This window comes from Methylobacterium sp. CB376, assembly GCF_029714205.1.
Classification (GTDB): Bacteria; Pseudomonadota; Alphaproteobacteria; order Rhizobiales; family Beijerinckiaceae; genus Methylobacterium.
Map to the genome: position 1 here is coordinate 4,888,794 of NZ_CP121648.1, position 54,948 is coordinate 4,943,741.

A 54,948-nucleotide genomic window follows, 5' to 3' on the forward strand; every position below is an offset into this window, starting at 1 on the left:
CGCGGGACCGGCACGGCGCCCCGTTCGAGCCGGAAATGCGCCGGGTTCGGCTCGCCGTGCGGGCGGGCGGCGAGGACGATGCGGCGGTTGAGGTCTGACATGGGGGTCTCCCTGGCATGGCCGCCGGCGGGCGCGGCGTGCGCGACGCCCCGGACTTGGTGCCCGGGCGGCTTCGGGTCAACGCCACGCTTGCCCGGGGCGGGCCGAGGGCGCGGCCGGCGCGCCCGCCGCCTCCCCTGGCCCCCGGGGCGCCCGGATCTATTTCCGCGCCGAGCCCCTCGCCGGACCGTTCCGATGATCCTGACCACGCTCCTGCCGGCCGCGCTCGCCGCCGCCGCGCTCGCGCCGACGCCCGCCGCCGGCTCACCCCTGGACCGCTACCGCTGGAAGGCGCGCCTGCTCGTGGTCGCCGCAACCCCGGACGACCCGCGCGTCGCGGCGCAGCGGCGCGTCCTCGCGCGGCACGAGGCCGGGGCGGCGGAGCGGAACCTCGTCCTCGTCGAGGCGGTCGGTGCGGGTCCGCAGGCAGCGGCGATCCGGCGGGCGCTCGCCCTGCCGGCGCAGGAGTTTCGCGCCGTGCTGGTGGGCAAGGACGGCACCGCCAAGCTCAGGGCCGCCGCGCCGATCCCCGCCGAGACGCTCTTCGCCACCATCGACGCCATGCCGATGCGCCGCGACGAGGCCGGCCGGCGCTGAGGCGGGGCCGCCCGAGGACGGCCCCGCTGTGACGGCCCCGCTGTCGCGGTCAGTAATCGCAGCGGGTCACCAGGACGCGCCGGTAGCCGTAGGGCGTCCAGCGCACCCGAGGCACTTGGTAACAGCCGCCGTAATCGTCGTAGCCGTAGCCGTAATAGCTCGCCGGGTAGTAGCCCCCGTAATAGTACGGGTAGGCCGAGGCGGCCGCGAGGCCGAGTCCGAGGCCGAGGCCCAGGCCGGCGGCGCCGTAGCCGTAGCCCCGGCGGTAACCGTAGCCGCGGTAGCCGTAGCCGCGATAGCCGTAGCCCCCGTAGCCGAACCGGGCGCCGCGGAAGCCGTAGCCGCCGCCGAAGGCCGGCCGTCCGAGACCGGCGCCGAAGCCCGCATTCCGGAAGCCGCCCCCGAAGCCGGCGCCGCGGAACCCGCCTCCCGCGAACCCGCCGCGGAACCCGCCCCCGCCGAGGCCGCCGCGGAATCCGCCCCCGCCGAGGCCGCCGCGGAAGCCGCCGCCACCGCCGTGGAAGCCGCCGCCGCCAAAGCCGCCGCGCGCCTCCGCCATCGTCGGGGCCAGCATAAGCGCGCCCACCAGGGCTGCCGACGCCACCATCACGCGTGTCATGTCGTCATCTCCGAATTGCGACCTGTCCCAAAAGGAAACGCGGCTGCGAGGGTTTCGGTCCCCGCTGCACAGGAAGGTGATCGCGTGCTACCGAGCGGCCCGGCGAGGCGAACGCGAGGGCCGGACATGCTTGGTTGGGGCGGGGCGAGGGCGTGGACCGCGGGGGCGCTGCTGCTCTGGGCCGTCGCGGCGCGCGCGGCCGAGCCCTGCGTGCCGGTCAGCCACGAGGGCGAGCGCTTCGTCGCCTGCACGGTGGACCTGCGCAGGAGCCGGATCAAGCTGTTCTGGCGCGGCGCCGACGGGCAGCCCTACGCCTCCCTCGGCCGCCTCGCCGCCGCGCAGGGCAAGGGGCTCAGCTTCGCGATGAATGCCGGCATGTACGATGCCGGTCTCGCGCCGGTCGGCCTCTACGTGGAGGAGGGGCGCGAGCTCAAAGCCGCCAACACGGCGAACGGCCCCGGCAATTTCCACCTCAAGCCGAACGGCGTCTTCTACGTCAGCGGCGACCGGGCCGGCGTGCTGGAGACCGGCCGCTACCTGCGCGCCCGCGTGCGGGCCGAGTACGCGACCCAGTCCGGGCCGATGCTGGTGCTCGCCGGCCGCATCCACCCGAAGATCTCGACGAACGGTCCCTCGCTGAAGATCCGCAACGGCGTCGGGGTGAGGCCCGACGGGCACGTCGCCGTCTTCGCCATCTCGGAGGCGCCGGTCACCTTCGGGGCCTTCGCCCGGCTGTTCCGCGACGCGCTCGGCTGCCCGAACGCGCTCTTCCTCGACGGCAGCGTGTCGAGCCTCTACGCGCCCGCGCTCAACCGCCAGGACCTGAGCCGCCCCCTCGGGCCGCTCGTCGGCGCGGTCCCGCGCTGAGGCCCATTTCCTTCCCGCGGCCGATGGTCTACCTGACGCCGCGATGAACCGCACCGCGCTCTATGCCGGGTCCTTCGATCCGGTGACCAACGGCCACGTGGACGTGATCCGGCAGGCCTGCCGGCTGGTCCCGCGGCTCGTCATCGCCATCGGGGTTCATCCGGGCAAGACGCCCCTGTTCGGCGCCGAGGAGCGGGCGGAGCTGCTGCGGGAGATCTGCGCGCCCCTCGCCGCCGCGGAGGGCGCGGCGCTCGACGTGGTCACCTTCGACGATCTCGCGGTCTCGGCGGCGCGGCGGGTCGGGGCGAGCCTGTTCATCCGCGGCCTGCGCGACGGGACCGACCTCGACTACGAGATGCAGCTCGCGGGGATGAACGGCGCCATGGCCCCGGAGGTGCAGACGGTCTTCCTGCCGGCCTCGACCGGCGTGCGCCCGATCACCGCCACGCTGGTGCGCCAGATCGCCGCGATGGGGGGCGACGTGCGGCCCTTCGTGCCCGATCTCGTGGCCGAGCGCCTGCGCGCCCGCTTCGCCAAGCCGTGATTTTCCAAGCCTTGATTCGCCAAGCCTTGATTCGCCAAGCCTTGTTTCGCCAAGCCCTGGGCCGATCCCGGCCGCATTCCCCAGCTGAAGGAGATTTCCCGATGATCCGCTGGCTCGTCGCCCTGGCGTTCACCGTCGCGGCATCCTTCGGCGCCGCCGCGGCGCCGGACGCCAACACGGTCTACCTCGACACCAAGGACGGCCGCATCACCATCCAGCTGCGGCCCGAACTCGCGCCCAAGCACGCGCAGCAGATCAAGACGCTGGTCCGGCAGGGCTTCTACAACGGCGTGCCGTTCCACCGGGTGATCGACGGGTTCATGGCCCAGACCGGCGACCCGACCGGCACCGGCACCGGCAAGTCGAAGCTGCCCGACCTGCCGGCCGAATTCACGCCGACGCCGTTCAAGCGCGGCACGGTCGGCATGGCCCGCTCGCAGGACCCGAACTCCGCCAACTCGCAGTTCTTCATCTGCTTCGACGAGGCGCCCTTCCTCAACAACCAGTACACGGTGGTGGGCACCGTCACCGCCGGCATGGACGTGGTCGACAAGATCAAGAAGGGCGCGAAGTCCGCCAACGGCCAAGTGCAGAACCCCGACAAGATCGTCCGGATGACGCTGGCCCAGGATGGTCAGTAGCGGGCCCGGACCGGCGGGGCTGATCGCCGCGGCGGCGGCGCTCGCCCTGGCGGCCGGCCCGGCCGCCGCCCAGTTCGAGGACGACGAGGCCCCGCTGCTGCCCTCGCTGCCCACGACCCTGCGGGCGACGGTGCGGGTGCCGGTCGACCGCGCCGCCCTGGTCTCTCCCGCCGACACGCTGGTCCAGCTCTACCCGGCGCTGGCCGCCTGCTGGGACCCGCCGCCCGGCCTCGGGCGCGGCCAGGTCACCCTGCGGCTGAGCCTCACCCGCGACGGGCGCCTCGCAGGCGTGCCGCGCGTGACCTTCGCCAGCCTGCCGCCCGAGCGGCGCCGGCCGCTCGTCGAGGCGGCGCAGCGGGCGGTCCGGGCCTGCACCCCGGTCGCCCTCACGGCGGCCCTGGGCGGGGCCGTCGCGGGCCGCCCCATCGCCCTGCGTTTCGTGTATTCCGGAGAAAAGGAGACCCGGCATGAGTGACCAGAACACCCTCGTGATGGAGACGACCAAGGGCCGCGTCGTCATCCAGCTGCGCCCCGACCTCGCCCCGAACCACGTCGAGCGGATCCGCACCCTGGCGGAGCAGGGCTTCTACGACGGCGTGCCGTTCCACCGGGTGATCGACGGGTTCATGGCCCAGACCGGCGACCCGACCGGCACCGGCACCGGCGGCTCGGACCTGCCCGACCTCAAGGCCGAGTTCAACGCCGAGCCGCACGTGCGCGGCACCTGCTCGATGGCCCGCACCAGCTTCCCGCACTCGGCGAATTCGCAGTTCTTCATCTGCTTCGCGGACGCGCCCTTCCTCAACCGCCAGTACACTGTCTGGGGCAAGGTGACCGAGGGCATGGAGGTGGTCGACCAGATCAAGCGCGGCGAGCCCGTGCGCGACCCGGACAAGATCGTCTCGATGCGGGTGAAGCAGGCCGCCTGAGCGGCACTCCGCGCCGCCTGAGCGGCGATCCGGCGCCGGTCCCGCAGGGGCCGGCGCCACCCCGCGCCCTGGACGATGCCGCGCAGGGCCGTCCGGATCAGCGCCCGCCCCGGGCGCCCCGCGGGTCACTGCAGCGTCGGCTCGCTCCCCGATCCCCGCACGAGTTCCATCTCAGTGACGGCGATCAGCACCTCGGCGCGGGTCTTCAGGTCCGGCGCCTCGAGCATCGCCTGCTTCTCGCGCGGGCCGAACGGGCTCATCATGCAGAGCGCGTTGACCAGCGCCTCGTTGGGCGCCTCCTCGATCCCGGCCCAGTCGACCTTGAGGTCGTTGGCCTCCACGAAATCCTTGAGCGCCCGCAGCACGCCCGCCCGGTCGACCCGCTCCTCGCCCGCCCGCGCGTGGAAATCCGCCGTGAAGGGATCGAAGCTCACCCGGCAGAGCCGGTAGGGCGTGGTCGTCGCCATCTCCTCCTCGACCCGGAACCGGGCGATGCCGGTGAGCGAGATCAGGTAGCGGCCGTCGCCGGTCTCGGCGAACTGGGTGATCCGCCCGGCGCAGCCGACCCGGTAGAGCTTCGGGGCGAGGGGCTGCTCGCTCGCGTCGACGTCGGGCTGGATCATCCCGATCACCCGGTCGGAGCGCAGCGCGTCGTCCACCATGGCGAGGTAGCGCGGCTCGAAGATGTTGAGCGGCATCTGGCCGCGGGGCAGCAGCAGCGCCCCCGGAAGCGGAAAGACCGGGATCACGGTCGGGCAATCGCCGGGACCCTTGTACGCCACGTTCATGCTCATCGCGCCGCCCCCGCCCCTGTCCGCGGCCGGCCCCCGGGGCGCGTGTCGCCCCGGCCGGCCTGTCACTTACGAGAACATCAGCGACGACAGCTTGCGCCGGCCCCGGATGGTCATCGGGTCCATCGGGCCCCAGGCCTCGAAGAACTGCAGCAGCTGCTTGCGCGCGGCGTCCTCGTTCCAGCCCCGGTCGCGCCGCACGATCTCGATCAGGTGGTTGACCGCATCCTCCTGGCGGCCCCGAGCGTTGAGCCCGAGCGCCAGATCGAAACGCGCCTGGTGGTCGGACGGCTCCGACTCCACCTGCCGCTGCAGCGCGCCGAGATCGCCCAGGGAGGCGGCCTGCTCGGCGAGGTCGATGGCGGCGCGCACGCTGGCCACCGCGGCGCTCTTGGCCGCCTCCGGCGGGGCCGCGTCGAGGAACTGGCGCGCGCCCTCGACGTCGCCGCGGTCGAGGACGAGCTTGGCCAGGGCGGCGATCGCGCCCGCGTGGCCGGGCTCCTGCGCCAGGACGGCGCTGTAGATCTCGGCGGCCGCGTCGGAATCGCCCTCCTGGGCCACGGCCTCCGCCTCGGCCATCAGGGCCTCGACGTCGGTCGGCCCGAGCGGGCCGACGAGGCGCTCGATGAAGGCCTTCACCTGGCCCTCGGGCAGGGCGCCCATGAAGCCGTCGACCGGCTGGCCGCGCTGGAAGGCGATCACGGCCGGGATCGACTGGATGCCGAGCTGGCCGGCGATCTGCGGGTGCTCGTCGATGTTCATCTTGACGAGCTTCACCTTGCCGCCGGCATTCTTGACCGCCTTCTCGAGGATCGGCGTCAGCTGCTTGCAGGGGCCGCACCAGGGCGCCCAGAAGTCGACCAGCACGGGCTGCCGCAGGGACTCCTGCATGACGTCCTGGCGGAAGGCGTTGGTGGTGGTGTCCTTGATCAGGGCGTCCGCGGGCGCTTGGCCGGCCGCGGGGGTGTCGGTGAGCATGAAGACCTCGGGGAAACGACGGGCGTTTCGACGGTTCCGGATAGTCCGGTGGAGTGTGACCGCCAAGACATGGGGTCGCACCGCCAGCCTGACTAGTGCGCCGGCACCACCGCCGCCAAGCAAAATCCTGCGGCGAAATCCTGCGGCGAAATCCTGCGGCGACTCCCTGCGGGGGCCGGCCCGGGGCGCCTCGCCGCGAGGCTTGCCTGTCCGGTCCCGCCCGCGTAGGCGCGGGGCACCATGCGCGCGCTGATCGACCTTCTCCGCGTGATGCGGCCGCCGGAGCGGCGGCGCATCACCCTGCTCGCCCTCGGCCTCGCCGCGTCGGGCCTGCTGGAGATCGCCGGGGTCGCCTCGGTCGTGCCCTTCCTCACCCTGGTCGGCGATCCCGGCGCGGCCTCCCGCCAGCCCGTGGTGGCGGCCCTGCGCGCGACGCTCGGTCTCACCGACGACCGCGCCTTCCTGATGGCGACCGGGCTCTCGGCGCTCGGCGCGATCCTCACCGTCAGCGTCGTGAATGCGGGCCTCACCTACGCGCAGCTCCTGTTCGCGCACCTCACCGGCTACGGCCTCGCCCGGCGCCTGCTCGCCCGCTACGTCACCCGCGACCGGCTCTTCTTCGCCCGCACCAACAGCGCCGAACTCGCCAAGAACGTGCTCAGCGAGACCGACCGGCTCGTGATCGGGGTGCTGACGCCGGGCTTCGTCATCGCCTCGCGGGCGGTCTCGGCCGGGGCGGTCGCGCTCTTCCTCCTCCTCTACGCGCCAGCGCTGGCGCTGATCCTGGGGGCCGGGTTCGGCAGCCTCTACGTCGGGCTCTACCTGCTCGTGCGCGCGCGCCTCGCCCGGATCGGCGCCCGGGCCACGGCCGACAACGAGACGCGCTTCCGCGTCGTGCAGGAGACCTTCGGGGCCCTGACGGAACTCTCGCTCTACGGCCGGGTCGGGTCGTTCACGGCCCGCTTCGACGCGCCCGCCCGGGCCTATGCGCGCGCCAGCGCGGCGAGCCTCGTGACCGGGCAGCTGCCGCGCTACGTCATCGAGGCGCTCGCCTTCGGCGGGGTCATCGTGGTGGTGCTCTACGCCCTGGCGCGCGGGCTCGACACGGCCGCGCTCCTCCCGCTCCTCGGCCTGTTCGCCTTCGCGGGCTACCGGATGCTCCCGGCCTTCCAGAACATCTTCAACTCCCTGGCGCAGCTGCGCTTCTACCTGCCGGCACTGGGCCGGATCGTGGACGAGCTCGCCCGCGAGCACCCGCTGCCGCCCCGGCCCGCCGAGCGCCTGCCCTTCCGCGAGGCGATCCGCTTCGAGGGCGTCTCCTTCGCGTACGAGCCCGGGCGGCCGGTGCTGCGCGGCCTCGACCTCGCCATCGCGGCCCACACCACCGTCGGGCTCGTCGGGCGCACCGGCTCGGGCAAGTCGACCCTGGTCGGGCTGCTCCTCGGCCTCGTCGTCCCGGGCGAGGGCGCGATCCGGATCGACGGCGTTCCCCTCGACGCGGCGCGCCTGCCCGCGTGGCAGAACCGGATCGGCTACGTGCCGCAGGACGTGTTCCTGATCGACGGCACCGTCGCCGAGAACATCGCCCTCGGCGTCGCCGCGCCCGATCCCGCCGCGATCGCGCGGGCCGCGCGCCTCGCGGGGCTCGACCCGGTCGTCGCCGCCCTGCCGGCGGGCTTCGAGACCGCCGTCGGCGAGCGCGGCGCGCGCCTGTCGGGGGGGCAGCGCCAGCGCATCGGCATCGCCCGCGCGCTCTACCACGACCCGGACGTGATCGTGTTCGACGAGGCGACCTCCGCCCTCGACGGCGAGACCGAGGCCGCCGTGATGGCCGCCATCGCGGCTCTGGCGGGCACCCGCACCATCGTGATGGTCGCCCACCGCCTCACCAGCCTCGCCCGCGCGAACGTGGTCCACGTGCTCGAGGACGGCCGCGTCGCCGAGTCCGGCCCGCCCGAGACGGTGCTGCCGCGGCTCGGGCGCCTCAAACCGGCGTGATCGCCTCGCGGGCGCCAATTTCACAGTTGAAAAATGTATAACCTCTTATATCTCGACGTCAGCTCGGATTTAGGCTAGGCGTGAGGCGGAGCCGGCTCAGGGAGCCGCTGCGTCATCTTCGCCGCCCAGGAGATATCCACATGGCCGACGCCGCCATCACCGCCTCGGATACGGGCCGCGCGCCCGGCCACGGCCGCGTCTTCGGGTCGATCACCGAGACCATCGGCAACACCCCGCTCGTGCGGCTGAACCGGCTGCCCAGGGAGCGCGGCGTCGAGGCCGAGATCCTGCTGAAGCTCGAATTCTTCAACCCGATCGCCTCCGTGAAGGACCGCATCGGCGTGAACATGATCGACGCGCTCGAAGCCTCGGGCGACCTGAAGCCCGGCGGCACCCTGGTCGAGCCGACCTCCGGCAATACCGGCATCGCGCTCGCCTTCGTGGCGGCGGCCCGCGGCTACCGGCTGATCCTGGTCATGCCCGAGACGATGTCGCTGGAGCGCCGCAAGATGCTGGCCTTCCTCGGCGCCGAACTGGTGCTCACCCCCGGCCCGCAGGGCATGAAGGGCGCGGTCGCCAAGGCCGAGGAACTCCTCAGGGAGATCCCGGGCTCGGTGATGCCCCAGCAGTTCAACAACCCGGCCAATCCCGAGATCCACCGCAAAACCACCGCGGAGGAGATCTGGAACGACACGCAGGGCCGGCTCGACGTCTTCGTGTCGGGCGTCGGCACCGGCGGCACCATCACGGGGGTCGGACAGGTGCTGAAGCCGCGGCTGCCGCAGCTGCGGCTGGTCGCGGTCGAGCCGGAGGATTCCCCGGTGCTCTCGGGCGGCAATCCCGGCCCGCACAAGATCCAGGGCATCGGCGCCGGCTTCGTGCCGAACGTGCTCGACCGCGACGTCATCGACGAGGTGGTGACGGTGTCGAACCAGACCGCCTTCGAGACCGCCCGCCTGCTCGGCCGGCTGGAAGGCATTCCGGGCGGCATCTCGACGGGCGCCAACGTGGCGGCGGCCCTGGAGATCGGCGCCCGGCCCGAGAATCGGGGCAAGCGCATCGTCACCGTCGCCTGCTCCTTCGCCGAGCGCTACATCTCCTCGGCGCTGTTCGACGGGATCTGACCGCGGAGCGGTCCGGCCTCCCGCGCCCGCGGGCGGCCGGCCGCCTCATCCGACATCCGGTTGATCGCTTCGCGATGTGGATGTCGGCTTCGCTCAGGCGCCGCGCGGGCTTGGCATACGACATCCGGTTGATCGCTTCGCCATCTCGCATTTCGGCGATGCGGATGTCGGCTTCGCTCAGGCGCCGCGCTCAGGCGCCGCGCGGGCTCGTGAGCCGGGACCCGCTTCGATCGAGCGGATCCCGGATCAGGCGACCAATTCGGGCTTGCCGGCCGTGCAATCCGGCACCGAGCGCCGGAACAGGGCCGCGCAGCGCGATTCCCGGTGCACGCTCAGGATCGAGGCCCGGTCGATATCCGGGTTCTCGGCCAGGATCCGGCGCACATCCTCGACGAGCTGCCCGTAGCGCGCCGGATCGTAGCCGCTCTCCAGCGGGCTCACGGCGATGTAGGCCTCGACGACCAGAACCTTCTCGGCCGTCTCCCGCGTGACCTCCGCGGCGATCCAGGCGGATTTCACGAGGCGGTTCGGCATGACCATGGCATACCTCCAGGATCGGGAGCCGCTCTCCCGGCGGCTTGTCTCCGCCCGAGACTGCGACAGGACGCGGCGGGATGAAAGAGGGTGGGCCGGGTTTCGCCCCGTTTCGCTCCGTCACCGGGCCCGGCGGAAGGCCGAATCCTCGTGAATGCGGATCGCGCCAGGCAACTTCGCGCCGCGCCGCCTGTTGAACCCGGATCGCGACACCAGCCGCAGGAGCCGAGCATGGGGCCGGGCATGACGAGGACCGACGGAACGGACCGGGACTTCGACCGCGAGTCGGATCGCGCCGGCGCGGCGGGCCGGGACCGCCAGCCGCCGCGCGGGCGCCCGGAGGGGGCCGGACGCCCGGCCGACGCTCCGCCGCCCGCGGCGAAGGAGGCGATCGCGCGGGCCACCGCCGCCCTCGGCGACGAGGAGGACGGCCGATGAGCGACGAGACCCGGGAGCAGGCCCGTCCGGCGCGCACCGACCGGCCGGTGACGGCCGAGGATCTGAAGGGCGTGGCGGCGGTGCCGCAGGACGGCAAGGGAGCGGAGAACCGCTCGGGTGCAGACGCGTCCGACCGGCAGGGCGACGAGACCGATCCCGGCACCGGCTGACGTCTCGACGGCGGCGCGCCCGCACCCCATCTTGGCCCGGTTCCGCGGGGCGTCTCGGCCTCGCCCGACCAGGAGAGCGCGATGGCGACGCGGGGGTTCACGGGCCGGCGCCCGTCACGGCCTGTCGAGGAGCGGCTGCCGCCCGGGCAGTACCTGACCGAGGATTTCCCGGTCCTGCAGCTCGGCCCGACCCCCCGCATCGCGCTGCGGGACTGGCGCTTCACCCTCTGGCAGGGCCCCAGGCCGCTGAAGAGCTGGACCTGGGAGGAGTTCCAGACCCTGCCGCGCAGCGGATGGCGCGGGGACATCCATTGCGTGACGAAGTGGTCGAAGTTCGACACGGGCTGGGAGGGAGTTCGCGTCGACGACCTGCTGACGGCGGCCGGGATCGCGGCCCCGACCGCCTTCGTGCTCGCCGAGGGCTACGACGACTACACCACCAACGTCCCCTTCGCCGATCTCGCGGGCGACCGGGCGATGGTGGCGACCCACTACGACGGCGCGCCGATCGCGCCCGACCACGGCGGCCCGGCCCGGCTCCTGGTGCCGCACCTGTACTTCTGGAAGAGCGCCAAGTGGGTGAAGGGCCTGCGCTTCACCCCGAAGGACGAGGCCGGGTTCTGGGAGCTGCGCGGCTACCACATGTACGGCGACCCCTGGCGCGAGCAGCGCTTCTCGGACGATTGAGGTGGTCCTCGCCTGGCAGGAGGCGGTGATCACCGGCATCGCCGCCGAGACGCCGCGGGTGAAGCGCTTCACGCTGCGGCCCGACCGACCCTTCGCCTTCCGGGCCGGCCAGCACGTGGACGTGCGCCTGACCGCCCCCGACGGCTACCAGGCGCAGCGCAGCTACTCGATCGCCTCCGCGCCGGGCTCCGACGCCTTCGACCTGATGATCGAGCGCCTCGACGCCGGCGAGGTCTCGACCTTCTTCGCGGACGTGGCGGAGGCCGGCGACCGGATCGAGCTGCGCGGGCCGATCGGCGCCTTCGCCTGGGGGGCGGGGAGGGCGGACCCCTCCTGCTGGTCGGGGGCGGCTCGGGCGTGGTGCCGCTCCTGTCGATGCTGCGCCACCGCGCCGCGGCCGCGCCGGGCGTGCCCGCGCTCCTCGTCTACTCGGCGCGCACGCCCGACGAGGTCATCGCCCGCGAGGAATTGCTGCGGCGGGACGCGGACGAGCCGCATTTTCAGCTGATGCTGACCCTCACCCGCGTGCCCGGAGGGCGGCGCCTGGACGCGGCGCGCGTGGCGGAGGCGCTGGCCCGCCTCGGCCCGCCCGCGCACGCCTTCGTGTGCGGCGGCAACCCGTTCGTGAGCGCCGCGAGCGACCTCCTGATCGATGCGGGCGTCGCGCGCGGCCTCATCCGCACGGAGCGGTTCGGGGGCTGAGGCGATGGTCCCGCCGCGGCGGCTCGGCCGCGCTTGACCGGCGGCGGCATCCGCGCCACGGCGGGCGCCTCGCAAGCCCCGGAGACCGCCCCGATGAGCCCGGAGACGAATCACGACCTCGTCGCGCGCCTCGCCGCCCGCCTCGGCCCGGCCGGGCTCCTCACGGCGGAGAGCGACGTCGCGCCCTACGCCGTCGATTGGCGCCGGCTCTTTCCCGGGCGCCCGGCCTGCGTCGCCCGCCCGGCCTCGACCGGGGAGGTCGCCGAGGTCGTGCGGCTGTGCCGCGAGGCCGGCGCGGCGATCGTGCCCCAGGGCGGCAATACCGGGCTCGCGGGCGGTGCCGCGCCGGATCGGTCCGGCACGCAGGTCGTGCTCTCCCTCGGCCGCATGGCGGCGATCCGGGCGGTCGATCCGGTCGGGCTGACCCTCACGGCCGAGGCCGGCTGCGTGCTCAGGACCGCGCAGGACGCCGCCGCCGCCGTGAACCGCGTCCTGCCGATCAGCTTCGCGGCCGAGGGCTCGGCCATGGTCGGGGGCGTCGTCGCCACCAATGCGGGCGGGCTCAACGTCGTGCGCCACGGCATGACCCGCGCCAACGTGCTGGGGCTCGAAGTCGTGCTCGCCGACGGCAGCGTCGTCGCGGGCCTGCGCGCCCTGCGCAAGGACAATGCCGGCTACGACTGGAAGCAGCTCTTCGTCGGCTCGGAGGGCACGCTCGGCGTGATCACCGCCGCGGTGCTGCGGCTCGCCGCGCGCCCGCGCCACGTGGCGACGGCGCTCCTCGCCGTGCCGGATCCCGAGGCGGCGCTTCGCCTCTTCACCCTCGCCCAGGACGAACTCGGCGAGGCCATCCAGGCCTTCGAGCTGATCTCCGGCCTCTCCCTCGCCCTGGTCGCCCGTCACGGCGGCCCGCGCAACCCGCTCGGCCCGAGCCCCTGGTACGTCCTCGTCGAGGCCGCCTCCTCGCTTCCCGCCCTGCGCGAGGCGGCCGAGGCCGTGCTCGGCGCGGCGCTGGAGCAGGGTGACGCGCAGGACGGCGTGCTGGCCGAGTCGGGCCAGCAGGCGGCCGGGCTGTGGGCCCTGCGCGAGGGCATCACCGAGGCCGAGGCGAAGGAGGGGCGGGGCGTCAAGCACGACGTCTCGGTGCCGATCGCCGCCATCCCGGCCTTCCTGGCCGCGGCGGACCGGGCCCTCGCGGACAAGCTGCCCGGCGCGCGGCCTAACGCCTTCGGCCACATGGGCGACGGCAACATCCATTACAACGTGCTGGCGACGGCCGACCAAGCGGGCGAGGCGGTCAACGCCGTCGTCCACGACGTGGTCGAGGCCTTCGGCGGCAGCATCTCGGCCGAGCACGGCATCGGCCAGTACCGGGCGGCGGAACTGGTCCGGCGCCGCACCCCGGAGGAGATCGCCCTCGCGCGCCGGATCAAGGCCGCCCTGGACCCGGAGGGCCTGCTCAACCCGGGCAAGGTGCTGCCCCTCTGAAGGGCGGCGCGACTCGGGGGAGAGGGAGACCGCCCGACGCGACGCCCGGACCGGGGTCAGTTCACCGGCTGCTCGTCGAGGCGGAACGCGAAGGTCGCGCTGTACTCGTCGCGGTCGGCGAGGTCGGGCGTCGCCGAGGGGCTGACGCTGTGGCGCGCCGTGATCAGCTGCGCCCCCGCCTTGCGGATCGGCACCGTCGCCACGCCCTCCGCGTCCGTGAGGACGCGCGGCGCCTGCGCCGGGTCGAGGTCGGCGCTGCCCTCGCCGTAATTCACCACCGCCCCGGCGAGGGGCTCGGAGCGGAACAGCACGCGCACCCGGATCGCCCCGGCGGTGGCGGCCGGCACTTCGAGCGGCACGATCTCCAGCGTGTGGCCCACAACCTTCGACCAGGGGGCGGCGGGGCCGAGGGCGGCCTTGGCGAAGCGCACGGCCCAGCGGCTGTCCCGGGCGTCCGGGACGAGGCGGCGGCTGGTGTTGCGGCCGCTCCCGTCCATGAGCGTCACCCAGTAGCCGCTGTCGTAGGTCGCGGCGAGGAGCGTGCGGGCGGCCTTGGTCGGCAGGGCGGCCACGAGCGCGGGCGGCACCTCCGGCGGGCTCGGCGTCAGGGGCGCCACCAGGCTGACGGTCTGGTCGGGCGTGATCGCCTGCAGGTCGATCACCTTGGGCTTGGCCGGGGCCAAGCGCTGCCGCGGAGAGCCGAAATTCACCCGGACCTGCGGCCCCGCCTCCGGCGTGCTCAGGGTCAGCCACAGGTCGTGCGCGCGGGCCGGCGCGGTGAGCACCGCCAGGGCCGCCACCGCCACCGCCACCGGCCGCGGGCTGCGGAAAGGAAACATCGGCCGCTCTGCCTCCTGGCGCGTGGGGAGAACCGCTCACACGTGGGGTTCGCGAACGCGAGGTCAAGCGGGAGCGCGCCGTCCGGGAGGGGCGCGGACGGCCTCCGACGCGGCTTTCAGGCGCGGCGCCCCCCGGGCTGCGCCGCCCCGAGGCCCGCGCCCGCAAGTCGCGATCGAGCGCCCGTTCATGAACGATACCACATCCGCGCCGGTCGCATCTTGCCGAAACTGTGCAGACACTTTCGCCTCGTGCGAAATCGCACCTCACGGGCGCATAGCGGCCGTGCTGTGCCCGCGAGGTCTTGCCGAGCAGCCCAGAAAGATACCAGAGTTCCGCCCGGCCGATTGGGGATGATCGGTCTTTCTCCAGGTCGATGCTTCGGCCCCCCCGCCTCGGGGGAGCGCCCCCGCACGCCTGGGCCGCAGCCGCCGGGGGGCACCGTCATGCCGCTGTCGCAGGGCGAATTCTCTGATCTGGTCGGCCGCATCTACGATTGCGGGCGCGATCCGGAGCTCTGGCCGGACACGCTCGCGCGGCTCGTCGAGGCGCTCGGCGCCGTGGCAGGCTGGATCGGCGTGCACGATGCCGAGACCGGAACCGGGCGGCTCGCCGTCGATGTCGGGCTGTCGCCGGATCACCGCTCCCTCTACGCGGAGCGCTTCGCCGGCCTCTCCCCGCTCGCCCTGGGCACGTGGTTCACGCAGGTCGGCGACGTGGTCGGCCTCTCGGAGCTCATCGACCGGGACGCGTTCCGCGGCACGCATTTCTACCGGGAATGGTGCCGGCCGCAGCAGGTCGAGGACCTGATCGCCGGCGTGCTGACCAAGGCCTCGGGGGGATGCGGCAGCCTGTCGGCCTCCTTCGACCGGCCGGTCTCGCTGGAGGCGCGGGAGCTGATGACGCTCCTGCTGCCGCACGTGCGCCGGGCCGTCGAGACGGGCCAGCTCCTCGCCGAGCAGTGCGGCGAGGCGGAGGGCCTGTCCTCGGCCATGGACGCGCTCAGCCTGGGCGTGTTCCTGCTCGACGCGGCGGGCCGGGTGCTGCGCGCGAACGCCGCCGCCGAGGCGATCCTGCGCCAGGGCGACGCCCTGCGGCGCCTGCCGGCGGGCACGCTGGCCACGGCGGAGCCCTGGTCGCAGGGGGCGCTCGAGGGGCCCTCGCGGCCTGCCGCGACGACGACCGCACCCGCTGCCGCGCGGCGCTGCCGTTCCCCTCGCGCCGCGGGTCCGGTCCGCGGGGCGGCCTCGTCGGGCAGATCGTCCCGGTCCGCGGCGCGGCATGCGGGTCCCGGGCGGGGCGGGGGGCGAGGGGGAACGCCAGCCGGTGGCGGCCCTGTTCGTGCAGGATCCCGACGCGGCCGTGTCGATTCCGAGCGAGGCGCTGGAGCGCCTCTACGGGCTGACCCAGGGCGAATTGCGGGTGCTGCGGGGCCTGATGCAGGACATGACCCTGAGCGAGATCGCCGAGGCCTACGGCATCGGCGTGGCGACGGTGCGCACGCACCTCGCGCGCCTGTTCGACAAGACCGGGACCCGCCGGCAGGCCGAGCTGCTGCGGGCGGTGATGGCCGCCGCCCCGGCTTTGCGCCCCGCCGAGGCGCGCCCCGGCCCGGCCGGGCGCCTCGCCGCGACCGCGTGAGCCCGGGACGCTGACGCACCGGGCCGGCGACGCTCTCGCATGGTCAACACGCGCCAAGGGCTCGACGGCCCTTCGTGAACCGAACCGGCGGTCACGCCTCGTCACCGCCGGTCTGGCGAAGGCCGGTCACCTACCCACTCCGCTTGATCCCTTCGGGACGGCGGTTGGGGGCGTCGCTCACGCGCCGCGCGGGCGCGTGAGACGGGATCCGCCTGGATAGGATCAGCCATCGGAGGCCCGCGCCGCCTCCAGCGCCAGCCTCACCAGCCGCTGGCGGGCGGGGGCGTCGGAGGGGCAGCCCTCGGCGAGCCACGCCGCCCGCGCCGCGGCCAGCGCCCGCCCGAGCCCCGGTCCCGGGGTGGCCCCGCCGGCCACGAGCTGCGCCCCCGTCACCGGGAAAAGCGGCACCGCGATGCGGCCCGCCGCGAGGGAGGCGAGCAGCTCCCGTGCCTCCTCGTCGAGGATGGGGCGGGGCTCGCCCGCGAGGATCATCGTCGCGTCGATGATTGCCGGAAGGCCGTGCCGGGCGACCTGCCGGCGGAGCGCGGCGGCGTCGATCGCCTCCGTCGCCCCGTGCAGCGCCGCGAGGGCGGCCGCGGCGCCCGCGAGCCGCGCGTGCTCGGCCTTGGAGAGCCGCAGCCCCTCGCGCAGCCGGTCGGCATCCGCCTCCGACTGCACCGCCAGGGCGGCGAGCCGGCGCACCGGGTCGGGCGGGTCGTCGCGGGAGCGCAGCCGCGCGAGGCGGCCGAGATCGCCGATCCCGCCGAGGAGCCGCTGCAGCAGCCCGGTCGCGGACATGACCGCGACCACCTCGGGCGCGCCCGGCGCCGCGACGAGCTTCAGCATCTCGACCCGGACCCTCTCCCGGGACAGGGTGGCGAGGCCGTCGCGCGCGGCGATCGCGGCGGCGAGGCCGGCGGGATCGAGGGGACCGCGCCCGTAGCGGGCGTGGAAGCGGAAGAAGCGCAGGATCCGGAGGTAATCCTCGCGGATGCGCTGGGCCGGATCGCCGATGAAGCGCACCCGCCCGGCCGCGAGGTCGGGCAGGCCGCCGACGGGGTCGTGCAGGTGCCCGCCCGCATCCGCGAACAGCGCGTTGATGGTGAAGTCGCGCCGCGCCGCGTCCCGGCCGAAATCCCGGCCGTAGCGCACCACCGCGTGGCGGCCGTCCGTCTCCACATCCTCGCGCAGGGTCGTGACCTCGAAGGGCTCGCCGTGGGCCACCACCGTGACGGTGCCGTGGCTGATCCCGGTCGGGACCGGCTTCAGCCCCGACGCGGCGGCGCGCCGCATCACCGTCTCGGGCAGGAGCGTCGTGGCGAGGTCCACATCCGCCACGGCGCGGCCGAGCAGCGCGTCCCGCACCGCCCCGCCGACGAGGCGGGTCTCCTCGCCGGGCAGGGCGAGGGCGTCCAGCACCTTGCGCAGGGGGGCGCGGGCCAGCAGGGCCGCGAGGCCGCCCGCGTCGCGCAGGCTCATCGGAACTGTCCGGGCACGACCCGGCCGTTCTCGATGTGGGTCGGGACGAAGCCGTGCCCGTGCCGCTCGGCGAACAGGCCCGCCGCCAGGAGCGAGCCCACCACGAGGACCGCGCCCGCCAGCGCGAGCCGCAGGGCGTGGTCGCTCCAGTGGAGCCAGACCAGCGGGCTGCGCCGGCTGAGCACGAGGTAGATCCCGAACAGCGCGAAGGGCAGGAAGAACAGGATCAGGTCGTCGGCAACGGCGCGGATCATCGCGGGGCAGCCTGGCCGGGGCCGGAAGGAGCGGCCGCCGGCGCCCCGGCGAGCCGGTCGGAGAAGTTGCGCAGGATGCCGGCCGTCACGCCCCAGATGTAGCGCTCGCCGAACGGGATCGCGTAGTAGCGCCGCTGGCGCCCGCGCCATTCCCGGCTGTGCAGGGCGTGGTTGGCGAGGTCCATCAGGAAGGCGAGCGGCACCTCGAAGGCCTCCGCCACCTCGTTCGGGTTGAGGCTGAGCGGCGCGGCCGGATCGACCAGGCCGACGACCGGCGTCACCAGGAAGCCGGTGCCCGACAGGTAGGCGTCGAGGTAGCCGAGCGGGCGCACGAAGCCGCGCAGCAGGCCGATCTCCTCCTCGGCCTCGCGCAGGGCCGCCGCCAGCGGGGAGGGGTCGGCCGGGTCGATCTTGCCGCCCGGGAAGGCGATCTGCCCGGAATGGTCGCGCAGGTGGGCCGCGCGCTGCGTGAACAGGACGGTGACGCCCTCCGGCCGGGCCAGGACCGGCACCAGCACGGCGGCGGCCCGCGGCGGGCGCGCGAGCGCGGCCGTCAGCACGTCGGGCTCGACGTCGTGGTCGCCGCGCGGATTCGAGGTCGGCTCGAGGGGGCCGGGCGGCTCGGCCCGCAGCCCCGCCGCGGCCCGCGCCAGGAAGAGCTCGACCGCGGAGGGATGCGGCGCGGGGGAGGCGCTCACGACAGCTCCGCGGCCGGCAGGATCGAGTGGAAGCGCCCGCCCGCCGCGAGGCCGAACCAGCGCGCGCCCTCGACCTCGCGCTCCTCGCAGAGATCGACGAGGTCGTAGACGAGGGCGCGGGTCACCAGCGCCCAGAGCCCGTGGCGGACGTGGATGTAGGGCTTGAGGCCGCCCTCGGCGTCGCGCTCGAAGCGCATTCCGTGCGCCTCGTCGAGCGGCACGAGGTCGTCGAGGTTGGTGCGGAAGGCGAGGCGGCGCGCCTCGCCCTCGCCCTCCACAGCCATCTCGACGGCCAGGAAGGGCGCGTCCTCGACCTCGATCCCGACCCGCTCGACCGGGGTGACGAGCACGATCCGCCCGTCCGGGTCCCGCCGCAGGATCGAGGCGAAGAGGCGCACCAGGGCCGGCCGCGCGATCGGGCTGCCGTTGTAGTGCCAGGTGCCGTCCGCGGCGATCCGCATCGGGATCTCGCCGCAATAGGCCGGATTCCAGCGCTCGACCGGGGGCGGCCCGCGCCGGCCCGCCTCCGGCCCGAGGGCGGCGGCGAGGCGCGCGAGCGGGCCCGGCGAGGGGGATTCCGGTGAGGCGGGGCCGGACGAAGTCTGCGTCATGCGCTGAAGATAGGCGAGGCGCGACGGTTTTGAACGTCCTCAGCTGGCCGGATCGGGCCGCCGCCGCAGGATCTTCCACACGCCCGTGCAGGTCGCCGCGACCCGGCCCCGGCTCGTCACGTCGCCGCGCAGGAAGACCAGGGTGCCGGTGCGCTGGACGACCTGCGGCACCAGCGTCGCCACCTCGCCGATGCGCAGGGCCGCGATGAACTGCATCTCGAACTGCACGGTGACGCAGTTCGCGCCCTCGGCCGCCGCCATCGCGGTCACGCCGAGCGCCCGGTCCGCGAAGGTCATCAGCATCCCGCCCTGCACGACCCCGATCAGGTTGGCGTGCTTGGGCTCGGCCCGGAACGCGTAGGAGGCCGGCCCCTCGCCCTCGCGCACGAAGATCGGGCCGACGAGGTCGACGAAGCCGGGATCCGTGAAGGGATGCCAGCCCTGGGAGGGGTCGAGGTCGCTCATGGCGAGGGCTTACCCGAGCCGGCGCGCCTCCCGCAACGCCGCCCCGCCCGGCGCCCTGCCCTGCGTCGTCTCGCCGACCTTGCCTCCGGCAGGGCAGGGTTCCAAACTCCACGGTCTGGTGCGGATCGGGGCGGATCCGGGAACCACCGCGAGCAGAGGATCCCCCATGACCCACGGCAGCGCGCCGGCCCCCGCGACCTCCCTCGACGACGGCATCGTCGCCGCCGCGGAAGCCTGCCTCGCTTCGGTCGGACGCGCCCGCGACGCGATCCACCAGGTGATCTTCGGCCAGGAGCAGGTCGTGGACCTCGCCCTGGTGACCATCCTGGCCGGCGGCCACGGGCTCCTCGTCGGTCTCCCGGGCCTTGCCAAGACCAAGCTCGTCGAGACCCTCGGCACGGTGCTCGGGCTCGATGCCCGCCGGGTCCAGTTCACCCCGGACCTGATGCCCTCCGACATTCTCGGCACCGAGATCCTCGACGAGGACCAGGACCGCCACCGCTCCTTCCGCTTCGTGCGCGGCCCGATCTTCAGCCAATTGCTGATGGCCGACGAGATCAACCGCGCGAGCCCGCGCACCCAGTCGGCCCTGCTGCAGGCGATGCAGGAGCACTTCGTCTCGGTGGCGGGCGAGCGGCACGAATTGCCGCGCCCCTTCCACGTCCTCGCGACCCAGAACCCGATCGAGCAGGAGGGCACCTACCCGCTGCCCGAGGCGCAGCTCGACCGCTTCCTCCTGGAGATCGACGTCGGCTACCCGGACCGGGCGGCGGAGCGGCGCATCCTGATCGAGACGACCGGCGCCGAGGAGCACCGGCCGCAGGCGGTGATGACCACGGACGCGCTCATCGCCGCGCAGCGCCTCGTGCGGCGCCTGCCGGTGGGCGACCGGGTGGTCGACGCGATCCTCGACCTCGTCCGCGCCGCCCGGCCGGAGGGCGGCGACGCCGCGGTGGCGCCCAAGCTCCTCTGGGGGCCGGGGCCGCGGGCGAGCCAGGCCCTGATGCTGGCGGTGCGCGCCCGCGCCCTGATCGAGGGCCGCGTCGCGCCCTCCGTGGAGGACGTGGCGGCCCTGGCCGAGCCGGTGCTCAAGCACCGCATGGCGCTCACCTTCTCGGCCCGCGCGGACGGCGAGACGATCCCCGGCCTGATCGGCCGGCTCGCCTCGCGCCTCTAGGGCGCGGCATGCCCTCGACCCGCGTCCTCGACGCGACGCAGCGCGCCCCCGGGCGGCGCGAGACCGAGGGCGCCCTCGCCCTCGCCCAGCGGATGCCGCGCCTGATCCTCGAGGCGCGGCGGGTGGCCTCGACCCTGGCGCACGGGCTGCACGGGCGGCGGCGGGCCGGGCCCGGCGAGAGCTTCTGGCAGTTCCGCCCCTTCGTGGCGGGCGAGGCGGCCGGCCGCATCGACTGGCGCCGCTCCGCCCGGGACGGGCGCCTCTACGTCCGCGAGCGCGAGTGGGAGGCGGCCCACACGGTCTGGATCTGGGTCGATCGCTCGGCCTCGATGGGCTTCGCCTCCAGCCTGGCCCAGGCCCCGAAGGTCGAGCGCGCCCTCGTGCTCGGCCTCGCCCTGGCGGATTCCTTCGTGGAGGCGGGCGAGCGGGTGGGGCTGCTCGGCCTCGCCCGGCCGCAGGCCTCGCGCGCGATCGTGGAGCGCGTCGCCGAGGCCCTGGCCGCCGATGCGGCCGGGCTCGACGAGGACCTGCCGCCGCGCGCGCCCGTCGCCCGCTTCGACGAGGTGGTGCTGATCGGCGACTTCCTGAGCCCGCCCGAGGAGCTGCGCGCCACGGTGGCGGGCATCGCCGGCGCGGGCGGGCGCGGGCACCTCGTCGCCGTCGTGGATCCGGTGGAGGAGACCTTCCCGTTCGCGGGCGAGGCCGAGCTGCACGACCTGGAGGCCGGGATCTCCCTGCGGGTCGGCGACGCCGCGGCCTGGGGCGAGGCCTACCGGGCGCGGATCCGGGCCCACCGGGACGCGCTGGCCGAGATCGCCCGCGGTCACGGCTGGACCTTCAGCCTCCACCGCACCGACCGTCCGGCGAGCGAGGCGGCGCTGCGCGTGCTGACGCTCGTGGCGGCGCGCGGCGCCGGTTGAGGAGGCGGACCGGATGTTCGGACTTCCCCTGACCTTCGCCGCGCCGCTCGCCCTGGCGGCCCTGCTCGCCCTGCCGGCCCTCTGGTACCTGCTGCGGGTGACGCCGCCGCGGCCGCGGCGGATCGACTTCCCGCCGCTGCGCATCCTGGCCGACCTGCTGCCCGAGCGGGAGACCCCCGCCCGCACGCCGCCCTGGCTGATGATCCTGCGCCTCCTCGCGGCGGCCTGCCTGATCCTCGCGGTGGCGGGGCCGGTCTGGAACCCGGCCGCCCCGGCGGTCGGCGACGGGCGCGCGCCCCTCGTCCTCGTCCTCGACAACGGCGCCACCGCCGCGCAGGATTGGCGCGACCGGGTGCGGGTCGCGGGCGAGGAGGTCGAGGCCGCCGCCCGGGCCGGGCGGCCGGTGGCGCTGCTCGCCACGGCGGCGGCGCCCGCCGGCCTGGAGGCGACCGGCCCCGGCCCGGCGCTGGAGCGCCTGCGCGCGGTCAAGCCCCAGCCCCACCTCGCGGCGCGGGACGCGCACCTGCCCGCCCTGACGGGGTTCCTCGAGCGCAATCCCGGCAGCGCCGTGGTCTGGATCAGCGACGGGGTCGCCGGGGTCGACGAGGGCCGCTTCCCGGCCGGCCTCGCGGAGGCGGCCTCCCGCACCGGCGCCGCCGTCACGGTGCTGAAGGGCGACCGCGCCCCGGCCCTGGCGCTCGCCGGGCCGGAGGGGAGCGGCGGGCGGATCGGCGTCCGGGTGCTGCGCGCCGAGCCGAACGGCCGCGACTCCGGCACCGTGCGGGCCCTCGACGCCAAGGGCCTGCCGCTCGCCGAGGGGGCCTTCGCCTTCGCGTCGGGCGCCACCGAGGCGGAGACCGGCTTCGACCTGCCGGTCGAGATCCGCAACGCCATCGCGCGCTTCGAGGTCGCGGGCGAGCGCTCGGCCGCCGCCGTGACCCTCGCGGACGAGCGCGGGCGCCGCCGGCGGGTCGGCCTCGTCTTCGGCGGAACCAGCGACCAGGCCCAGCCCCTGCTGTCCCCGGTCTACTACCTGTCGCGCGCGCTCTCGCCCTTCGCGGACGTGCAGGAGCCGCGGGGCGGCAAGGGCGTGGCGGAAGCGATCGGGCAGATGCTCGATGCGCAGGTCTCGGTGCTGATGCTCGCCGATGTCGGCGCCCTCGACCCGGCCACGCAGGAGCGCGTCGCGGGCTTCGTCGACAAGGGCGGGCTCCTCCTGCGCTTCGCGGGGCCGCGCCTCGCGGCGGGCAGCGACGACCTCGTGCCGGTGCGCCTGCGCCGCGGCGGCCGCGTGCTCGGCGGCGCCCTCTCCTGGGACAGCCCCAAGACCCTGGCTCCCTTCCTGCCCGAGAGCCCCTTCGCGGGATTGCGGGCCCCGGCCGATATCGGGGTGCGGCGGCAGATCCTCGCCGAGCCGGACGGCGACCTCGCCCGCCGGACCTGGGCGTCGCTGCAGGACGGCACGCCGATCGTGACCGCGGCGAAGCGCGGGGAGGGGCTGATGGTTCTCGTCCACGTCACGGCCGACACGACCTGGTCGAACCTGCCGCTCTCGGGCCTCTTCGTCGACATGCTGCGCCGGACGGTGGCGCTCGCCGGCTCCGCGCCGCCGCCCGACGGCGGCGCCCAGGCGGGACCGCCGCCGGTCCTGGCGCCGCGCCTCGCCCTCGACGGCTTCGGCGCCCTCGCCCCGCCCCCCGCTACCGCGCGGGCGATCCCCGCCACCTACACCGACCGGGCCAGCGCGGAGCACCCGCCCGGCTTCTACGGGCCGCTCGACGGCGGCCTCGCGGTGAACGCCCTCCGGCCCGACGACCGGCTGCACGCCCTCGACTTCGCCCCGCTCGGGGCGGCGCGGTTCGGCGGCCTGTCGGAGGCGGCGCGGCGCGACCTGCGCGGGCCGCTCTTCCTGCTCGGGCTGCTGCTCCTCGTCCTCGACACGCTGGCCACGCTGTGGCTCGGCGGGTTCCTCGGCCTGATGGCGGCCCGGCTGCGCCGGCCCGCCGCGGCGGCGCTGCTGCTGCCGGCCCTCCTCGCGGGCCTCCCGGGCGCGCCCGATCCCGCCCGGGCGGCGGAGCCGGCCGCGAACCGGCCGAACGGCATCGAATCCGCCCTCGTCACCCGCATCGGCTACGTGCTGACCGGCGACGCCACCGTGGACGAGACCAGCCGGGCGGGCCTGACCGGCCTCACCCAGATGCTGGCGAGCCGCACGGCCCTCGAACCCGGCGAGCCCGCCGGCATCGACCCGGCGCGGGACGAACTCGCCTTCTATCCGCTGATCTACTGGCCGGTCGTGCCGAGCCGCCCGCAGCCGGGCGAGCAGGCGATCCGGCGCATCGACGCCTTCATGAAGAACGGCGGCACCGTGATCTTCGACACGCGCGACGCCATGATGGCGCGCTCCGGCGGCCCGCCCACCGCCGAGGCGCTCTATCTCCAGCGCATGCTCTCGACCCTCGAAGTGCCCGAACTGGAGCCGGTGCCGCGCGACCACGTGCTCACCAAGGCCTTCTACCTCGTGGATTCCTTCCCGGGCCGCTACGCCAACGGCCAGACCTGGGTCGAGGCGCTGCCGCCGGCCGGCGACGGGGCCGAGCGGCGGCCGGCCCGCGCGGGCGACGGCGTCTCGCCGATCGTCATCACCGGCAACGACCTCGCCTCCGCCTGGGCGGTGGGGCGCCGGGGCGAGGCGCTCTATCCGGTGGTGGGGGGCGACCCGCGCCAGCGCGAGATGGCGTTCCGGGGCGGGGTCAACCTCGTGATGTACGCCCTCACGGGCAACTACAAGGCCGACCAGGTGCATGTCCCGGCCCTGCTGGAGCGGCTCGGCCAGTGAGGGCGGGCGCGATCGGGGCGGCCGGGCCGGGTGCCCGCCCGCGCGCCCGCGGCCGGGCCGGCGGAGCTGAGGACCATCGATGCTGAGCCTGAGTGTCTCGCCCCTCGTTCCGACCGCGCTCCTGTGGGGGCTTGCCGCCGCGGTGGGTCTGCTCGGCCTCGTGGCGTTCGTGGCCCGCGGCCCGGTGGCGCTCCTGCGCGTCCTGGTCCTCGGCCTTCTGCTCGCGGCCCTCGCCAACCCCTCCCTGGTCCAGGAGGACCGCGAGCCGGTCAAGGACGTGGCCGCGGTGGTGATCGACCGCTCGGGCTCGCAGATGCTCGGCGACCGCCCGGCCATGACCGAGCAGGTCCGGGCCGAGCTGCAGCGGCGCTTCGGCGGCCTCGCGGAGATCGAGCCCCGCTTCATCGAGGTGCCGGAGGTCGGCACCGACGAGGGCACCAAGCTCTTCACCGCCCTCTCCAACGCCCTCGCGGACGTGCCGCCCGACCGGCTCGCCGGGATCGTCATGGTCACGGACGGGGTCGTGCACGACATCCCGGCCAGTGCCGCCGCCCTCGGCGTCAAGGCGCCCCTGCACGTCCTCGTCACCGGCCATCCGGACGAGCGCGACCGCCAGATCCGCCTGATCGAGGCCCCGCGCTTCGGCATCGTCGGGCGCGAGCAGACGATCCGCGCCGAGGTGATGGAGCGCGGCGGCACCGGCTCGGCCACCGTCACGGTGCGCCGGGACGGGCAGGAGGTGGTTCGCCAGACGGTGCGCACCGACCGGCCCTTCAGCCTGACCCTGCGCATCGAGCATGGCGGTCCCAACGTCGTCGAGATCGAGGCGGAGGCGCTGCCGGGCGAGCTCACCACCGCCAACAACCGCGCCGTGCTGCCGATCGAGGGCATCCGCGAGAAGCTGCGGGTGCTCCTCGTCTCCGGCGAGCCCCACGCCGGCGAGCGCACGTGGCGCAACCTCCTCAAGTCCGACGCCAACGTCGACCTCGTCCACTTCACCATCCTGCGCCCGCCGGAGAAGCAGGACGGCACCCCGATCTCCGAACTCTCCCTGATCGCCTTCCCGACCCGCGAGCTGTTCCAGCAGAAGATCAAGGATTTCGACCTCATCATCTTCGACCGGTACGCCAACCAGAGCGTGCTGCCGTCGAGCTACTTCGACAACATCGTCCGCTACGTGCGCGAGGGCGGGGCGCTGCTGATCGCGGCGGGGCCGGAATTCGCCTCGGCCGCGAGCCTCGCGCGCACCCGCCTGGCGGCGATCCTGCCCGGCGAGCCGAACGGCCGCGTGGTCGAGCGGCCCTACAAGGCGGCCCTGACCGGCAGCGGCCAGCGCCACCCGGTCACCCGCGACCTGCCGGGCTCGGAGGCGAGTCCGCCGGCCTGGGGCGACTGGCTGCGGCTGATCGGGGCCGAGATGCGCCCCGGCATCACGGCGATCCTGGCGGGGGCCGAGTCCATGCCCCTGCTCGCCCTCTCGCGCGAGGAGAAGGGCCGGGTCTCGCTGCTCCTCTCCGACCACGCCTGGCTCTGGGCCCGGGGCTACCAGGAGGGCGGCCCGCATCTCGACCTGCTGCGCCGCCTCGGCCACTGGCTGATGAAGGAGCCGGCCCTGGAGGAGGAGGCGCTGCGCGCCGCCACGACCGGCCACGGCCGCGAGGTCCGGGTCGAGCGCCAGACCATGGCGGATTCGGCCGAGCCGGTGACCGTGACCGCGCCGAGCGGGGCCACCCGTACGCTGACCCTCGACCCCGACCGGCCCGGCCTGTTCGCGGCGACCTTCGAGGCGGGGGAACTCGGCCTGCACACCCTGCGGTCGGACAGCCTCGTCAGCTTCGTCAGCGTCGGCCCGGCCAATCCGCGCGAACTCGTCGACGTCTTCAGCGACACGGAGCGCCTGCGCCCGCTCGCCGAGGCGACCGGCGGCTCGGTCCGCCGCCTCGCGGAGGCGGGCGGCGGCGTCGTCGTGCCGCGGCTCCAGATCGCCCGCTCGGGCCGCCTCGCCGGGGCCGAGTGGATCGGCTTCCGGCCGAGCGACAGCGCGGTGGTGCGGGGCGTCTCGGTCTACCCGCTGGCGCTCGGCCTGGTGGCGCTGGCGCTGCTGGCGGCCGCGGTGCTGGCCATGTGGCTCGTCGAGGGACGTCGCGGGCGGGCGTGAGCCCGCACCGGCCGCGCGATCGGGGGCGAGCGGCGTTGCTTATCCGACATCCGACGGATCGCTTCGCCATCTCCCATTTCGGCAATGCGGATGTCGGCTTCGCTCAAGCGCCGCGCAGGCTCGTCAGACGCTGTCCGGACGTGATCGTCCGGAGAGCGGATCACGCCCCGCCGACGATCGCCCCCGACACCCCGTCGAGGGCGCCCTCGCGCAGTTCCAGCACCAGGAAGCGGGCCGGGTCGACCGGTCCCGGCAGGACCAGGCGCCGCGGCGGGACCGGCCGGAAGCCGAAGCGGGCGTAGTAGGGCGCGTCGCCCACGAGCAGCACCAGCCCGTGCCCGCCGGCCCGGGCGGCGTCGAGGGAGGCGTCCATCAGCCCGCCGCCGATGCCGCGGCCGCCGAAGGCCGGGTCGACCGTGAGGGGGCCGAGCACCAGGGCTGGCGCGCCGCCCGCCCGCGCGGGCGTGACCCGCACCGAGCCGACGAGGAGCGTCCCCACCAGGGCCGTGAAGGAGAGGGCGGGCAGGTGCGCCACCCCCTCGCGCAGGCGGTAGGCGGTGCGCGCGAAGCGGCCGGGGCCGAAGGCGCGCTCGTGCAGGCGGCCGATCGCGTCGCTGTCGCCCGCGCGCTCGGGGCGGATCACCAGGGGCAGGGAACTCACCGGACAACCTCGGGCAAGGGGAAACGGACGGGCGGCGTCACGGCCGAGATCGTCGCGCGTCCTGGCGCCGGGCTCCCATGTCGTGCTCCCCTGCGGCCCGGAGGCGGGCCCCTGCGGCCCGGCGGGCCCTTGCGGCCCGAAAGCGGGCCCGTGCGCCCCGCGAAGGGGCCGCCCGCCCGATAGCAGCGCCCGCGCTCCGGTGCAAACCCGCCCGCGGCATCCGCCTTGCTTGACGGGTTCGCGCAGGCGGCGTGCCGCGGACCTCCCCAAGGGGGCTCCCCAAGGGGGCTCCCCAAGGAGGCTCCCGAAGGGGGCTCCCGAAGGGGGCTCCCCAAGGGGGCTCCCCAAGGAGGCTCCCGAAGGGGGCTCCCGAAGGGGGCTTGCGGAAGCCGAACCTTCGCCGCTTGATGACGCCGCCTTGCCGGATCAACCACGGAACCGACCATGCCGACCTTCCCGTCCGCCCCCTCGCTCCGGCCGCACCTCGCCCGGGTGGCCCTTGCCCGGGCGGCCCTTGCCCTGGCGGCCCTGGCCGTCGCGGCGCTCGGGACGCCGCGTCCCGCCGCCGCCGAGGATACGGTGCCGGCCGTGGTCCGCATCGCCACCGAGGGCGCCTACGCGCCCTACAATTTCACCAAGCCGGACGGCAGCCTCGACGGCTACGAGATCGAGCTCGCCCGCGAGATCTGCAAGCGCGCCAAGCTCACCTGCGAGTTCGTCGTGCAGGATTGGGACGGCGTGGTACCGGGCCTGCAGGCCAAGAAGTTCGACGCCATCATGTCGGGCATGACCATCACCGAGGCGCGCCAGAAGGTGATCGACTTCACGCGCCCCTACAGCGGCGACTTCTCGGGGCTCGCGGTCGACGCCGACGGTCCCCTGGCCAAGCTCCCGCTCGGCGACCAGAAGCTCAGCCTCGCCACCGACGAGGCGCAGGCCCAGAAGGCCATCGACGCCATCAAGCCGCTGCTCAAGGGCAAGACCATCGGGGCGCAGGTCTCGACCATCCACGCCAACTTCCTCGACAAATATCTGAAGGGCACCGTCGAGATCCGCGAGTACAAGACCACCGAGCAGCACGACCTCGACCTCGCGGCCGGGCGGATCGACGGGATCTTGGCCAACGACGCGGTGCTGCGCGCCACCGCCGAGAAGCCCGAATTCAAGGGCAGCATCGTGCTGGCCGGTCCGCGCTTCCGCGGCGGCATCCTGGGCCGCGGCGTGGCGATGGGCCTGCGCAAGGGCGAGGCGGCGCTCAAGGCCCGGCTCGACGAGGGCATCGGCGCGGTGATCGCCGACGGCACCCTGAAGACCCTCTCGATCAAGTGGTTCAAGGTCGACATGACCCCCTCCGAGTGACCGGGGGAGACCGGATCGGTGCAGAGTCTCGCGCTCCTCGGGCCGTCCGGCTGGGGCCCGGCCCTGCTGCTCGCGGCCGCGACCACGATCGCCCTCGCGCTGTGCGGCTTCCTCGTCGGGGCCGCGATCGGGGCGCTCGCGGCCTGCGCCAAGCTGGCGGGTCCGGCGCCGCTCGCGGGGCTCGCGGGCCTCTACACGACGATCCTGCGCGGCGTGCCGGACCTCCTCGTCATCTACCTCCTGTATTTCGGCGGCAGCGCCGCCCTCGGGTCGGTGGCGGGGCTGTTCGGCGCCACCGGCTTCGTCGGGTTGCCGCCCTTCGCGGTCGGCGTCGGCGCCCTCGGCATCATCTCGGGCGCCTACCAGGCCGAGGTGTTCCGCGGGGCCTACCTCGCCCTCGACCGCGGGCTGATCGAGGCGGCCCGGGCGGTCGGCATGTCGCCCGCGCTGCTGTTCCGGCGGGTGGTGGCGCCCCTCGTCGCCCGCACCGCGCTGCCGGGCCTCGGCAACGTCTGGCAGATCCTGCTGAAGGATTCGGCCCTGGTCTCGGTGACGGGCCTCGTGGAGCTGCTGCGCCAGGCCCAGGTCGGGGCCGGCTCGACCCGCCAGCCCTTCACCTTCTACCTCGCCGCCGGGGCGCTCTACCTCCTCATCACGAGCCTGTCCTCCTGGGGCTTCGCCCGGGCGGAGGCGCATGCGCGACGGGGCACGCCGTGATCGACCTCGCCTTCCTGCAGGCGACCCTCGTCGCCCTGTCGCGCGGCCTGCCGCTCACGCTCGGCCTCACCGCCGGGTCGCTCGCCTGCGGGGCGGTGCTGGCGCTGCTCGCGGCGGCGGCGCGCCTCTCCGGCATCGGGCCCCTGAGCCTCCTGTCCCGCGCCTACGTCTTCGTGTTCCGCGGCACGCCGCTCCTGGTGCAGCTCTTCCTGATCTATTACGGGCTCGGCCAGTTCCGGCAGGACCTGCAGGCCCTGAACCTGTGGTGGTTCTTCCGGGAGCCGTATTGGTGCGCGCTGTTCGCGCTCAGCCTCAACACCGGCGCCTACACGGCCGAGATCGTCCGGGGCGGGGTGCTGGCGGTGCCGCACGGGGCGCTCCTCGCCGGGCGCGCCTGCGGCATGTCGCGGCTGACGCTGCTGTCCCGCGTCACCCTGCCGCTGGCGGCGAGGCAGGCCCTGCCGGCCTACGGCAACGAGGTCATCCTGGTGGTCAAGTCGACGGCGCTCGCCTCCACCATCACCATCATGGAGGTGACCGGCATCGCCCAGAAGCTCATCGCCCAGAGCTTCCGGGCGTTGGAGATCTTCTGCTGCGCCGCCGCCTTCTACCTCGCCGCCGTGAGCGCGATCATCGCCCTCGTGCGCCTCGCCGAGGCGCGGCTCGCGCCCGACCTGCGCGCGCGGCCCGCCGCGCTGCCGCGCCCCGCCTGATCCGGAGAATTCCGTGCTCGCTCCCGCGCCTTCCCGTCCGGTGGCCGTCGCCGTCCAGGGGCTCTCCAAGCGCTTCGGCACCCTGGAGGTGCTGCGCGAGGTCTCGCTGTCGGCGCGGGAGGGGGAGGTGGTGGCGATCCTCGGCGCCTCGGGCTCCGGCAAGTCGACGCTCCTGCGCTGCATCAACCTGCTCGAACTGCCCGACGCGGGCGAGATCACGCTCGGCCGCGAGACCGTGGCGTGGCGCGCGCGCCGCGGCGGGCGGGTGCCGGCCGACCGCGCCCAGGTGGAGCGCATCCGCGCCCGGGCCGGGATGGTCTTCCAGAGCTTCAACCTCTGGCCGCACCGCACGGTGCTGGAGAACGTGATCGAGGCGCCGGTCCACGTCCAGCGGCGGCCCCGGTCGGAGTGCGTGGCCGAGGCCGAGGCGCTGCTCGCCAAGGTCGGCATCGCCGACAAGCGCGACCATTACCCGGCCCACCTCTCCGGGGGGCAGCAGCAGCGCGCCGCCATCGCCCGGGCGCTGGCGATGCACCCGCAGGTGCTGCTCTTCGACGAGCCGACCTCGGCCCTCGACCCGGAGCGGGTGGCCGAGGTGCTCCGGGTGATGCGGGGGCTGGCCGAGGAGGGGCGCACGATGCTGATCGTCACCCACGAGATGGCCTTCGCCCGGGAGGTCGCGCACCGGGTCGTGTTCCTGCACGAGGGCCGGATCGAGGAGGAGGGCGAGCCCGAAGCCCTGTTCGGCGCGCCGCGCTCCGAGCGGCTCAGGCAGTTCCTGGCGCGGGGCGGGTAGGGGCGGCGGTGCCGCCGCCCGGCCGGACCGCCTACCAGCTCGGCAGCACCGCGCCCTTGAACGTCGTCTCGATGAAGGCCTTCACCTCCGGCGAGCGGTAGGACTCGACCAGGGCCTTGACCCAGGGCTTGTCCTTGTCGGCGCTGCGCACCGCGATCACGTTCACGTAGGGGCCCTTGGGCGCCTCGCGCAGGAGCGCGTCGCTCGGCGTGAGGCCGGCGGGCGTCGCGTAGTTGGTGTTCACCGCCGCCGCGTCGACGTCGTCGAGGGAGCGCGGCGTCTGGGCCGCGTCGACCTCGATGAAGCGCAGCTTCTTGGGGTTCTTCACGATGTCGGCGACGGTCGGCTTGAAGCCGACGCCCTCCCGCAGGGTGATCACCCCCTTGTCCTGGAGCAGCAGCAGCGAGCGCCCGCCATTGGTCGGGTCGTTCTGGATCGCGACCGTGCCGCCGTCCGGCACCGCGTCCCAGGACATGTGCCGCTTCGAGTAGATCCCGAGCGGGAAGTTCACGGTGAGCGCCACGCTCTCGATCCGGTAGCCGCGATCGGCCTTCTGGTTGTCGAGGTAGGGCTGGTTCTGGAAGGAATTCGCCTCGATCTCGCCGGCCGAGAGCGCCTCGTTCGGGACCACGTAGTCCGAGAACTCCATCACCTGCAGGTCGAGGCCGTGCTTGGCGGCGACCGGCTTGACCGCCTCCAGGATCTGGGCGTGCGGGCCGGGCGTCGCCGCGACGCGGACGCGCTCGGCGGCGGCGGCGGGCAGGGCGGCGGCAGCGGCGGCGAGGGCCGCCGCCAGGGTGAGGACGCGCAACATCGTCTGGAATCTCCGGGGATTGAGGTCAGGCCTGGCGCAGGCGCTTGTTGAGGCGCCGCGCGAGGCGGTCGCCCACCGTCTGCACGGCCTGGACGAGGAGGATCAGCACCGCCACGACCGCGACCATCATCTCGGGCATGAAGCGCTGGTAGCCGTAGCGGATGCCGAGATCGCCGAGCCCGCCGCCGCCGACCGCCCCGACCATGGCCGAGAACCCGATCAGCGACACCACCGCCAGGGTCAGGCCGAGGACGATGCCGGGCAGCGCCTCGGGGATCAGCACCTTGAGGACGATCTGGAGCGGGCTCGCCCCGAAGGCGCGGGCGGCCTCGACGAGGCCCGCATCGACTTCGCGGATGGCGCCCTCGACCAGGCGGGCGATGAAGGGCGTCGCCGCGACGGTGAGCGGCACGGTCGCGGCACCGGTGCCGATCGAGGTGCCGGCGACGAGCCGCGTGAACGGGATGATCGCCACGACCAGGATGATGAAGGGCGTTGAGCGGGTGGCGTTCACCACGAGGCCGAGCCCGCGATTCGCCAGCGGCGCCGCGAAGAGCTCGCCCCGCCCGCTGGTGGCGAGGAAGACGCCGAGCGGCAGGCCGAACAGCGTGCCGAGGCCGGCGGCGACCGCCACCATCCGCAGGGTGTCGCCGGTGGCGACGAGGAGGAGGCGCAGGAGTTCAGGCGACATCGGGACGGCCGGAGGAGGACGGGGCGGAGGGCGGGATCGGCCAGGCCGAGGCGGGGAGGCTGCCCAGCACCTCGACGCCGAGCTGGCGCGCGGCGAGGAAGGCCTGCGCCCGGGCGGTGACGCCGGGCGCGGCGGAGACGCCGACCACCAGGGTGCCGAAGGGGCGCCCCGCGATCTCGTCCACCGTCCCGGAGAGGATGCAGGCCTCGACCCCGCCCTCGCGGGCGAGCTGCGCCAGGACCGGGTCGGTGGCGTGCGGCCCCCGGAAGGTGATGCGCAGGACGTTGGTCTCGCCCTGGCCCTCCGGGCGCAGCTGCGCCGCCAGGACCGGCGGCAGGGCGCGGCCGGTTTCCCGGTCGAGGAAGCTGCGGGTGATCGCCGCCCGCGGGCGGGTGAAGACCTCGAACACGTCGCCGCTCTCGGCGATGCGGCCGTTCTCCAGCACCGCGACCTCGTGCGCGATGGCCCGGATCACCGACATCTCGTGGGTGATGAGCAGGATGGTGAGGCCGAGATCCCGGTTGATCCGCCCGAGCAGGTCGAGGATCGCGCCCGTGGTCTCGGGGTCGAGGGCGGAGGTCGCCTCGTCCGAGAGCAGCACCTTGGGGTTGGTGGCGAGGGCGCGGGCGATGCCGACGCGCTGCTTCTGCCCCCCCGAGAGTTCGGCCGGGTAGCGGTCGCGCTGCTGCGTCAGCCCGACCAGGTCGAGGAGTTCGTCGACCCGGGCGCGGATCGCCGCGCGCTCCGCGCCGGCGATCTCCAGCGGGAAGGCGACGTTCTCGGCCGCGGTGCGCGAGGACAGGAGGTTGAAGTGCTGGAAGATCATGCCGATGCCGCGCCGCTCGCGCCGCAGGGCGGCCTCGGGCAGGCTCGAGATCTCGGCGCCGTCCACGACGACGCGGCCGCGGCTCGGCCGCTCCAGCCCGTTCACGAGGCGGATCAGCGTCGACTTGCCGGCGCCCGAGCGCCCGATCACGCCCAGCACCGCGCCGCGCCGCAGGCTGAGGTCGATCCCGTCGAGGGCCGCGACCGGCGCCGCGCCGCGCCGCGCCGGGTAGGTCTTGGCCACGCCGTCGAGCCGCACCAGGGCGTCGGGGCTGCCGAGCCGGTCCGTGAGGTCGGGGGGCGTCGGAACGCGGAAGGGCGCCGTCACGGCCGGGCTCCCGCTTGGTTGAGGATCGCGTGCTGCATCGTCGTCCGTCGGTGATCGTCGCCCGGAGAGAAACCGCGCGGCGGCCGTCATGTCAACCGAAACGTTCTTTTTGCAGAACACCCCGGTGGGGAAGGCCGTGCCGCGGCGCGGCCCGCCGGGAGGAGGATCTCGCCCGCCGAAGCACGGGGTGCGGCCGGGGCGTCAAGGGAAACTTAGACTCTTCCTCCTAGGCTTCGCGCCGCAACGTTCATGAACGGATCACCCATGGCGTCCCCGAAATTCCGCCTCGTGACGCGCAGCGATTTCGATGGCCTGGTCTGCGGCATGCTCCTGCGCGAGCGCGACCTGATCGACGAGATCAAGTTCGTTCATCCGAAGGACATGCAGGACGGGATCGTGCCGATCACCTCCCGCGACATCATCACCAACCTCCCCTACGTGCCGGGCTGCCACCTCGCCTTCGACCACCACGCGAGCGAGGTGGCCCGGGCGGGCGGGCGCGCGCACGAGAACCACCTCATCGACCCGGCCGCCCCCTCGGCGGCGCGCGTCGTCTACGACCATTTCGGCGGGGCGAGCGCCTTCCCGCGCATCAGCCCCGACCTGATGGCGGCGGTCGACAAGGCGGATTCGGCCCAGTTCGGCCGCGAGGAGATCCTCGATCCGAAGGGCTGGGTCCTGATGAATTTCCTGATGGATTCGCGCACCGGGCTCGGGCGGTTCCGCGACTTCCGCATCTCCAACTACGACCTGATGATGCAGCTGATCGAGCGCTGCCGCGACCTCTCGGTCGAGGAGGTGCTGGCGCTGCCGGACGTGCGCGAGCGCGTCGACCTCTACGAGGCGCACCGGGAGCCGTTCGTCGCGCAGCTGCGCCGCTGCACGACGGTGCACGGCAAGCTCGCCCTGATCGACCTGCGGGACGAGGAGGTGATCTACGCCGGCAACCGCTTCATGGTCTACGCGCTGTTCCCGGATTGCGACGTCTCGGCCCACGTCATGTGGGGCCTGCGCAAGCAGAACACCGTCTTCGCGATCGGCAAGTCGATCCTCGACCGCGGCTCGCCGGCGGATATCGGCGCGATCTGCCTCTCCTTCGGCGGGGGCGGGCACCGGGCGGCGGGCACCTGCCAGATCCCGAACGACCAGGCGGAGAGCGTCAAGGCGCGGCTCGTGGGCCTGCTCTCGGGTGCTCAGCCCAAGATCGCGGCCTGATCCGGGTTCGAAAGCGCGCCTCGGCTGGGCGGAAAGCTCTATCATCGAGCCGCATTTCCCTGCTATCGGGAAGGTATGACGCAGGGTCAGAAAGGTTCGCCCCGATCTCTCGACGAGACCGACCGGCGCGAACTGGTCGATCTCCTCTACGCCTCGCTGCCGCAGTTCGTCGCCTCGACCGGGATCGCCACCCTCGGCGGCGCGACGATCGCGGCGGTCGGGCGCGACCTCGTCGACGCCGCGATCGCCGCGGCGCTCGGGGTGATCGGGCTCGCCCGCATCGGGAGCCTGCTGCACTATCCGCGCGGGCGGTCCCTGACCGCCGCCGAGGTCCGGCGCTGGGAGCGGATCTACGGCGCCGGGGCCGCCCTGTTCGCGGCGGCCCTGGGGGCGCTCGCGTGGCGGGCGCTCGACCGGGACGACGCGCCCGGCGCGTGGCTCAGCTTGGGCCTCGCGGTCGGCTACTGCGTCGGCCTCATGTCCCGGGCGGCCGTGTGCCCCTGGATCGTGATGCTGGCGACGGCCGTGCTCTTCGCACCGATCCTGGTCGGCGGCCTGATGCGGCCGGAGCCCGCCTATCAGGTCGGCGCCGCCATTCTGGTGCCGTTCTGGCTGACGGTGCGCGAATCCGCGCGCCACCTCAGCGGCGCCTTCATCGAGCGCCTGGAGGCGAAGCGCGCCCTGGCGCACCAGGCCGAGCACGACGCGCTCACCGGGCTGCTCAACCGGGCCGGCTTCCTGGCCCGGCTCGGCGCCGCGCTGGAGCAGGCCGGGAGCCGGCCCTTCGCCCTGATCGCCATCGACCTCGACGGTTTCAAGCGCGTCAACGACCGCCTCGGCCATCCGGTGGGGGACGCCGTGCTGGTCGAGGTCGGGATGCGCCTGCGCCGCTGCCTCGCCCCGGACGACGTCGCCGGGCGCCTCGGCGGGGACGAGTTCATGATCCTGACGCGGGCCGATGGCGGGGTGCCGGCCGCGGCCGACCGGGCCGAGCGGGTGATCGCCGCCCTGAGTGATCCCTACCCGGTCGCCGAGCCGCAGCGGATCGGGGCGAGCGCCGGCCTCGCGTCGAGCGAGGATTGGCGCGAGGCCCTCGACGCGGCCGCGCTGCTGGAGCGGGTCGACGAGGCGCTCTACGCCGCCAAGCGCGGCGGTCGCGGCCGCTGGTGCGCGGCCCGGCCCGGCGGCGCCGTGGATGGGCCGGTGCCGTGGATGGGCCCGCGGCGGGGTGGCCCGAGAGCCTGCGCCGGGGCCCGGTCGAGCAGGCCTGATCCCAACGCAGGCCTCTGAGCTCCCCCCAGGTATTCACCGCATGGCTCCTGCGGCGTCGGACGCGTTGTCCCGCGACGCCGAAGGACGCCGTGTCGCCGCGGCGCGACGTAGGAGATTCGCCGCATGAAGGCTCTGGTCTGGCACGGAACCCAGGATATCCGCTGCGAAACGGTCCCGGATCCGCGGATCGAGGACGACCGCGACGCCATCATCCGGGTGACGACCTGCGCGATCTGCGGGTCCGACCTGCACCTCTACGACCACTTCATGCCCGGCATGGAGCGGGGCGACATCCTGGGCCACGAATCGATGGGGGAAGTGGTCGAGGTCGGCCGCGGCGCGCGATCGGCGCTCAAGGTGGGCGACCGCGTCGTGATCCCGTTCACGATCTTCTGCGGCGAGTGCGACCAGTGCCGGCGCGGCAACTTCTCGGTCTGCGAGCGCTCGAACCGCAACAAGGCCCTCGCCGAGAAGGTCTTCGGCCACACCACGGCGGGGCTGTTCGGCTACACGCACCTCACCGGCGGCTATCCGGGCGGGCAGGCCGAGTACCTGCGGGTGCCCTTCGCCGACAAGACGCACATCAAGGTGCCCTCGACGCTGACCGACGAGCAGCTGCTGTTCCTCAGCGACATCTTCCCGACCGGCTGGCAGGCGGCCGTGCAATGCGACATCGAGCCGACCGACACGGTGGCGATCTGGGGCTGCGGCCCGGTCGGCCAGATGGCGATCCGCTCGGCGATCCTGCTCGGCGCCCGGCAGGTCGTCGCCATCGACTGCGTGCCCGAGCGCCTCAGCATGGCGCGGGCCGGCGGCGCGATCACCATCGACTTCCGCGAGGAGAGCGTGATCGAGCGCCTGAACGACCTCACCAACGGCAAGGGCCCGGAGAAGTGCATCGACTCGGTCGGGCTGGAGGCCCACGCGACCGCGACGCTCGACTCGATGTACGACCGCGCCAAGCAGGCGGTGATGCTGGAGACCGACCGGCCGCACGTGCTGCGCGAGATGATCTACGTCTGCCGCCCGGCCGGCATTTTGTCGATCCCGGGCGTCTATGGCGGGCTCCTCGACAAGATCCCGTTCGGCGCCCTGATGAACAAGGGTCTGACCGTCCGCACCGGCCAGACCCACGTCAACCGCTGGACCGACGACCTGCTGCGGCGGATCGAGGAGGGCCAGATCGATCCCTCCTTCGTCATCACCCACACGGTCGGCCTCGACCAGGGGCCCGAGATGTACCGGACTTTCCGGGACAAGAAGGACAATTGCATCAAGGTCGTGCTGAAGCCGTGATCCGCTGTCCGGACGATCACGTCCGGACAGCGGATGCCAAGCCCGCGCGGCGCCTGAGCGAAGCCGACATCCGCATGGCGAAGCAATCCGTCGGATGTCGGATCACGCCTCCGCCGCGGGGCGGGGCGCGGAGGATGTCGAGGCGCGCCGCACCCGCCTGAACCGGGCGTGCCGGAGAGCTTTGGACTGAGGGGCCGCGGCCGCCCGCAGGGCGGGCGGCCGCGGCCCGACCGGCGCGACCATTCCGGACATTAGCCCGGACACTCGGAGGAACCCCCATGCCCGCCACCCGTCCCGACCAGACCCTGCTCTCCCGCCGCACGGCCGACACCCTCGCCAAGGGGCTCGGCCTGTTCTCGATCGGGCTCGGGCTCGTCGAACTCCTGGCTCCCCGCCGGGTGACCCGCACCCTCGGCATGCCGGGCTTCGAGGGCGTGGTGCAGGCCTACGGCGTGCGCGAGATCACCAACGGCCTCGCCATCCTGGTCACGCACGACCCGGCGCCCTGGCTCTGGACCCGGGTCGGGGGCGATGCGCTCGACCTCGCCACCCTGGCCACCGGCCTCGACAGCGAGAATTCGCGCAGGTCCCACGTCATGCTGGCCTTCGCGGCGGTGGCCGGGGTGACGGCGGCCGACGTCCTATGCGCCAAGGCGCTGGAGGAGCAGCGCGAGACCCATCGCGGGCCCTTCCGCGACTTCGGCGACCGCAGCGGCTTCCCGCGCCCGCCGGGCGCCATGCGGGGCGCGGCCCGCGACTTCGAGGCGCCGAAGGATTTCCGCACGCCCGAGCTGCTGCGCGGCTTCGACCAGGCGCGCTTCGCCGGCTCCAAACCTTTCACGGGCTCCAAACCCTTCACGGGCTCCAAGCCCGCCACGGGCCCGCAGCCCGTCACGGGCCCGCAATCCGGCGCGGGCGGGCAGCCCGTCACCGGAAGTCCCGCGTCCTGATCCGCAGGGCGCCGGCCGGGCGGGCGAGGCCCCGCGCGTCGCCGCCGCCGTGGCGCGCCTCGTCCCCGCGCCCGCCCGGCGGCGGCAGCGGGGCGCCGCGCCCGCCCACCTGCGCCAGCAGGTCCGAGAGGTCGATCAGGTGCTCGGCGACGAGGTGGATCACCTCGCCCTCCCGCTGCACCCGGCCGCGGGCCGCCATCATGCCGGCCGAGAGGATCAGGCCGCGCTGGCGGGCGAAGAGCGAGGGCCAGACCACGAGGTTGGCCACGTCGGTCTCGTCCTCGAGGGTGATGAACATCACGCCCTTGGCCGAGCCCGGCTTCTGGCGCACCAGCACCAGCCCCGCCACCGTCACCCGCGCCCCGTCCCGCAGGCGCCGCAGCGCCGCGCAGGCGCTCATCCCGTCCCGGGCGAGGTCGGGGCGCAGGAAGGCGACCGGGTGGCGGCCGAGGCTGAGGCTCGCGGCCCGGTAATCCGCCACCACGCCGGCGCCCTCCGGCATCGGCGCCAGCGCCACCGCGGGCTCGTCGAGTTCCGGCCGGATCGCCGCCTCGCGGGCATCCGCCGCCGCGAAGAGGGGGAGCGGCACCGGGGCGAGGCCCCGGATCGCCCAGAGCGCCTCCCGGCGCCCGAGGCCCAGCGACCCGAACGCGTCCGCCGCCGCGAGGCTCTCCAGGGCCCTGAGCGGGACGGCGGTGCGGCGCCAGAGATCCTCCGGCGAGCGGAAGAGATCCGCCTCGCGCACGGTGGCGATCCGGGCGCCCTCCGCGTTGGCGAGGCCCCGCACCAGGCGCAGGCCGAGCCGCACGGCGAGGCGCGGTCCCTCGGCCTTCTCCAGGGTGCAATCCCAGCGCGAGGCGTTCACGTCGATCGGGCGCACCGGCACGCCGTGCCGGCGGGCGTCCCGCACGATCTGGGCGGGGGCGTAGAAGCCCATCGGCTGCGCGTTGAGGAGGGCGCAGCAGAACACGTCCGGATGGTGGCACTTCAGCCAGGACGAGGCGTAGGCGATGAGCGCGAAGGAGGCCGCGTGGCTCTCCGGGAAGCCGTAGGAGCCGAAGCCCTCGAGCTGCCGGAAGGTGCGCTCGGCGAAGTCCGCCGCGTAGCCGTTGCGGATCATCCCGGCGATCAGCTTCTCGCGGTAGAGGCCGATCTTGCCGTTGGCCTTGAAGGTCGCCATGGCGCGGCGCAGCCCGTCCGCCTCCGCGGGGGTGAAGCCGGCCGCCACGATCGCGACCTGCATGGCCTGCTCCTGGAAGAGCGGCACGCCGAGCGTCCGCTCCAGCACGCTCCTGAGCGCCTCGCTCGGGTATTCGGGCCGCTCGATCCCGCGGCGGCGGCGCAGGTAGGGATGGACCATGTCGCCCTGGATCGGGCCGGGGCGCACCACCGCGACCTCGATGGTGAGGTCGTAGAGGTTCCTGGGCTGCATCCGGGGCAGCATCGCCATCTGGGCCCGGCTCTCGATCTGGAACACGCCGAGCGTGTCGGCGCGCCGGATCATCGCGTAGGTGGCCTCGTCCTCCGGCGGGATCGCGGCGATCTCCCGCGGCGGGTCGGTCTCGCCCCGGTGCTCGCCCAGGAGCTCGAAGGCCCGGCGCAGGCAGCCCAGCATGCCGAGCCCGAGCACGTCGACCTTCATGAACCGGAGGGCCTCGATGTCGTCCTTGTCCCACTCGATGGTCTGGCGGTTCTCCATCGTCGCGGGGGTGATCGGGCAGAGCTCGTCGAGGCGGTCGAGGGTGAGCACGAAGCCGCCCGGATGCTGGCCGAGATGGCGCGGCGTGCCGATCAGCGCCCGGGCGAGGTCGAGGGTCAGGCGCAGGCGGCGATCCGCGAGGTTGAGGTTGAGGGCCCGCGCCTCCCGCTCGCCGACCCCCTCCCGCGACCAGCCCCAGACCAGGCGGGCCAGCGCCCCGGTCACGTCCTCGGGCACGCCCAGCACCTTGCCGACCTCGCGCACGGCCCCGCGGGCGCCGTAGCGGATCACCGTGGCGGTGAGCGCCGCGCGGTGGCGCCCGTAGGTCGCGTAGACCCACTGGATCACCTCCTCGCGCCGCTCGTGCTCGAAATCGACGTCGATGTCGGGCGGCTCGTCCCGGTTGTCGGAGACGAAGCGCTCGAACAGCAGCTTCTGGCGCACCGGATCGATCGCGGTGATGCCGAGGCAGTAGCAGACGACCGAGTTCGCCGCCGAGCCGCGCCCCTGGCAGAGGATGCCCTGGCGCTGGGCGAAGCGCACGATCGCCTCGACGGTGAGGAAGTAGGGGGCGTAGCCCTTGCGGGCGATGAGCTCGAATTCGTGCCGGATCTGCCGGTGCACCTCCTCCGGCACGCCGTCCGGATAGCGCCGGGCCGCGCCCTCCAGGGTCATGGTCTCCAGCCGCTCCAGGGCCGAGCGGCCGTCCTCCCCGACCTCGTCCGGATAGGTGTAGGTGAGGTCGTCGAGGGAGAAGCGGCACGCCTCGGCGATGGCCCGCGCCCGCTCCACGGCCTCCGGATGGCGGGCGAAGAGGCGCGCGGTCTCGGCCGGCGCCTGCAGGTGGCGCCCGGCATGGCGCTCCCGCGCGAAGCCCGCCGCGTCGATCGTGGTGCCGAGGCGGATGCAGGTGACGACGTCCTGCAGCAGGCGCCGCTCGGGGACGTGGCAGAGCACGTCCCCGGTCGCGACGGTGGGGATCCGCGCGGCGCGGGCGAGGTCGGCGACGCGGTCGAGCCGGAGCTGGTCGTTCACCCCGAAGCGGCGGGTGAGGGCGCAATGCGCGCGCCGGCCGAAGACCTCCCGCAGGCGCCCGAGGCGCCGGGGCAGGGCCTCGTCGGGCCGGTCCGCGAGCAGGACCGCGATCAGGCCCTCGCGCCACGCGGCGAGGTCGGAGAGGTCGAGGGTGCAGCCGCCCTTGCCGGCCCGGCCCTTGCCGAGCGTGAGCAGGCGGCAGAGCCGGCCGTAGGCGGCGCGGTCGGTCGGGTAGACCAGGAGGGCGGTGCCGGCATCCGGGCCCGAGAGGTCGAGGCGGCAGCCCGCCACGAGGCGGCAGCCCGTCGCCCGCGCGGCCTCGTGCGCCTTCACGAGCCCGGCCACCGAGTGGCGGTCCGTGACGCCGAGGGCGGTGAGGCCGAGGAGTGCGGCGGTCGCGAACAGCTCCTCCGGCGAGGAGGCGCCCCGCAGGAAGGAGTAGTGCGTGGTGACCTGAAGCTCGACGGTCACGGCGGTCCGCGCCGGGCGAACCCGCCTCTCCCCGATCCGGACGCGCCCGGGCCCGCGGGAGCCATCACGCCTCCCCCACGCCGTGCAGCCACCAGCGCCCGCCCTCCGCCGCCGGCGCGTCGCGGAACAGCCAGTAGCGGGCGCCGGCCTGATCCTCGACCCGGTAATAGTCGCGCATGGCCGAGACCTCCGCGTCGCTGCGCCACCACTCGCCGAAGACCCGCTCGGGCCCGTCCGCCCTCGCCACCCGGCAGCGGCGGCCCCGCCAGGTGAACAGGGCGGGCGCCGCGTCCGGCAGCGCCGCGATGGCCTCGACCCGCTCCGGCGGATCGACGAGCCGGCCCGGGCGCGGCAGGTCCGCCGGCCAGGTCAGGCCCCGCGCCGGGGCGAGGGGTGGCACCCGGCCCACGCTCCGCTCGGGCCACTCGCTCTCCACCGGCGCGGCGCGGAACAGCCGGCCCGGCCCGAGCCGCACCGCGAGCCGGTCGACGAGCTCGCCCATCGCGTCCGGATCCACCTCGCCGGGCGCGGCGAAGGCCGCGATCTGGCGGGCCGAGAGGGGCTCGGCGCGGGAGGCGCAGAGCGACGCCTCCTCGATGCCGAAACCCGGATCGATCCCGCCGAGGCGCTCGCCGAAGAGGCGCGCCAGGTGGGCGGGATCGCGGCTCGGCCGCGCGGTGCCCAGGCGCAGGGCCTGGGGCAGGCCGTCGACGCGCCGGAAGACGAGGTCGAGCCGGCGCGCCCCGAGGCCGCGGCGCTCCAGGTCGCGGGCGAGGAGGCCGGTCAGCCGCTCGACCACCCGCGCGAGCGTCTCGGGCGCCCCGATCGGCTCCGCGAAGGCGAGCCGGGCCCGGGGGGCCTCCGGCAGGGTCAGGTAGGCGAGGGGCTCGGCCGCCGCGCCCAGCGCCTGGTCGAGGCGCGCCGTCACCTCCTCCCCGAAGCGCAGGCGCAGGGGCGCCCGCGGCGTCGCGCGGAGCTGCCCGATCCGGGCCAGTCCGAGCTGCTCCAGCCCGGCCGCGGCCTCGGCGGGCAGGCGCAGCGCCCGCACCGGCAGGGGCGCCAGCGCCTCGCCCTGCCCGGCCGGCGGCACGATCGGCGTCCGCGGTGCGTGGCGCGCCACCGCCCAGGCGGCGCCCGGCGTGTCGGCGAGGCCGAGCTGCACGGCGAATCCCCCCGCCCGGATTCGGCGCGCGAGGTCGGCGAGCATCGCCGCCTCGCCGCCGTGGAGATGCGCGGCCCCCGCGCTCTCGAGGAAGATCCCGTCCGGCGGATCCGGGGCGACGAGGGGCGCGTAGGCGAGGCACCAGCCCGCCAGGCGCCGCAGGCCCGCCGCGTCCTCCTCCGGCTCCGCCTCCACCAGCGCGAGGTCCGCGACCATGCCCTGCGCCTGCGCGAGCGGCATGCCGGGCCGCAGGCCGAGCCGGCGGGCGGCCGCGTCGACCGCGGCCAGGACCCGGCGCGGCCCCTGCGTGGCGACCGTCACCAGGGGCCTATCGGGCGGCACGATGGCGCGGCCCTTCCTCCGCACGCGGTCGGTCGGCCAAGTCGGCAGGCAGATGCAGACGACCCTTCGCATCGGGAGCCTCGACGAGCCATGTCCGGGGTTCGGCACCGCGGGCGCGCAGCAGGGCGAGGGACCAGCGCGCCCGCGTCAGGCCGGGGGCGGAGGCCGGGGAGGGCGCCGCCGCCACGCCCCAGCGGGTGGCGGCGGCGCTCGGCTCGCCGGCGACGCCCTCGCGCCAGCGGCGGATCACCAGGGCGAGGGTGCCGCCCCCCTCCGCGGCGAGCTGGAGCCGCCGCGAGGCGGTGAGCCCGACCCGGGCCGCCTCGCCCACCACCGCCGCGAGCCGGCCGTGCCGCAGCCCCTCCTCCATGGTGGGCAGCACCTCCGCGTCGCGGCGGGTCTCGGCGTAGAGCACCCGGTCGGGATGCAGCCCCACCGCCGCGAGGCCGGGGGCGAAGAGGTCGCGGCCGGCGAGGCACCACAGGACGGGGCCGTCGAGCCGGGCGAGGAGGCCGCCCACGAAGAGGGCGGCGAGGGCCGCGTGGCCGGCGCTCGGCCCGGTCTCCACCACCTCGTGCAGGGCCGCCCGGCGCAGGCCGCCGCCCGGCAGGTGCCGGTCGATCGCCGGGATGCCGAAGGGCAGGGGCGGCCGGGCGCCCGCCCCCGCGTCCCGCTCCAGGCCGCCGATCCGCTCGCGCAGGGCCGCGAGCCGCTGCTCTCGTCCGGTCTCATGCATGCCATGCCCGTCACCGATTCCGAACGCCGATGTTCTTAATTTGTTCTAGCGCGGCAGCGGGTCAAGGCGCGAGTCCGCCCGCTCCGCGCGGGGCCTGGCCTGTGGACGGGTGTGGACAACCTGCCCGGTCCCGGCGACACCGCCACCCGCGCCGGGTGTGGTGCCGCCACAACAAGACCACCAAGGCCGGCCACGGCCGTCGCTCCGTCCGCGAGGGAATGTCCCGACGATGGCGCCGCTCTTCTTCCTGCACGTCCCGGGCACGGGCGACGGCCTCCTGCGGGCGGCCCGCGCCGCCTTCCCGCCGGAGCGCCTGTTCACGCTCTACGGCCCGGGCAGTCCGGAGACGCATCCCTTCGCCGAGGCGACGGTCTATGGCCGGCCCGACCTGTCGACCGCCGACAAGTTGCGGCTGATCTCGGACTACGTGGCGGGGCACGACATCGCCTTCTACGCCAGTCACCTGAGCGCGGCCTACCTCGCCTGCTTCGATCCGGGGCGGGCCTTCGCGCTGGTCCGGGCGCCGGTGGCGCAGGTGCTGGCGGCCTACCGGGCCCGGATCGCCAAGGATGCTGCCAAGGACGCCGCCAAGGACGCCTCCGAGGACGCCGCCCCTCCGAGCCTGGAAGCCTTCATCGAGGACAAGGCCAACCAGAACGTCCAGACCCGCGCCTTCGGCTGCGCCGAGGTCGAGGAGATCGCCCTGGTCGGGATCGCGGAGGCCTGCGCGCCCTTCGTGGCGCAGCTCAACCGGCGCTTCGGCCTCGCCTTTCCGGAAACGGCCGCCGGCCCGCAAGCGGAGCCAGGTCCGCAGGCGGACCCGGGCCCGCGGGCGGGCCCAGACCCGCTGGCGGGCCCGGGAGAGCAGGGCCTGAGCCCGGCCCTGCGCGTCTACATCGAGCGCCTGAACGCGTCCGACCTGGATCTCTACGCCCGCGCCGCCGCGCGCTGGGCGCGGCTCAGCCCTCGATCGCCATCAGGCTCGCGTTGCTGAGGACCGAGCGGGTCAGCCGGTCGGCGCCGAGTTCCCCGCCCGAATAGCCGAGGAGCTCGGCCAGCCGGTCGCGGGCGCGGCAGACGCGGCTCTTCACCGTGCCGACCTTGCACTGCATCAGCGCGGCGGCGTCCTCGTAGGAGAGGTCCCCGACCGCCACGAGGAGCAGGGCCTCCCGCTGCTCGGCGACCAGCTTGTTGAGCGCCTCCTGCAGATCCTGCACGTCGAGCCGGTCCCCCTGGTTGGGGGCGGTGGTCAGGCGCGCGGAATAGACGCCCTCGCCGTCCTCCACCTCGCGGGAGCGCTTGCGGTGCTCCGAGTAGAAGGCGTTGCGCATGATCGTGAACAGCCACGCGCTGAGATTGGTGCCGTCCTCGAATCGGTCGCGGTTCTGCCAGCCCTTGAGCAGGGTGTCCTGCACGAGGTCGTCGGCCCGGGCCGGGTTCGCCGTCAGGGTGAGGGCGAAGCGCCGCAGGGAGGGGGCGGCGGCCAGGAGCTCGTCGCGGAAGCGGTCCTTGCGCGGCGCGCCGAGCGCCGCGAGGGCCTTGTCGAGGCGCCCGAGGAGGTCCGAGAAGGCGGCCGGCGCCTCGATGTCGCCGAGCGCCGCGTAAGCGTCGCGCAGCTGGCGGCCGAGATGCTCCTGCACCTCGACGGGAAGGGTCGGAGGCGTCGCCGGCCCCGGCTTGGCCCGGCGGGCGGAGGAAGAATCAGTCATTGGCCTGCACGGTGACGCGGGGGGACACCTGAAGCTAGACCATGAGTGTGAAATGCGCGAGCGTCTTGCGCCAGTCACAGGTGCGCGAGCGCACATGCGGACGGGCCGGCGGCGCGCTGAACGGTCGGCCCCGCCGTCATCGACGGCGAGGCCCCGAATGCTCGAATCAGAGCTTGCTCTTCACCGTGTCGGCGGCGTTCTTGATGCCTTCCTTAGCGTCGCCCACCGTCCGCTGAGCCTCACCCTTGAGTTCCTGGGCCTTGCCCTCGGCCTTCAGCTTCTCGTCGCCGGTGAGATTGCCGACACCTTGCTTGATGTTGCCGGCCGCTTCATTGGCGGCGCCCTTGACCTTGTCGGTGAAGCTGCTCATCGGGATCTCCTGTTGAGGTGACCGTTATTGTCGGTCCAGGCCCTAGGAACAGCTGGGGCGCGGGATGGTTCCGCTGCGTTGCGCTCCCGCGCCCCTTTCGTCAGTGGCTCGCCGCCTCCCGCGCCGGGGCGGGCCGGGTCCGGCCGGGACGGCCCTCCTCCTCCCGCACCCGGCGGCGCTGGAACAGGCGCATCACCACCACGAAGAAGACCGGCACCAGGATGACGGCCAGCACCGTGGCCGAGATCATGCCCCCCATCACGCCCGTGCCGATCGCCTGCTGGCTCTTCGAGGCCGCGCCCACCGCGATGGCGAGGGGCACGACGCCGAAGATGAAGGCGAGCGAGGTCATCACGATCGGCCGGAAGCGCAGCCGCGCGGCCTCGACCGTCGCCTCGACCAGCCGCGTGCCGGGGCGCCACAATTCGCGGGCGAACTCGATGATCAGGATCGCGTTCTTGGCCGAGAGGCCGATGATCGTGATCAGCCCGATCTTGAAGTAGACGTCGTTGGGCATGTCGCGCAGCATCACGCCCACCACCGAGCCGACGACGCCGAGGGGGATGACCAGCATCACCGAGAGCGGGATCGACCAGCTCTCGTAGAGGGCCGCGAGGCACAGGAACACGATCAGCACCGAGAGGGCCAGCAGCAGGGTCGCCTGCGAGCCCGCCTGCTTCTCCTGCAGCGACTGGCCGGTCCAGGTGTAGCCGAAGCCCTTGGGCAGCTGGGTCATCAGCCGCTCCATCTCGGCGATCGCCTCGCCCGACGTGTAGCCCGCGGCCGGCTCGCCGGTGATGCGCACCGACTGGTAGCCGTTGAAGCCGATGATCTGGGCCGGGCCCACGCTCCACGTCAGGTCCGCGAAGGAGGCCATCGGCACCATCGTGCCCTGCTGGTTCTTCACGCCGTAATTCAGCAGATCGCTCGGGTTCAGCCGCTGGGCGGCCTCCGCCTGCACGATCACCCGCTGCATCTTGCCCCGGTTCGGGAAGTCGTTGGTGTAGACCGAGCCGAGGTTGACCTGGATGGTCTGGTTGATCTCGTCGAAGGAGACGCCGAGCGCGGCCGCCTTCTCGCGGTCGATGACGAGTTCGGCCTGCGGCGCGGGCGGCAGCCCCTCCACGTAGACGTTCTTCAGGACCGGACTCTTGCGGGCGAGCGAGAGCAGCTGCTCCTGCGCCGCCATCAGGGCGGAGTAGCCCTTCTGGGCGCGGTCCTGCAGGCGGAAGCTGAAGCCCGAGGCGTTGCCGAGATTGTCGATCGGCGGCGGCTCCAGCGCCTGGATCACCGCGTCCTTGTAGCTCGCCAGGGCCTTGTTGGTCCCCGCCACCAGGGCGGCGGCGGACTGGTCCGGCCCGCGCTGCGACCAATCCTTGAGGGTGACGAAGGCCTGCGAGGTCATCTGGCCCTGCCCCGAGAAGGAGAAGCCGTTGACGACCGTCACCGTCGCCACCCCGGGCTGGGCCATCAGGTGCTCCTCGACCGCCTTCACCGCCGCGAGCGTGCGGTTGAAGGAGGCGCCCGGCGGCGTCTGGATGTCCACCGTGAAGAAGCCCTGGTCCTCGACCGGCAGGAAGCCCTCGGGCAGGCGCACGAAGGCGAAGGCCACGCCGGCGACCAGGATCAGGTAGATCGCCATCATCCGGCCGGCCTTGGCGATGGTCCAGCGCACGCCGCGCCCGTAGCGCTCGGTCTCGCGCTCGACCACGCGGTTGAACCAGCCGAAGACGCCGCCCTTGGCGTGGCCGTGCCCCTTCTCGATCGGCTTGAGCATCGTCGCGCAGAGGGCGGGCGTCAGCGACAGGGCCAGCACCGCCGAGAAGGCGATCGAGGTCACCATGGCGATCGAGAACTGGCGGTAGATGATGCCGACCGAGCCGGGGAAGAACGCCATCGGGATGAACACCGCCACCAGCACCAGCGTGATGCCCACGATGGCGCCGGTGATCTGGCTCATCGCCTTGCGGGTGGCCTCCTTCGGGGAGAGGCCCTCCTCGTTCATGATCCGCTCGACGTTCTCCACCACCACGATCGCGTCGTCGACCAGGATGCCGATGGCCAGCACCATGCCGAACATGGTGAGCACGTTGACCGAGAAGCCGGCCAGCAGCATCACCGTGCAGGTGCCGAGCAGGGCGATCGGCACCACGATCGTCGGGATCAGCGTGTAGCGGATGTTCTGCAGGAACAGGAACATCACCACGAACACCAGAACCACCGCCTCGACCAGCGTCATCATCACTTTCTTGATCGAGGCCTTGACCGCCGGGGTGATGTCGTAGGGGATGTCCCATTTCACGTTCGAGGGGAAGAACTGCGAGAGTTCCTCCATCTTGGCGCGGATGGCCTTGGCGGTCTCGAGGGCGTTGCCGTCCGGGGCGAGGGTCACCGAGATGCCGGCCGCCTCGCCGCCGTTGAGGCGGGTGGTGAACTTGTAATCCTCGCCGCCGAGTTCGATCCGGGCGACGTCGCGCAGCCGCACGGTCGAGCCGTCCGGATTGGCCCGCAGCACGATCGCGCCGAACTCCTCGGGCGCCCGCATCTGGCCCTTGACGATGATCGGGGTGTTGACCGCGTGGCCGGCCGGGCTCGGCTGGGCCCCGACCGCGCCCGAGGCGATCTGGGCGTTCTGGTTCTGGATCGCCCGCGTCACGTCCGAGGCGCTGAGCGAGAGCCCGCGCAGCTTGTCGGGATCGACCCAGATGCGCAGCGAGCGCTCGGTCGAGTAGAGGGTGGCGCGGCCGACGCCCGGGATGCGCCGGATCTCGTTGATGACGTTGCGGATGAGGAAGTCGCCGAGCGCCACCTCGTCCATCGAGCCGTCCGTCGAGACGAGCGTGATGATGTTGAGGGTCGCCGCGGAGGCCTCCTCGACCAGGATGCCCTGCTGGCGCACCTCGGCCGGCAGGCGCGCCTCGACGCGCTTGAGGCGGTTCTGGACCTCGACGGCGGCGTAGCCCGGGTCGGTGCCCGGCTCGAAATTGGCCGTGATCTCGACCACGCCGAAGGAATCGGAGGCCGATTCGAAGCTCTGGATGTTGGCCGCGCCGTTGAGCTCGTCCTCGATCAGGCGGGTCGTGCCGGTGTAGAGGTCCTCCACCGAGGCGCCCGGATAGGCGGTCGAGAGGGCGATCGAGGGCGGCGCGATGATCGGGTACTGCGCCACCGGCAGGAGCGGGATCGTGAGGGCGCCGCCCAGGCAGATGAACAGGGCGACGACCCAGGCGAAGACCGGGCGGTCGATGAAGAAGCTCGCCATGCCGCGCCCCCTCAGCGGCGCCCGGCGCCGGCCGCGGCGGTCTGCCACGGCACCGGCTTCACCACGGTTCCGGCCACGATCTTCTGGAAGCCCTCGGTGACGACGCGGTCGCCGGCCTTCAGGCCCTCGCGGATCACCCACTGGCCCTCGACCACGGGCCCGACCTCGACCGGGTGGAGCATGACCTTGTCGTTCTCGCCCACGAGCCAGACCTCCGCCCGGCCGTCGTTGGAGCGGTGGACCGCCTGCTGGGGCACCGCGATCGCGTCCGCGTCGATGCCCTGCCGGATGCGCGCGCGGACGTACATGCCCGGGAAGAGCTCGTTGCGGGGGTTGGGGATCTCGACGCGCAGCGTGACCTGGCCGGTGCTCGGGTCGGCGGTCACGTCCGAGAACAGCAGCCGGCCGGGCTCCGGGTAGAGCGAGCCGTCGTCCATGATCAGGCGCACGGTGGCGACGTCGGGGGCGACGCTCGCCAGTTCCCCGCTCGCGAGGTCGCGGCGCAGCTTGTTGAGCTCGCTCACCGACTGCGTGATGTCGACGTAGATCGGGTCGAGCTGCTGGATCGTCGCGAGGTTGGTGGCGCTGCCCTGCTCGATCAGGGCGCCCTCGGTGACGAGGGCGCGGCCGATGCGGCCGGAGATCGGGGCGCGCACGTCGGTCCAGTTCAGGTTGAGCTTGGCGCGGTCGCGCGCCGCCCTGGCGCCGGCGACCTCCGCCTCGGCCTGCTTCTGGGCCGCGTAGGCGGCGTCGTACTGCGCCTGGCTCGCGGTCTGGCGCGACAGCAGGGTCTCCAGCCGCTCGGCCTGCTGGCGGGCGAGCACCAGGGCGGCCTCGGCGCGGGCGAGCGTCGCCTCGGCGCTGTCGAGCTCGACCCGGTAGGGCGCGGGGTCGATCTTGTAGAGGAGGTCGCCCTCCTTGACCTGACTGCCCTGCTGGAAGGCGCGGGTGATCACGAGGCCGGAGACGCGGGCGCGGACCTCGGCGATGCGGGTCGGCGCGACGCGGCCGGGCAGGTCGCGCTCGAACGGGATCGGCTGGTTGCGGACGGTCACGATGCCGACCTCCGACGGCGGGGCCTCCGCCGGCGCGGCAGCATCGTGCTGCTCGAGCTTGCAGGCGCCGAGGAGGAGGGCGGCGGCGGTGACGAGGGCGAGGCGGTGCATCACGGGCAGCGAACTCCTGCGCGCGGCGAGGCTCTCCGGCCCCGACGACGCGGCGATGGCGATGAGGCGAGCGGCCCGGCCCGCGGGCGCGGGCCGAGCCCGCGGGTGCGGGCCGAGCCCGCGGGTGCGGGCCGAGGCTTGGCCGGCGCGGGGAGGCGGCCGGCGGCGATCGTCGGGTGGGGATCGGGAAGGGGGAGCGCCGCGGCGCGTCATACGACATCCGGTTGATTGCGTCGCAATGCGGATGTCGGCTTCGCTCAGGCGCCGCGCAGGCTCGTGATCCGGGATCCGCTTCGATCAAGCGGATCCCGGATCAGGCGCCCGGGGCCGCGCGGTCGCGGCCGGTCAGGCAGCCTTCGGGGGCCTGTCGAGCCGCGCCGCGCGGGCGGGCGGCCGGGATCCGAGGTCGCGGGGCGGCAGGATCACCGTGGAGGCGGACGCGCCCGGCGCCGCGGTCGCGACCGGGCTCGCGCCCTGGGCGCCGTCGTCGCTGGGGCGGATCGGCTCGGCCGGGGCCGAGACGCTCGCGATGCAGCGCAGCGCGTGGGCCGGGAGATCGGCGTGAAGGCTCGCGTCGATCATCTCCGGGGTGACGGCGCGCATCACCGGGCCGCCCCCGACCGGGGCCGCCGAGGCGGTCGATGCGGCGAGCAGCAGGGCGGCGAGGCCCAGGAGGGCCGCCGCGCAGCACCGCAGGAGGGGAGCGAGGCGCGTCATCACGGAGCTTCACAGTGGGGGGCGTGGTGCAGTGCCGCAAGCCTCCCGCGACATTCTGTCGAGGGTAGGGCGGCGCTCCCCGGTTCAGCGCCGCGCCGCCAGCAGGGTCCGGGCGACCGCCGGGCCCGCCACCTCGATCCCGAGGCCGCGGGCGAGCGCCGCCAGGGCCGCGACCTGGGCGGCGTTGTCCGGGGCGAGGCTGCCGTCCGGCCGCCAGAGATTGTTCTCGAACCCGACCCGGACGTCGCCGCCGAGGCAGGCCGCCGCGATCAGGCAGGCCGCCTCCCGCCGCCCGAAGGCGCACAGCGCCCAGGGCAGGTCGAGGTGGTGGCCGGAATTCCAGGCCGCCAGGAAGGGCAGCAGGTCGGAGGGTTGCGAGCGCTGGCCGGTGCTGTAGCGGCCGAGCACGAAGAGCACGCTCGCGCGCTGGAGCGGGATCAGGCCGCGGGCGACCAGGCCCTGGAAGCGCGTGACGTCGCCCGCATCGTACAGGATGTGCTGCACCAGCGTGCCCGCCCGGGCCTGCCCGGCCAGGAAGGACGCGGCGGCGGCCTCGTCGTCCGGCTCCGCGAAGAGTTCGCGCACCGCCACCGAGAAGGCCTCGGGCCGCAGGGCGGCGATCGCCGCCATCTGCTCGGCCGGCGCGTAGAGGCCGACCGCCTCCGTCGTCACCTGGACGATCATCTCGGGGCCGGCCTCCCGGCGCACCGCCGCGATGGCCTCGCGGTAGCGGTCGAGGTCGAGCGTGTGGCGATCCTCCGCGTCGCGCACGTGCAGGTGGATCATCGCCGCCCCGGCCTCCCGGCAGCGGGCGGCTTCGAGCCCGATCTCCCGCGGCGCCAGGGGCAGGGCCGGGTGATCGCTCTTGGCGAGGCGGGCGCCGTTGGGGGCGACCGCGATGATCAGGGGCTTGGTCACGCGTGGTCCTCCGGAGCGTCGGCGGGCTCCGGGACCACCGTCACCCGCGCCTTCAGGATCTCGATCAGCGCCCGGTCCCGCCGGGCCTCCAGCTCCGCCACCGAGAGGCCGGCCGCCTCCTCGGCGACGCCCGCCACGATCGCGGCCCGCACCTCCGGCGTCAGCGCAGGCCGGCCGAGCGAGGCCCAGCGCCGCTCCTGGCTCGGGCCGAGATGGGCGAGGTAATGGGCGATGCCGCCCGGACCGCCGCCCAGGTGGTAGGTCATGTGCGGCCCCATCGCGGCCCAGCGCAGGCCCGGCCCGTGGCAGAGCGCGGCGTCGATATCCGCCACGCTCGCCACCCCCTCGGCGACGAGGTTGACCGCCTCCCGGTAGAGCGCCGCGGTGAGGCGGTTGGCGATGTGGCCCGGCATCTCGCGGCGCAGGATCACGGGCCGGCGCCCGAGGCCGCGGTAGAAGCCGGCGGCGCGGGCGGCCGCCGCCTCGCTCCCGGCCACGATCTCGACCAGCGGCACGAGGTGGGGCGGGTTGAACGGATGCGCGACGAGGACGCGCTCGGGCCGTGCGCAATCGGCCACGATGGCACTGCGCAGGAGCGCCGAGGTGCTGCTCGCCACCAGCACGCGCGCCGGCAGCAGGCGGTCGATCTCGGCGAGGAGCGGGCGCTTCAGCGCCTCGCTCTCGGGCGCGTTCTCCTGCACGAAATCCGCGCCGTCGAGGGCCTCCGCCACCGAGGCGCGGAAGTCCAGGCGGCCCGCGCCGCGCAGGCCGAACCCGGCGAGCTGCGCCCGCGCGCCCGCCACGAAGGCGAGGAGCCGCGCCTCGGCGCCCGGCGCCGGGTCCGTCGCCGCCACGTCGAGGCCGTGGGCGAGGAACAGGGCCGCCCAGCTCGCCCCCACGGTGCCGCAGCCGATCACGGCGACGCGCCGCACGCTCTCCGGGCTCTCCGACACGCTCCGCCTCCTCCCGCCATCCGCGAGTCTAAAGTCTTAGGCCCCCGCGCAGTATCCGTCTTCCAGCCGGCTCGACCTTTGTCCAGTATCCGCGGCCAACGAGCCGGGACCCCGAGAGCCCGGCCAGACCCGACCGGGAGAGACGCATGCTGACACGCCTCGCGGCCCTCGCCGCGTTCATCGCGGCCTGGGCCGGACCCGCCTCCGCCGAGGACGTGGTCCGCCTCGGCAACCTGAAATTCGCCCATTACGGCGCCATCTCCTACATGAAGGAGATCGCGCCCAAATACGGAATCCGCATCGACGAGAAGGTCTTCGCCAAGGGCGCCGACATCTACCCGGCGATGGCGGTCGACCAGATCGACATCTCGGCCTCCGGCGCCGACGGGGCGGTGGCGGCGCGCGGCAACGGCGTGAAGCTGCTGGTCGTGGCGGGCTTCGCCAATGGCGGGGTGCGCATCCTCGGCCGGCCGGACCTCGGCGCCAAGACCCTCGCGGACATCAAGGGCAAGAAGGTCGCCACCGTCCGGGGCGGCACGCAGGACCTGATGCTGCTCGCCGAACTGGAGAAGAACGGCCTGACCTGGTCAGACCGTCCCGGCAAGGACGTGCAGTTGATCTACTTCAACAACTACGCCGACCTGAATCAGGCTCTCGCCCAGAAATACGTCGACGTGATCTGCCAGAGCGAGCCGCAATCGACGCAGGCGATCTCGGCCGGCTGGGGCACCGAGATCGTCAAGCCCTACGACACCCCGGTCGGCATTCCCTACCGGCCGCTCGTCATGACCGAGAAGATGTATGCCGAGAAGCCGGACGTGGCGGCCCGGGTGCTCAAGGTCTTCGTCGAGGCGACCAAGACCTTCATCGAGAAGCCGGACCTCGCCGAGAAGTACGTGCGCGAGCAGGTCTTCAAGGGACAGCTCTCGTCCCAGGACTACAAGGACGCCATGACGAACGCGGCCTTCACGTACGATATCCCGGCCGGCCACATGCAGGTCACGGCCGACCTGATGCACAAGTACGGGCTCGGCAAGATGGTGAGCCCGCCGAAGAGCGACGCGGAGTGGGTGAAGCTCGACCTTCTGGAGAAGGCCAAGGCGGAGCTGGGTGCCAAGACCAATTAGGACCGCCAACTCAGACCACCACAGTGCCTGGGGCCGTTCTGCGCGGCGTCACGGCATCGACGGAACCGCCTCGGCATGACCCCCCGCACCTCCTTCGCGACCCGTCTCTCGGCCCTGCGCGGCGCGCTCCTGCCCATCGGCCTGCTGATCCTCTGGGAACTCGCCAGCCGCGCCGGCCTGTTCTCCGCCGTGGTGCTGCCGCCCCCGAGCGCGGTCGCGGCGCGCTGGGTCCAGAGCCTGGTTCCCGCGCTGCCCTACGACCCGCAGAGCCAGAGCTACGGCGAGTGGCTGCTCTCGGGCGAACTGCCCCACGACGCGGTGGCGAGCCTCGGCCGGGTCGTCGCCGGCTTCGCCATCGGGGTCGGGCTCGCCCTGCCGGTCGGGCTGCTGATGGGCACGAGCGACCGGCTCTACGGCCTCGTGAACCCGCTCCTCCAGATCCTGCGGCCGATCCCGCCGATCGCCTACATTCCGCTCGCCATCGTGTGGTTCGGCCTCGGCAACCCGCCGGCCCTGTTCCTGATCGCGCTCGGCACCTTCTTCCCGGTCCTCGTCAACACGATCGCGGGCGTGCGGCAGGTCGACTCGATCTACATCCGGGCGGCCCGCAACCTCGGCGCCGGGCCCTGGACCCTGTTTCGCCGGGTGATCCTGCCGGCCGCGAGCCCCTTCGTGCTCGCCGGCATGCGGATCGGCATCGGCACCGCCTTCATCGTGGTGATCGTCGCCGAGATGATCGCGGTCTCGGACGGGCTCGGCTACCGGATCCTGGAGGCGCGCGAATACATGTGGTCGGACAAGATCATCGGCGGGATGCTGACGATCGGCCTGCTGGGCCTGCTGATCGACGCCGCGATGTCGCGGCTCAACGACCACCTGCTGCGCTGGCACCGCGGCCTGGAGCGCTGACACGGATGAGCCGGGATTCCGCCGAGATCGCGATCGACCGGGCCTCGAAGGTGTTCGGGGCCGGCGACCACGCCGTGGTGGCGCTGGAGGGCGTCACCGCCCACGTTCCGGAGGGGGAGTTCGTGTGCCTGCTCGGGCCCTCGGGCTGCGGCAAGTCCACGCTCCTCAACGCCATCGCGGGATTCGCGCCGCTCACCGGCGGCTCCATCCGGGTCGGCGGGCGGCCGGTGGCCGAGCCCGGGCCGGACCGCGGCATGGTCTTTCAGGAATACGCCCTGTTCCCCTGGATGACGGTGGCGCAGAACATCCGCTTCGGCCTCGACATCAAGGGCGTGGGGCGGGGAGAGGCGGAGGCGGCGGTGGCGCGCATCGCCCGCACGCTCGGCCTGTCCGAGTTCCTGGGCCGCTTCCCCAAGGACCTGTCGGGCGGCATGCGCCAGCGCGTCGCCA

54 protein-coding genes and 1 pseudogene (2 of these 55 running past the window's edge) are annotated in these 54,948 nt (G+C 73.9%); 30 read left to right on the forward strand and 25 right to left on the reverse strand.

Features of this window, described 5'->3' with window-relative positions; genetic code table 11:
• Positions 1-101, reverse strand: partial view of an NADP-dependent oxidoreductase gene (locus QA634_RS22355; RefSeq protein WP_012334185.1) — the beginning only. It extends 913 nt beyond the left edge of the window; the window shows 101 of its 1,014 coding nt (coding positions 1-101); it begins with the start codon at positions 99-101; the stop codon falls past the left edge of the window.
• Between the two features lie 193 nt (positions 102-294).
• On the opposite strand from QA634_RS22355, the gene QA634_RS22360 reads away from it, so the two are divergent.
• Positions 295-696: a DUF4174 domain-containing protein gene (locus QA634_RS22360; RefSeq protein ID WP_012334186.1), complete on the forward strand. Its 402-nt coding sequence runs from the start codon at positions 295-297 to the stop codon at positions 694-696.
• Positions 697-745: 49 nt separating this feature from the next.
• Here QA634_RS22360 and QA634_RS22365 read toward each other — a convergent pair whose 3' ends face one another.
• Entirely contained in the window at positions 746-1,315 is a 570-nt protein-coding gene (locus QA634_RS22365) for a hypothetical protein (protein ID WP_043701492.1), read from the reverse strand.
• A gap of 126 nt (positions 1,316-1,441) precedes the next feature.
• Between QA634_RS22365 and QA634_RS22370 the strand changes: the two genes are divergently transcribed.
• The 5 genes from QA634_RS22370 (at position 1,442) to QA634_RS22390 (ending at position 4,296) form a co-directional block, all read left to right on the forward strand.
• Positions 1,442-2,182 carry a phosphodiester glycosidase family protein gene (locus QA634_RS22370; RefSeq protein WP_012334188.1) on the forward strand — a complete coding sequence of 247 codons (741 nt, stop codon included), beginning with the start codon at positions 1,442-1,444 and terminating at the stop codon, positions 2,180-2,182.
• A gap of 43 nt (positions 2,183-2,225) precedes the next feature.
• Entirely contained in the window at positions 2,226-2,726 is a 501-nt protein-coding gene (gene coaD / locus QA634_RS22375; RefSeq protein WP_012334189.1) for a pantetheine-phosphate adenylyltransferase, read from the forward strand.
• A 101-nt stretch (positions 2,727-2,827) separates the two neighbouring features.
• Positions 2,828-3,367 carry a peptidylprolyl isomerase gene (locus QA634_RS22380; protein ID WP_012334190.1) on the forward strand — a complete coding sequence of 180 codons (540 nt, stop codon included), beginning with the start codon at positions 2,828-2,830 and terminating at the stop codon, positions 3,365-3,367.
• Positions 3,357-3,842, forward strand: coding sequence for a hypothetical protein (locus QA634_RS22385; protein ID WP_012334191.1), 486 nt, complete (start codon positions 3,357-3,359; stop codon positions 3,840-3,842). Before QA634_RS22380 ends, QA634_RS22385 begins: the two co-directional genes overlap by 11 nt.
• On the forward strand, positions 3,835-4,296 hold the full coding sequence (locus tag QA634_RS22390; protein WP_012334192.1) for a peptidylprolyl isomerase: 462 nt from the start codon (positions 3,835-3,837) through the stop codon (positions 4,294-4,296). The genes QA634_RS22385 and QA634_RS22390 overlap by 8 nt, the downstream gene beginning before the upstream one ends.
• A gap of 125 nt (positions 4,297-4,421) precedes the next feature.
• Here the strand turns inward: QA634_RS22390 and QA634_RS22395 are convergent, their stop codons facing one another.
• Positions 4,422-5,090, reverse strand: a complete 669-nt coding sequence (locus QA634_RS22395; protein ID WP_012334193.1) for an LON peptidase substrate-binding domain-containing protein — start codon at positions 5,088-5,090, stop codon at positions 4,422-4,424.
• 66 nt (positions 5,091-5,156) lie between these two features.
• Complete coding sequence (trxA, locus tag QA634_RS22400; protein ID WP_012334194.1) at positions 5,157-6,065, reverse strand: thioredoxin; 909 nt, start codon at positions 6,063-6,065, stop codon at positions 5,157-5,159.
• A 240-nt stretch (positions 6,066-6,305) separates the two neighbouring features.
• On the opposite strand from trxA, the gene QA634_RS22405 reads away from it, so the two are divergent.
• The gene (locus tag QA634_RS22405) at positions 6,306-8,063 is read left to right on the forward strand and encodes an ABC transporter ATP-binding protein (protein WP_012334195.1); all 1,758 of its coding nucleotides are present in this window, start codon (positions 6,306-6,308) and stop codon (positions 8,061-8,063) included.
• Positions 8,064-8,203: 140 nt separating this feature from the next.
• A complete protein-coding gene (cysK, locus tag QA634_RS22410; protein ID WP_012334196.1) occupies positions 8,204-9,187 on the forward strand; it encodes a cysteine synthase A in 984 nt (327 codons plus the stop codon).
• Positions 9,188-9,433: 246 nt separating this feature from the next.
• Here cysK and QA634_RS22415 read toward each other — a convergent pair whose 3' ends face one another.
• Positions 9,434-9,727, reverse strand: coding sequence for a hypothetical protein (locus QA634_RS22415; RefSeq protein ID WP_012334197.1), 294 nt, complete (start codon positions 9,725-9,727; stop codon positions 9,434-9,436).
• Between the two features lie 237 nt (positions 9,728-9,964).
• On the opposite strand from QA634_RS22415, the gene QA634_RS22420 reads away from it, so the two are divergent.
• The 5 genes and pseudogenes from QA634_RS22420 (at position 9,965) to QA634_RS22440 (ending at position 13,206) form a co-directional block, all read left to right on the forward strand.
• Positions 9,965-10,159 carry a hypothetical protein gene (locus QA634_RS22420; RefSeq protein ID WP_236728655.1) on the forward strand — a complete coding sequence of 65 codons (195 nt, stop codon included), beginning with the start codon at positions 9,965-9,967 and terminating at the stop codon, positions 10,157-10,159.
• Positions 10,156-10,329 (forward strand): hypothetical protein, encoded by a 174-nt coding sequence (locus QA634_RS22425; protein WP_012334199.1) that lies wholly within the window; start codon positions 10,156-10,158, stop codon positions 10,327-10,329. The genes QA634_RS22420 and QA634_RS22425 overlap by 4 nt, the downstream gene beginning before the upstream one ends.
• Positions 10,330-10,410: 81 nt before the next feature.
• Positions 10,411-11,016: a sulfite oxidase-like oxidoreductase gene (locus QA634_RS22430; RefSeq protein ID WP_012334200.1), complete on the forward strand. Its 606-nt coding sequence runs from the start codon at positions 10,411-10,413 to the stop codon at positions 11,014-11,016.
• 1 nt (position 11,017) lies between these two features.
• Positions 11,018-11,718 (forward strand): annotated as a pseudogene (locus tag QA634_RS22435) (FAD-binding oxidoreductase).
• Positions 11,719-11,811: 93 nt separating this feature from the next.
• On the forward strand, positions 11,812-13,206 hold the full coding sequence (locus QA634_RS22440; protein ID WP_012334202.1) for an FAD-binding oxidoreductase: 1,395 nt from the start codon (positions 11,812-11,814) through the stop codon (positions 13,204-13,206).
• 56 nt (positions 13,207-13,262) lie between these two features.
• Here QA634_RS22440 and QA634_RS22445 read toward each other — a convergent pair whose 3' ends face one another.
• Positions 13,263-14,045 (reverse strand): DUF4198 domain-containing protein, encoded by a 783-nt coding sequence (locus tag QA634_RS22445; protein ID WP_012334203.1) that lies wholly within the window; start codon positions 14,043-14,045, stop codon positions 13,263-13,265.
• 1,279 nt (positions 14,046-15,324) lie between these two features.
• Here QA634_RS22445 and QA634_RS22450 point away from each other — a divergent pair.
• Entirely contained in the window at positions 15,325-15,684 is a 360-nt protein-coding gene (locus QA634_RS22450; protein ID WP_283026797.1) for a helix-turn-helix domain-containing protein, read from the forward strand.
• Positions 15,685-15,906: 222 nt separating this feature from the next.
• Here QA634_RS22450 and QA634_RS22455 read toward each other — a convergent pair whose 3' ends face one another.
• From QA634_RS22455 to QA634_RS22475, 5 genes are read right to left on the reverse strand one after another with little or no spacing between them, the layout of a single operon-like run.
• Entirely contained in the window at positions 15,907-17,163 is a 1,257-nt protein-coding gene (locus QA634_RS22455) for a CCA tRNA nucleotidyltransferase (RefSeq protein WP_012334205.1), read from the reverse strand.
• The gene (locus QA634_RS22460; protein ID WP_012334206.1) at positions 17,160-17,417 is read right to left on the reverse strand and encodes a DUF6111 family protein; all 258 of its coding nucleotides are present in this window, start codon (positions 17,415-17,417) and stop codon (positions 17,160-17,162) included. Before QA634_RS22460 ends, QA634_RS22455 begins: the two co-directional genes overlap by 4 nt.
• Positions 17,414-18,115 (reverse strand): CoA pyrophosphatase, encoded by a 702-nt coding sequence (locus QA634_RS22465; protein WP_012334207.1) that lies wholly within the window; start codon positions 18,113-18,115, stop codon positions 17,414-17,416. The genes QA634_RS22460 and QA634_RS22465 overlap by 4 nt, the downstream gene beginning before the upstream one ends.
• Positions 18,112-18,726: a DUF1285 domain-containing protein gene (locus QA634_RS22470; RefSeq protein WP_012334208.1), complete on the reverse strand. Its 615-nt coding sequence runs from the start codon at positions 18,724-18,726 to the stop codon at positions 18,112-18,114. Before QA634_RS22470 ends, QA634_RS22465 begins: the two co-directional genes overlap by 4 nt.
• A gap of 39 nt (positions 18,727-18,765) precedes the next feature.
• Positions 18,766-19,191, reverse strand: a complete 426-nt coding sequence (locus tag QA634_RS22475) for a PaaI family thioesterase (protein WP_012334209.1) — start codon at positions 19,189-19,191, stop codon at positions 18,766-18,768.
• Between the two features lie 166 nt (positions 19,192-19,357).
• Between QA634_RS22475 and QA634_RS22480 the strand changes: the two genes are divergently transcribed.
• The 4 genes from QA634_RS22480 (at position 19,358) to QA634_RS22495 (ending at position 26,285) form a co-directional block, all read left to right on the forward strand.
• The gene (locus QA634_RS22480) at positions 19,358-20,368 is read left to right on the forward strand and encodes an AAA family ATPase (RefSeq protein WP_012334210.1); all 1,011 of its coding nucleotides are present in this window, start codon (positions 19,358-19,360) and stop codon (positions 20,366-20,368) included.
• 8 nt (positions 20,369-20,376) lie between these two features.
• On the forward strand, positions 20,377-21,288 hold the full coding sequence (locus tag QA634_RS22485; RefSeq protein ID WP_012334211.1) for a DUF58 domain-containing protein: 912 nt from the start codon (positions 20,377-20,379) through the stop codon (positions 21,286-21,288).
• Positions 21,289-21,301: 13 nt separating this feature from the next.
• Positions 21,302-24,127, forward strand: coding sequence for a DUF4159 domain-containing protein (locus tag QA634_RS22490; protein ID WP_012334212.1), 2,826 nt, complete (start codon positions 21,302-21,304; stop codon positions 24,125-24,127).
• Between the two features lie 79 nt (positions 24,128-24,206).
• A complete protein-coding gene (locus QA634_RS22495) occupies positions 24,207-26,285 on the forward strand; it encodes a membrane protein (protein ID WP_012334213.1) in 2,079 nt (692 codons plus the stop codon).
• A gap of 160 nt (positions 26,286-26,445) precedes the next feature.
• Here the strand turns inward: QA634_RS22495 and QA634_RS22500 are convergent, their stop codons facing one another.
• The gene (locus QA634_RS22500; protein WP_012334214.1) at positions 26,446-26,946 is read right to left on the reverse strand and encodes a GNAT family N-acetyltransferase; all 501 of its coding nucleotides are present in this window, start codon (positions 26,944-26,946) and stop codon (positions 26,446-26,448) included.
• A 444-nt stretch (positions 26,947-27,390) separates the two neighbouring features.
• Between QA634_RS22500 and QA634_RS22505 the strand changes: the two genes are divergently transcribed.
• Genes QA634_RS22505 through QA634_RS22520 form a run of 4 tightly spaced genes read left to right on the forward strand, consistent with a single transcriptional unit; the run spans position 27,391 to position 30,531 of the window.
• A complete protein-coding gene (locus tag QA634_RS22505) occupies positions 27,391-28,305 on the forward strand; it encodes a transporter substrate-binding domain-containing protein (protein ID WP_012334215.1) in 915 nt (304 codons plus the stop codon).
• A gap of 18 nt (positions 28,306-28,323) precedes the next feature.
• The gene (locus QA634_RS22510) at positions 28,324-29,022 is read left to right on the forward strand and encodes an ABC transporter permease (RefSeq protein WP_012334216.1); all 699 of its coding nucleotides are present in this window, start codon (positions 28,324-28,326) and stop codon (positions 29,020-29,022) included.
• Complete coding sequence (locus QA634_RS22515) at positions 29,019-29,735, forward strand: ABC transporter permease (RefSeq protein WP_012334217.1); 717 nt, start codon at positions 29,019-29,021, stop codon at positions 29,733-29,735. Before QA634_RS22510 ends, QA634_RS22515 begins: the two co-directional genes overlap by 4 nt.
• Before the next feature lie 13 nt (positions 29,736-29,748).
• Positions 29,749-30,531, forward strand: coding sequence for an ABC transporter ATP-binding protein (locus tag QA634_RS22520; protein ID WP_012334218.1), 783 nt, complete (start codon positions 29,749-29,751; stop codon positions 30,529-30,531).
• A gap of 31 nt (positions 30,532-30,562) precedes the next feature.
• On the opposite strand, the gene QA634_RS22525 is transcribed toward QA634_RS22520, so the two are convergent.
• From QA634_RS22525 to QA634_RS22535, 3 genes are read right to left on the reverse strand one after another with little or no spacing between them, the layout of a single operon-like run.
• Positions 30,563-31,345, reverse strand: a complete 783-nt coding sequence (locus QA634_RS22525) for a MetQ/NlpA family ABC transporter substrate-binding protein (protein WP_012334219.1) — start codon at positions 31,343-31,345, stop codon at positions 30,563-30,565.
• Positions 31,346-31,370: 25 nt separating this feature from the next.
• On the reverse strand, positions 31,371-32,036 hold the full coding sequence (locus tag QA634_RS22530; protein WP_012334220.1) for a methionine ABC transporter permease: 666 nt from the start codon (positions 32,034-32,036) through the stop codon (positions 31,371-31,373).
• Entirely contained in the window at positions 32,026-33,189 is a 1,164-nt protein-coding gene (locus QA634_RS22535; protein ID WP_012334221.1) for a methionine ABC transporter ATP-binding protein, read from the reverse strand. Before QA634_RS22535 ends, QA634_RS22530 begins: the two co-directional genes overlap by 11 nt.
• A gap of 264 nt (positions 33,190-33,453) precedes the next feature.
• Here QA634_RS22535 and QA634_RS22540 point away from each other — a divergent pair, with 264 nt between their 5' ends.
• The 4 genes from QA634_RS22540 to QA634_RS22555 all read left to right on the forward strand — a co-directional run bounded on the left by QA634_RS22540 (position 33,454) and on the right by QA634_RS22555 (position 37,922).
• On the forward strand, positions 33,454-34,404 hold the full coding sequence (locus tag QA634_RS22540) for an exopolyphosphatase (protein WP_012334222.1): 951 nt from the start codon (positions 33,454-33,456) through the stop codon (positions 34,402-34,404).
• Between the two features lie 75 nt (positions 34,405-34,479).
• Complete coding sequence (locus tag QA634_RS22545) at positions 34,480-35,694, forward strand: GGDEF domain-containing protein (protein WP_012334223.1); 1,215 nt, start codon at positions 34,480-34,482, stop codon at positions 35,692-35,694.
• A 105-nt stretch (positions 35,695-35,799) separates the two neighbouring features.
• Positions 35,800-36,972: a zinc-dependent alcohol dehydrogenase gene (locus tag QA634_RS22550; RefSeq protein WP_012334224.1), complete on the forward strand. Its 1,173-nt coding sequence runs from the start codon at positions 35,800-35,802 to the stop codon at positions 36,970-36,972.
• Between the two features lie 278 nt (positions 36,973-37,250).
• Positions 37,251-37,922, forward strand: coding sequence for a DUF4267 domain-containing protein (locus tag QA634_RS22555; RefSeq protein WP_012334225.1), 672 nt, complete (start codon positions 37,251-37,253; stop codon positions 37,920-37,922).
• On the opposite strand, the gene QA634_RS22560 is transcribed toward QA634_RS22555, so the two are convergent.
• The 3 genes from QA634_RS22560 to QA634_RS22570 form a co-directional block, all read right to left on the reverse strand.
• Positions 37,900-41,127: an error-prone DNA polymerase gene (locus tag QA634_RS22560; protein WP_012334226.1), complete on the reverse strand. Its 3,228-nt coding sequence runs from the start codon at positions 41,125-41,127 to the stop codon at positions 37,900-37,902. The two genes, QA634_RS22555 and QA634_RS22560, sit on opposite strands and share 23 nt — an antisense overlap.
• Before the next feature lie 64 nt (positions 41,128-41,191).
• On the reverse strand, positions 41,192-42,703 hold the full coding sequence (locus QA634_RS22565; protein WP_265576404.1) for a DUF6504 family protein: 1,512 nt from the start codon (positions 42,701-42,703) through the stop codon (positions 41,192-41,194).
• A complete protein-coding gene (locus QA634_RS22570; protein WP_012334228.1) occupies positions 42,618-43,367 on the reverse strand; it encodes an ImuA family protein in 750 nt (249 codons plus the stop codon). Before QA634_RS22570 ends, QA634_RS22565 begins: the two co-directional genes overlap by 86 nt.
• A 229-nt stretch (positions 43,368-43,596) precedes the next feature.
• Here QA634_RS22570 and QA634_RS22575 point away from each other — a divergent pair, with 229 nt between their 5' ends.
• Positions 43,597-44,361, forward strand: a complete 765-nt coding sequence (locus QA634_RS22575; protein ID WP_012334229.1) for a hypothetical protein — start codon at positions 43,597-43,599, stop codon at positions 44,359-44,361.
• Here QA634_RS22575 and QA634_RS22580 read toward each other — a convergent pair.
• From QA634_RS22580 to QA634_RS22610, 7 genes are all read right to left on the reverse strand, one after another.
• Positions 44,327-45,076 carry a sigma-70 family RNA polymerase sigma factor gene (locus tag QA634_RS22580; RefSeq protein WP_012334230.1) on the reverse strand — a complete coding sequence of 250 codons (750 nt, stop codon included), beginning with the start codon at positions 45,074-45,076 and terminating at the stop codon, positions 44,327-44,329. The two genes, QA634_RS22575 and QA634_RS22580, sit on opposite strands and share 35 nt — an antisense overlap.
• A 166-nt stretch (positions 45,077-45,242) precedes the next feature.
• On the reverse strand, positions 45,243-45,446 hold the full coding sequence (locus QA634_RS22585; protein ID WP_012334231.1) for a CsbD family protein: 204 nt from the start codon (positions 45,444-45,446) through the stop codon (positions 45,243-45,245).
• A gap of 100 nt (positions 45,447-45,546) precedes the next feature.
• A complete protein-coding gene (locus tag QA634_RS22590; protein ID WP_012334232.1) occupies positions 45,547-48,708 on the reverse strand; it encodes a multidrug efflux RND transporter permease subunit in 3,162 nt (1,053 codons plus the stop codon).
• Between the two features lie 11 nt (positions 48,709-48,719).
• Entirely contained in the window at positions 48,720-49,874 is a 1,155-nt protein-coding gene (locus QA634_RS22595) for an efflux RND transporter periplasmic adaptor subunit (protein ID WP_012334233.1), read from the reverse strand.
• Positions 49,875-50,219: 345 nt separating this feature from the next.
• On the reverse strand, positions 50,220-50,591 hold the full coding sequence (locus QA634_RS22600; RefSeq protein ID WP_012334234.1) for a hypothetical protein: 372 nt from the start codon (positions 50,589-50,591) through the stop codon (positions 50,220-50,222).
• An 84-nt stretch (positions 50,592-50,675) separates the two neighbouring features.
• Positions 50,676-51,509, reverse strand: a complete 834-nt coding sequence (locus tag QA634_RS22605; RefSeq protein ID WP_012334235.1) for a 3-keto-5-aminohexanoate cleavage protein — start codon at positions 51,507-51,509, stop codon at positions 50,676-50,678.
• Entirely contained in the window at positions 51,506-52,462 is a 957-nt protein-coding gene (locus QA634_RS22610; protein WP_012334236.1) for a 3-hydroxyacyl-CoA dehydrogenase NAD-binding domain-containing protein, read from the reverse strand. Before QA634_RS22610 ends, QA634_RS22605 begins: the two co-directional genes overlap by 4 nt.
• 146 nt (positions 52,463-52,608) lie before the next feature.
• On the opposite strand from QA634_RS22610, the gene QA634_RS22615 reads away from it, so the two are divergent.
• From QA634_RS22615 to QA634_RS22625, 3 genes are all read left to right on the forward strand, one after another.
• Positions 52,609-53,589, forward strand: coding sequence for an ABC transporter substrate-binding protein (locus QA634_RS22615; protein ID WP_012334237.1), 981 nt, complete (start codon positions 52,609-52,611; stop codon positions 53,587-53,589).
• 75 nt (positions 53,590-53,664) lie between these two features.
• The gene (locus QA634_RS22620; RefSeq protein WP_012334238.1) at positions 53,665-54,498 is read left to right on the forward strand and encodes an ABC transporter permease; all 834 of its coding nucleotides are present in this window, start codon (positions 53,665-53,667) and stop codon (positions 54,496-54,498) included.
• Between the two features lie 5 nt (positions 54,499-54,503).
• A protein-coding gene (locus QA634_RS22625) for an ABC transporter ATP-binding protein (RefSeq protein ID WP_012334239.1) crosses the window boundary here: on the forward strand, positions 54,504-54,948 show its 5' portion. It continues 359 nt past the right edge of the window; the window shows 445 of its 804 coding nt (coding positions 1-445); it begins with the start codon at positions 54,504-54,506; its stop codon lies off the right edge, out of view.

Excerpts from the sequence above, each read along its gene's own strand:
- QA634_RS22445 (WP_012334203.1), bottom strand. The coding sequence starts at position 14,045 with ATGTTTCCTTTCCGCAGCCCGCGGCCGGTGGCGGTGGCGGTGGCGGCC.
- QA634_RS22585 (WP_012334231.1), bottom strand. The coding sequence starts at position 45,446 with ATGAGCAGCTTCACCGACAAGGTCAAGGGCGCCGCCAATGAAGCGGCC.
- QA634_RS22505 (WP_012334215.1), top strand. The coding sequence starts at position 27,391 with ATGCCGACCTTCCCGTCCGCCCCCTCGCTCCGGCCGCACCTCGCCCGG.
- QA634_RS22550 (WP_012334224.1), top strand. The coding sequence starts at position 35,800 with ATGAAGGCTCTGGTCTGGCACGGAACCCAGGATATCCGCTGCGAAACG.
- QA634_RS22525 (WP_012334219.1), bottom strand. The coding sequence starts at position 31,345 with ATGTTGCGCGTCCTCACCCTGGCGGCGGCCCTCGCCGCCGCTGCCGCC.
- QA634_RS22405 (WP_012334195.1), top strand. The coding sequence starts at position 6,306 with ATGCGCGCGCTGATCGACCTTCTCCGCGTGATGCGGCCGCCGGAGCGG.
- QA634_RS22490 (WP_012334212.1), top strand. The coding sequence starts at position 21,302 with ATGTTCGGACTTCCCCTGACCTTCGCCGCGCCGCTCGCCCTGGCGGCC.
- QA634_RS22395 (WP_012334193.1), bottom strand. The coding sequence starts at position 5,090 with ATGAGCATGAACGTGGCGTACAAGGGTCCCGGCGATTGCCCGACCGTG.
- QA634_RS22365 (WP_043701492.1), bottom strand. The coding sequence starts at position 1,315 with ATGACACGCGTGATGGTGGCGTCGGCAGCCCTGGTGGGCGCGCTTATG.
- QA634_RS22495 (WP_012334213.1), top strand. The coding sequence starts at position 24,207 with ATGCTGAGCCTGAGTGTCTCGCCCCTCGTTCCGACCGCGCTCCTGTGG.
- QA634_RS22545 (WP_012334223.1), top strand. The coding sequence starts at position 34,480 with ATGACGCAGGGTCAGAAAGGTTCGCCCCGATCTCTCGACGAGACCGAC.
- QA634_RS22450 (WP_283026797.1), top strand. The coding sequence starts at position 15,325 with ATGCGGGTCCCGGGCGGGGCGGGGGGCGAGGGGGAACGCCAGCCGGTG.
- QA634_RS22600 (WP_012334234.1), bottom strand. The coding sequence starts at position 50,591 with ATGACGCGCCTCGCTCCCCTCCTGCGGTGCTGCGCGGCGGCCCTCCTG.
- QA634_RS22595 (WP_012334233.1), bottom strand. The coding sequence starts at position 49,874 with ATGCACCGCCTCGCCCTCGTCACCGCCGCCGCCCTCCTCCTCGGCGCC.
- QA634_RS22455 (WP_012334205.1), bottom strand. The coding sequence starts at position 17,163 with ATGAGCCTGCGCGACGCGGGCGGCCTCGCGGCCCTGCTGGCCCGCGCC.
- QA634_RS22390 (WP_012334192.1), top strand. The coding sequence starts at position 3,835 with ATGAGTGACCAGAACACCCTCGTGATGGAGACGACCAAGGGCCGCGTC.
- QA634_RS22420 (WP_236728655.1), top strand. The coding sequence starts at position 9,965 with ATGACGAGGACCGACGGAACGGACCGGGACTTCGACCGCGAGTCGGAT.
- QA634_RS22425 (WP_012334199.1), top strand. The coding sequence starts at position 10,156 with ATGAGCGACGAGACCCGGGAGCAGGCCCGTCCGGCGCGCACCGACCGG.
- cysK (WP_012334196.1), top strand. The coding sequence starts at position 8,204 with ATGGCCGACGCCGCCATCACCGCCTCGGATACGGGCCGCGCGCCCGGC.
- QA634_RS22480 (WP_012334210.1), top strand. The coding sequence starts at position 19,358 with ATGACCCACGGCAGCGCGCCGGCCCCCGCGACCTCCCTCGACGACGGC.
- QA634_RS22540 (WP_012334222.1), top strand. The coding sequence starts at position 33,454 with ATGGCGTCCCCGAAATTCCGCCTCGTGACGCGCAGCGATTTCGATGGC.
- QA634_RS22485 (WP_012334211.1), top strand. The coding sequence starts at position 20,377 with ATGCCCTCGACCCGCGTCCTCGACGCGACGCAGCGCGCCCCCGGGCGG.
- QA634_RS22360 (WP_012334186.1), top strand. The coding sequence starts at position 295 with ATGATCCTGACCACGCTCCTGCCGGCCGCGCTCGCCGCCGCCGCGCTC.
- QA634_RS22430 (WP_012334200.1), top strand. The coding sequence starts at position 10,411 with ATGGCGACGCGGGGGTTCACGGGCCGGCGCCCGTCACGGCCTGTCGAG.
- QA634_RS22380 (WP_012334190.1), top strand. The coding sequence starts at position 2,828 with ATGATCCGCTGGCTCGTCGCCCTGGCGTTCACCGTCGCGGCATCCTTC.
- QA634_RS22370 (WP_012334188.1), top strand. The coding sequence starts at position 1,442 with ATGCTTGGTTGGGGCGGGGCGAGGGCGTGGACCGCGGGGGCGCTGCTG.
- QA634_RS22620 (WP_012334238.1), top strand. The coding sequence starts at position 53,665 with ATGACCCCCCGCACCTCCTTCGCGACCCGTCTCTCGGCCCTGCGCGGC.
- trxA (WP_012334194.1), bottom strand. The coding sequence starts at position 6,065 with ATGCTCACCGACACCCCCGCGGCCGGCCAAGCGCCCGCGGACGCCCTG.
- QA634_RS22530 (WP_012334220.1), bottom strand. The coding sequence starts at position 32,036 with ATGTCGCCTGAACTCCTGCGCCTCCTCCTCGTCGCCACCGGCGACACC.
- QA634_RS22565 (WP_265576404.1), bottom strand. The coding sequence starts at position 42,703 with ATGCGAAGGGTCGTCTGCATCTGCCTGCCGACTTGGCCGACCGACCGC.
- QA634_RS22385 (WP_012334191.1), top strand. The coding sequence starts at position 3,357 with ATGGTCAGTAGCGGGCCCGGACCGGCGGGGCTGATCGCCGCGGCGGCG.
- QA634_RS22615 (WP_012334237.1), top strand. The coding sequence starts at position 52,609 with ATGCTGACACGCCTCGCGGCCCTCGCCGCGTTCATCGCGGCCTGGGCC.
- QA634_RS22570 (WP_012334228.1), bottom strand. The coding sequence starts at position 43,367 with ATGCATGAGACCGGACGAGAGCAGCGGCTCGCGGCCCTGCGCGAGCGG.
- QA634_RS22440 (WP_012334202.1), top strand. The coding sequence starts at position 11,812 with ATGAGCCCGGAGACGAATCACGACCTCGTCGCGCGCCTCGCCGCCCGC.
- QA634_RS22470 (WP_012334208.1), bottom strand. The coding sequence starts at position 18,726 with ATGACGCAGACTTCGTCCGGCCCCGCCTCACCGGAATCCCCCTCGCCG.
- QA634_RS22580 (WP_012334230.1), bottom strand. The coding sequence starts at position 45,076 with ATGACTGATTCTTCCTCCGCCCGCCGGGCCAAGCCGGGGCCGGCGACG.
- QA634_RS22575 (WP_012334229.1), top strand. The coding sequence starts at position 43,597 with ATGGCGCCGCTCTTCTTCCTGCACGTCCCGGGCACGGGCGACGGCCTC.
- QA634_RS22475 (WP_012334209.1), bottom strand. The coding sequence starts at position 19,191 with ATGAGCGACCTCGACCCCTCCCAGGGCTGGCATCCCTTCACGGATCCC.
- QA634_RS22555 (WP_012334225.1), top strand. The coding sequence starts at position 37,251 with ATGCCCGCCACCCGTCCCGACCAGACCCTGCTCTCCCGCCGCACGGCC.
- QA634_RS22460 (WP_012334206.1), bottom strand. The coding sequence starts at position 17,417 with ATGATCCGCGCCGTTGCCGACGACCTGATCCTGTTCTTCCTGCCCTTC.
- coaD (WP_012334189.1), top strand. The coding sequence starts at position 2,226 with ATGAACCGCACCGCGCTCTATGCCGGGTCCTTCGATCCGGTGACCAAC.
- QA634_RS22415 (WP_012334197.1), bottom strand. The coding sequence starts at position 9,727 with ATGGTCATGCCGAACCGCCTCGTGAAATCCGCCTGGATCGCCGCGGAG.
- QA634_RS22590 (WP_012334232.1), bottom strand. The coding sequence starts at position 48,708 with ATGGCGAGCTTCTTCATCGACCGCCCGGTCTTCGCCTGGGTCGTCGCC.